General features: G+C 73.2%; 52 protein-coding genes and 1 pseudogene (1 of these 53 cut by a window edge). 28 read left to right on the forward strand and 25 right to left on the reverse strand.

Features of this window, described 5'->3' with window-relative positions:
• On the reverse strand, positions 1-221 hold a 221-nt coding region (locus ACIP37_RS28865), incomplete at its 3' end, for an acyl-CoA dehydrogenase family protein (protein ID WP_400844702.1).
• A gap of 181 nt (positions 222-402) precedes the next feature.
• On the opposite strand from ACIP37_RS28865, the gene ACIP37_RS28870 reads away from it, so the two are divergent.
• From ACIP37_RS28870 to ACIP37_RS28880, 3 genes are all read left to right on the forward strand, one after another.
• The gene (locus ACIP37_RS28870) at positions 403-1,740 is read left to right on the forward strand and encodes a UDP-glucose/GDP-mannose dehydrogenase family protein (protein ID WP_363588024.1); all 1,338 of its coding nucleotides are present in this window, start codon (positions 403-405) and stop codon (positions 1,738-1,740) included.
• Between the two features lie 113 nt (positions 1,741-1,853).
• The gene (locus ACIP37_RS28875) at positions 1,854-2,867 is read left to right on the forward strand and encodes an HNH endonuclease (protein ID WP_400811346.1); all 1,014 of its coding nucleotides are present in this window, start codon (positions 1,854-1,856) and stop codon (positions 2,865-2,867) included.
• A 56-nt stretch (positions 2,868-2,923) separates the two neighbouring features.
• Positions 2,924-3,337: a CoA-binding protein gene (locus ACIP37_RS28880; protein ID WP_363588081.1), complete on the forward strand. Its 414-nt coding sequence runs from the start codon at positions 2,924-2,926 to the stop codon at positions 3,335-3,337.
• Positions 3,338-3,339: 2 nt separating this feature from the next.
• Here the strand turns inward: ACIP37_RS28880 and ACIP37_RS28885 are convergent, their stop codons facing one another.
• From ACIP37_RS28885 to ACIP37_RS28895, 3 genes are read right to left on the reverse strand one after another with little or no spacing between them, the layout of a single operon-like run.
• The gene (locus tag ACIP37_RS28885; RefSeq protein WP_363588028.1) at positions 3,340-4,554 is read right to left on the reverse strand and encodes a dipeptidase; all 1,215 of its coding nucleotides are present in this window, start codon (positions 4,552-4,554) and stop codon (positions 3,340-3,342) included.
• A gap of 33 nt (positions 4,555-4,587) precedes the next feature.
• Positions 4,588-5,124 (reverse strand): 5-(carboxyamino)imidazole ribonucleotide mutase, encoded by a 537-nt coding sequence (purE, locus tag ACIP37_RS28890; RefSeq protein WP_063349101.1) that lies wholly within the window; start codon positions 5,122-5,124, stop codon positions 4,588-4,590.
• Positions 5,121-6,260, reverse strand: coding sequence for a 5-(carboxyamino)imidazole ribonucleotide synthase (locus tag ACIP37_RS28895; RefSeq protein ID WP_363588030.1), 1,140 nt, complete (start codon positions 6,258-6,260; stop codon positions 5,121-5,123). Before ACIP37_RS28895 ends, purE begins: the two co-directional genes overlap by 4 nt.
• 246 nt (positions 6,261-6,506) lie before the next feature.
• On the opposite strand from ACIP37_RS28895, the gene ACIP37_RS28900 reads away from it, so the two are divergent.
• On the forward strand, positions 6,507-7,082 hold the full coding sequence (locus ACIP37_RS28900) for a GtrA family protein (RefSeq protein ID WP_363588032.1): 576 nt from the start codon (positions 6,507-6,509) through the stop codon (positions 7,080-7,082).
• A 53-nt stretch (positions 7,083-7,135) separates the two neighbouring features.
• On the opposite strand, the gene ACIP37_RS28905 is transcribed toward ACIP37_RS28900, so the two are convergent.
• Positions 7,136-8,380: an ATP-binding protein gene (locus tag ACIP37_RS28905; RefSeq protein WP_363588083.1), complete on the reverse strand. Its 1,245-nt coding sequence runs from the start codon at positions 8,378-8,380 to the stop codon at positions 7,136-7,138.
• A 63-nt stretch (positions 8,381-8,443) separates the two neighbouring features.
• On the reverse strand, positions 8,444-9,118 hold the full coding sequence (locus tag ACIP37_RS28910) for a response regulator transcription factor (RefSeq protein WP_030290974.1): 675 nt from the start codon (positions 9,116-9,118) through the stop codon (positions 8,444-8,446).
• Between the two features lie 329 nt (positions 9,119-9,447).
• On the opposite strand from ACIP37_RS28910, the gene ACIP37_RS28915 reads away from it, so the two are divergent.
• The 3 genes from ACIP37_RS28915 to ACIP37_RS28925 all read left to right on the forward strand — a co-directional run bounded on the left by ACIP37_RS28915 (position 9,448) and on the right by ACIP37_RS28925 (position 14,048).
• On the forward strand, positions 9,448-10,956 hold the full coding sequence (locus tag ACIP37_RS28915) for an oligopeptide:H+ symporter (RefSeq protein ID WP_363588034.1): 1,509 nt from the start codon (positions 9,448-9,450) through the stop codon (positions 10,954-10,956).
• Between the two features lie 109 nt (positions 10,957-11,065).
• Positions 11,066-13,081, forward strand: coding sequence for a prolyl oligopeptidase family serine peptidase (locus tag ACIP37_RS28920; protein WP_400811344.1), 2,016 nt, complete (start codon positions 11,066-11,068; stop codon positions 13,079-13,081).
• A gap of 139 nt (positions 13,082-13,220) precedes the next feature.
• Positions 13,221-14,048 carry a hypothetical protein gene (locus tag ACIP37_RS28925; RefSeq protein ID WP_363588038.1) on the forward strand — a complete coding sequence of 276 codons (828 nt, stop codon included), beginning with the start codon at positions 13,221-13,223 and terminating at the stop codon, positions 14,046-14,048.
• A gap of 57 nt (positions 14,049-14,105) precedes the next feature.
• Here ACIP37_RS28925 and ACIP37_RS28930 read toward each other — a convergent pair whose 3' ends face one another.
• The 3 genes from ACIP37_RS28930 to ACIP37_RS28940 are packed head-to-tail and all read right to left on the reverse strand — an operon-like array spanning position 14,106 to position 14,844.
• Positions 14,106-14,228 carry a hypothetical protein gene (locus ACIP37_RS28930; RefSeq protein WP_363588040.1) on the reverse strand — a complete coding sequence of 41 codons (123 nt, stop codon included), beginning with the start codon at positions 14,226-14,228 and terminating at the stop codon, positions 14,106-14,108.
• Complete coding sequence (locus tag ACIP37_RS28935; protein ID WP_363588041.1) at positions 14,225-14,479, reverse strand: hypothetical protein; 255 nt, start codon at positions 14,477-14,479, stop codon at positions 14,225-14,227. The genes ACIP37_RS28930 and ACIP37_RS28935 overlap by 4 nt, the downstream gene beginning before the upstream one ends.
• Positions 14,476-14,844, reverse strand: a complete 369-nt coding sequence (locus tag ACIP37_RS28940; RefSeq protein WP_350877349.1) for an ATP-binding protein — start codon at positions 14,842-14,844, stop codon at positions 14,476-14,478. The genes ACIP37_RS28935 and ACIP37_RS28940 overlap by 4 nt, the downstream gene beginning before the upstream one ends.
• A gap of 285 nt (positions 14,845-15,129) precedes the next feature.
• Between ACIP37_RS28940 and ACIP37_RS28945 the strand changes: the two genes are divergently transcribed.
• On the forward strand, positions 15,130-15,990 hold the full coding sequence (locus tag ACIP37_RS28945) for a helix-turn-helix transcriptional regulator (RefSeq protein ID WP_363624649.1): 861 nt from the start codon (positions 15,130-15,132) through the stop codon (positions 15,988-15,990).
• Positions 15,983-16,183: a DUF397 domain-containing protein gene (locus ACIP37_RS28950; protein ID WP_363624647.1), complete on the forward strand. Its 201-nt coding sequence runs from the start codon at positions 15,983-15,985 to the stop codon at positions 16,181-16,183. Before ACIP37_RS28945 ends, ACIP37_RS28950 begins: the two co-directional genes overlap by 8 nt.
• 174 nt (positions 16,184-16,357) lie before the next feature.
• On the opposite strand, the gene ACIP37_RS28955 is transcribed toward ACIP37_RS28950, so the two are convergent.
• Positions 16,358-17,578: a helix-turn-helix domain-containing protein gene (locus tag ACIP37_RS28955; RefSeq protein ID WP_400811340.1), complete on the reverse strand. Its 1,221-nt coding sequence runs from the start codon at positions 17,576-17,578 to the stop codon at positions 16,358-16,360.
• Between the two features lie 254 nt (positions 17,579-17,832).
• Here ACIP37_RS28955 and ACIP37_RS28960 point away from each other — a divergent pair, with 254 nt between their 5' ends.
• From ACIP37_RS28960 to ACIP37_RS28970, 3 genes are all read left to right on the forward strand, one after another.
• Positions 17,833-18,021, forward strand: a complete 189-nt coding sequence (locus ACIP37_RS28960; RefSeq protein ID WP_363624643.1) for a transposase — start codon at positions 17,833-17,835, stop codon at positions 18,019-18,021.
• A gap of 49 nt (positions 18,022-18,070) precedes the next feature.
• On the forward strand, positions 18,071-18,238 hold the full coding sequence (locus tag ACIP37_RS28965; RefSeq protein ID WP_363588048.1) for a hypothetical protein: 168 nt from the start codon (positions 18,071-18,073) through the stop codon (positions 18,236-18,238).
• A 238-nt stretch (positions 18,239-18,476) separates the two neighbouring features.
• Entirely contained in the window at positions 18,477-19,199 is a 723-nt protein-coding gene (locus ACIP37_RS28970) for a class I SAM-dependent methyltransferase (RefSeq protein WP_400811336.1), read from the forward strand.
• Between the two features lie 100 nt (positions 19,200-19,299).
• On the opposite strand, the gene hutI is transcribed toward ACIP37_RS28970, so the two are convergent.
• The 6 genes from hutI to ACIP37_RS29000 all read right to left on the reverse strand — a co-directional run bounded on the left by hutI (position 19,300) and on the right by ACIP37_RS29000 (position 26,634).
• Positions 19,300-20,475: an imidazolonepropionase gene (hutI, locus tag ACIP37_RS28975; RefSeq protein ID WP_400811335.1), complete on the reverse strand. Its 1,176-nt coding sequence runs from the start codon at positions 20,473-20,475 to the stop codon at positions 19,300-19,302.
• A gap of 33 nt (positions 20,476-20,508) precedes the next feature.
• Complete coding sequence (locus tag ACIP37_RS28980; RefSeq protein ID WP_400811333.1) at positions 20,509-21,888, reverse strand: formimidoylglutamate deiminase; 1,380 nt, start codon at positions 21,886-21,888, stop codon at positions 20,509-20,511.
• Positions 21,879-23,060: an allantoate amidohydrolase gene (locus ACIP37_RS28985; RefSeq protein WP_363588085.1), complete on the reverse strand. Its 1,182-nt coding sequence runs from the start codon at positions 23,058-23,060 to the stop codon at positions 21,879-21,881. The genes ACIP37_RS28980 and ACIP37_RS28985 overlap by 10 nt, the downstream gene beginning before the upstream one ends.
• Positions 23,061-23,077: 17 nt before the next feature.
• The gene (hutU, locus tag ACIP37_RS28990; RefSeq protein WP_363588055.1) at positions 23,078-24,745 is read right to left on the reverse strand and encodes a urocanate hydratase; all 1,668 of its coding nucleotides are present in this window, start codon (positions 24,743-24,745) and stop codon (positions 23,078-23,080) included.
• A 636-nt stretch (positions 24,746-25,381) separates the two neighbouring features.
• The gene (locus ACIP37_RS28995) at positions 25,382-25,705 is read right to left on the reverse strand and encodes a hypothetical protein (protein WP_363588061.1); all 324 of its coding nucleotides are present in this window, start codon (positions 25,703-25,705) and stop codon (positions 25,382-25,384) included.
• A 59-nt stretch (positions 25,706-25,764) separates the two neighbouring features.
• A complete protein-coding gene (locus ACIP37_RS29000; protein ID WP_363588063.1) occupies positions 25,765-26,634 on the reverse strand; it encodes a MurR/RpiR family transcriptional regulator in 870 nt (289 codons plus the stop codon).
• A 205-nt stretch (positions 26,635-26,839) separates the two neighbouring features.
• On the opposite strand from ACIP37_RS29000, the gene ACIP37_RS29005 reads away from it, so the two are divergent.
• Positions 26,840-27,259 carry a hypothetical protein gene (locus ACIP37_RS29005; protein ID WP_363588065.1) on the forward strand — a complete coding sequence of 140 codons (420 nt, stop codon included), beginning with the start codon at positions 26,840-26,842 and terminating at the stop codon, positions 27,257-27,259.
• Between the two features lie 108 nt (positions 27,260-27,367).
• On the opposite strand, the gene hutH is transcribed toward ACIP37_RS29005, so the two are convergent.
• Positions 27,368-28,951: a histidine ammonia-lyase gene (gene hutH, locus ACIP37_RS29010; protein ID WP_363588067.1), complete on the reverse strand. Its 1,584-nt coding sequence runs from the start codon at positions 28,949-28,951 to the stop codon at positions 27,368-27,370.
• A gap of 157 nt (positions 28,952-29,108) precedes the next feature.
• Between hutH and fdhD the strand changes: the two genes are divergently transcribed.
• On the forward strand, positions 29,109-29,978 hold the full coding sequence (gene fdhD / locus ACIP37_RS29015) for a formate dehydrogenase accessory sulfurtransferase FdhD (RefSeq protein ID WP_400844707.1): 870 nt from the start codon (positions 29,109-29,111) through the stop codon (positions 29,976-29,978).
• Here fdhD and ACIP37_RS29020 read toward each other — a convergent pair.
• Complete coding sequence (locus tag ACIP37_RS29020; RefSeq protein ID WP_400844709.1) at positions 29,968-31,167, reverse strand: macrolide family glycosyltransferase; 1,200 nt, start codon at positions 31,165-31,167, stop codon at positions 29,968-29,970. The two genes, fdhD and ACIP37_RS29020, sit on opposite strands and share 11 nt — an antisense overlap.
• A 127-nt stretch (positions 31,168-31,294) precedes the next feature.
• Between ACIP37_RS29020 and ACIP37_RS29025 the strand changes: the two genes are divergently transcribed.
• Positions 31,295-31,891: a TetR/AcrR family transcriptional regulator gene (locus ACIP37_RS29025; protein WP_400844713.1), complete on the forward strand. Its 597-nt coding sequence runs from the start codon at positions 31,295-31,297 to the stop codon at positions 31,889-31,891.
• A 607-nt stretch (positions 31,892-32,498) separates the two neighbouring features.
• Here ACIP37_RS29025 and ACIP37_RS29030 read toward each other — a convergent pair.
• The 3 genes and pseudogenes from ACIP37_RS29030 to ACIP37_RS29040 form a co-directional block, all read right to left on the reverse strand.
• Positions 32,499-33,731 (reverse strand): annotated as a pseudogene (locus ACIP37_RS29030) (diguanylate cyclase domain-containing protein); the annotation flags it as partial.
• Between the two features lie 347 nt (positions 33,732-34,078).
• Positions 34,079-35,203 carry an adenylate/guanylate cyclase domain-containing protein gene (locus ACIP37_RS29035; protein ID WP_363588075.1) on the reverse strand — a complete coding sequence of 375 codons (1,125 nt, stop codon included), beginning with the start codon at positions 35,201-35,203 and terminating at the stop codon, positions 34,079-34,081.
• Positions 35,204-35,372: 169 nt separating this feature from the next.
• The gene (locus ACIP37_RS29040; protein ID WP_400844716.1) at positions 35,373-36,266 is read right to left on the reverse strand and encodes a biotin--[acetyl-CoA-carboxylase] ligase; all 894 of its coding nucleotides are present in this window, start codon (positions 36,264-36,266) and stop codon (positions 35,373-35,375) included.
• Positions 36,267-36,507: 241 nt separating this feature from the next.
• Between ACIP37_RS29040 and ACIP37_RS29045 the strand changes: the two genes are divergently transcribed.
• From ACIP37_RS29045 to ACIP37_RS29065, 5 genes are all read left to right on the forward strand, one after another.
• Positions 36,508-38,097: an acyl-CoA carboxylase subunit beta gene (locus ACIP37_RS29045; protein WP_350877319.1), complete on the forward strand. Its 1,590-nt coding sequence runs from the start codon at positions 36,508-36,510 to the stop codon at positions 38,095-38,097.
• A gap of 25 nt (positions 38,098-38,122) precedes the next feature.
• Positions 38,123-38,326 (forward strand): acyl-CoA carboxylase subunit epsilon, encoded by a 204-nt coding sequence (locus tag ACIP37_RS29050; RefSeq protein WP_400844719.1) that lies wholly within the window; start codon positions 38,123-38,125, stop codon positions 38,324-38,326.
• Positions 38,327-38,463: 137 nt separating this feature from the next.
• Positions 38,464-38,589, forward strand: coding sequence for a morphogenic membrane protein MmpB (gene mmpB / locus ACIP37_RS29055; protein ID WP_279634918.1), 126 nt, complete (start codon positions 38,464-38,466; stop codon positions 38,587-38,589).
• 73 nt (positions 38,590-38,662) lie between these two features.
• Positions 38,663-39,262, forward strand: a complete 600-nt coding sequence (locus ACIP37_RS29060) for a nucleoside triphosphate pyrophosphatase (protein ID WP_400330463.1) — start codon at positions 38,663-38,665, stop codon at positions 39,260-39,262.
• A 288-nt stretch (positions 39,263-39,550) separates the two neighbouring features.
• Positions 39,551-41,326 carry a biotin carboxylase N-terminal domain-containing protein gene (locus tag ACIP37_RS29065; RefSeq protein ID WP_363580282.1) on the forward strand — a complete coding sequence of 592 codons (1,776 nt, stop codon included), beginning with the start codon at positions 39,551-39,553 and terminating at the stop codon, positions 41,324-41,326.
• A 79-nt stretch (positions 41,327-41,405) separates the two neighbouring features.
• Here ACIP37_RS29065 and ACIP37_RS29070 read toward each other — a convergent pair whose 3' ends face one another.
• Together ACIP37_RS29070 and ACIP37_RS29075 are read right to left on the reverse strand one after the other, a co-directional pair.
• Positions 41,406-42,362, reverse strand: a complete 957-nt coding sequence (locus ACIP37_RS29070; RefSeq protein WP_400811353.1) for a DeoR/GlpR family DNA-binding transcription regulator — start codon at positions 42,360-42,362, stop codon at positions 41,406-41,408.
• Between the two features lie 236 nt (positions 42,363-42,598).
• Positions 42,599-44,047, reverse strand: coding sequence for an NAD(P)H-quinone dehydrogenase (locus ACIP37_RS29075; protein ID WP_350877308.1), 1,449 nt, complete (start codon positions 44,045-44,047; stop codon positions 42,599-42,601).
• A 99-nt stretch (positions 44,048-44,146) separates the two neighbouring features.
• Between ACIP37_RS29075 and ACIP37_RS29080 the strand changes: the two genes are divergently transcribed.
• A complete protein-coding gene (locus tag ACIP37_RS29080; protein ID WP_363580278.1) occupies positions 44,147-44,584 on the forward strand; it encodes a gamma-glutamylcyclotransferase in 438 nt (145 codons plus the stop codon).
• A gap of 12 nt (positions 44,585-44,596) precedes the next feature.
• Here ACIP37_RS29080 and ACIP37_RS29085 read toward each other — a convergent pair whose 3' ends face one another.
• Complete coding sequence (locus ACIP37_RS29085; protein ID WP_400844723.1) at positions 44,597-45,577, reverse strand: hypothetical protein; 981 nt, start codon at positions 45,575-45,577, stop codon at positions 44,597-44,599.
• A 246-nt stretch (positions 45,578-45,823) separates the two neighbouring features.
• Here ACIP37_RS29085 and ACIP37_RS29090 point away from each other — a divergent pair, with 246 nt between their 5' ends.
• From ACIP37_RS29090 to ACIP37_RS29115, 6 genes are all read left to right on the forward strand, one after another.
• Positions 45,824-48,064 carry a cache and HAMP domain-containing protein gene (locus ACIP37_RS29090; RefSeq protein ID WP_400844726.1) on the forward strand — a complete coding sequence of 747 codons (2,241 nt, stop codon included), beginning with the start codon at positions 45,824-45,826 and terminating at the stop codon, positions 48,062-48,064.
• Positions 48,065-48,085: 21 nt separating this feature from the next.
• Positions 48,086-49,435, forward strand: a complete 1,350-nt coding sequence (gene pgsB, locus ACIP37_RS29095) for a poly-gamma-glutamate synthase PgsB (RefSeq protein ID WP_363630738.1) — start codon at positions 48,086-48,088, stop codon at positions 49,433-49,435.
• Entirely contained in the window at positions 49,432-49,914 is a 483-nt protein-coding gene (locus ACIP37_RS29100; protein ID WP_063349074.1) for a poly-gamma-glutamate biosynthesis protein PgsC/CapC, read from the forward strand. The genes pgsB and ACIP37_RS29100 overlap by 4 nt, the downstream gene beginning before the upstream one ends.
• Before the next feature lie 57 nt (positions 49,915-49,971).
• The gene (locus tag ACIP37_RS29105) at positions 49,972-51,057 is read left to right on the forward strand and encodes an NlpC/P60 family protein (RefSeq protein ID WP_363624613.1); all 1,086 of its coding nucleotides are present in this window, start codon (positions 49,972-49,974) and stop codon (positions 51,055-51,057) included.
• 217 nt (positions 51,058-51,274) lie between these two features.
• Positions 51,275-52,096, forward strand: a complete 822-nt coding sequence (locus ACIP37_RS29110; protein ID WP_350877297.1) for a purine-nucleoside phosphorylase — start codon at positions 51,275-51,277, stop codon at positions 52,094-52,096.
• 153 nt (positions 52,097-52,249) lie between these two features.
• The gene (locus tag ACIP37_RS29115; protein ID WP_400811321.1) at positions 52,250-53,974 is read left to right on the forward strand and encodes a phospho-sugar mutase; all 1,725 of its coding nucleotides are present in this window, start codon (positions 52,250-52,252) and stop codon (positions 53,972-53,974) included.
• 63 nt (positions 53,975-54,037) lie between these two features.
• On the opposite strand, the gene ACIP37_RS29120 is transcribed toward ACIP37_RS29115, so the two are convergent.
• Positions 54,038-54,712 carry a PH domain-containing protein gene (locus tag ACIP37_RS29120; protein WP_371518518.1) on the reverse strand — a complete coding sequence of 225 codons (675 nt, stop codon included), beginning with the start codon at positions 54,710-54,712 and terminating at the stop codon, positions 54,038-54,040.
• A gap of 207 nt (positions 54,713-54,919) precedes the next feature.
• Here ACIP37_RS29120 and deoC point away from each other — a divergent pair, with 207 nt between their 5' ends.
• Positions 54,920-55,366, forward strand: partial view of a deoxyribose-phosphate aldolase gene (deoC, locus tag ACIP37_RS29125; protein ID WP_363580264.1) — the beginning only. It continues 540 nt past the right edge of the window; the window shows 447 of its 987 coding nt (coding positions 1-447); its start codon is at positions 54,920-54,922; its stop codon lies beyond the right edge, outside the window.

Here is a 55,366-nt window from a genome sequence, read left to right on the forward strand (position 1 = left end):
GCCCCCGCACCACCGAACTCCTCCGGCACGTGCACCGCATGCAGGTCACTCCCCCGCAACGCGTCCAACGCCTCCTGCGGGAACCGCCCCTGCTCATCCACCTCCGCCGCGAACGGAGCGATCTTCGCCTCGGCCAGCGAACGCACCGCCTCACGGAGCATCTCGTGCTCCTCGGAGATACAGAAGAGATCGAAGTCAGCCGCCCCTGCGCTGCCCGCCATGATGCCCGCCTCGTCCAGTGATCGAAGTCAATCCGGGGTTAACTACCGTTCAGTAGAGATCCTAGGGCTCCGACCTGCGGCTGCCTAGCGTCCCCGGCGCACAGGCGATCGAGGCCGGATCCGTCGGGGCGGATAGCATCAGAGGCACCCGTACAGGTCGAGTCCGCACAAAGGGGAACCCGTGACCCTCCGCATCTCCGTGATCGGCACCGGCTACCTCGGTGCCACGCACGCGGCCGCGATGGCCGAGTTCGGCTTCGAGGTGCTGGGCCTGGACATCGACCCCGACAAGATCGCCACGCTGACCGCCGGCCGCGTCCCGATGTACGAACCGGGGCTGTCCGAGCTGCTGCTCAAGCACGTCGCCGGGCACGAGGGTTCGACCGGCCGGCTGCGCTTCACCAGCTCCGTCCAGGAGGCCGCGGAGTTCGGCGACGTGCACTTCGTCTGCGTCAACACCCCGCAGCGCAAGGGCGAGTTCGCCGCCGACATGTCGTACGTCGACACCGCGATCGACGGCCTCGCCCCGTACCTGACCCGCCCGGTCCTGGTGGTCGGCAAGTCCACCGTGCCGGTCGGCTCGGCGAGCCGGCTCGCCGAACGGCTGGCCGCGCTGGCACCCGTCGGCGCGGGCGCCGAGCTCGCCTGGAACCCGGAGTTCCTGCGCGAGGGCTTCGCCGTCCAGGACACCCTGCGCCCGGACCGGATCGTCGTCGGCGCCCACAGCGAGCGCGCCGAGCAGCTGCTGCGCGAGGTGTACGCCGAGCCGATCGCGGCCGGGGTGCCGTTCCTGGTCACCGACTACGCGACCGCCGAGCTGGTGAAGGCCGCCGCCAACTCCTTCCTGGCCACCAAGATCTCCTTCATCAACGCGATGGCCGAGGTCTGCGAGGCGGCCGGAGCCGACGTCACGCTGCTCTCCACCGCGCTCGGGCACGACGAACGGATCGGCCGCAAGTTCCTCAACTCCGGCCTGGGCTTCGGCGGCGGCTGCCTGCCCAAGGACATCCGGGCGTTCATGGCCCGGGCCGGCGAACTCGGCGCCGACCAGGCGCTGACCTTCCTGCGCGAGGTCGACTCGATCAACATGCGCCGCCGCTCCCGGATGGTGGAGCTGGCCCGCGAGCAGTGCGGCGGCGGCTTCCTGGGCCGCCGGGTGGCCGTCCTCGGCGCCGCGTTCAAGCCCAACTCGGACGACATCCGGGACTCCCCCGCGCTCAACGTCGCCGCCCAGATCCAGCTCCAGGGCGCCCAGGTCACCGTCTACGACCCGAAGGCCGTCGACAACGCCCGCAAGATGTTCCCCTCGCTCGCCTACGCCGACTCGGCCCTGGAGGCCGCCGAGGGCGCCCACGTCGTCCTGCACCTCACCGAGTGGGCCGAGTTCCGCGAGCTGGACCCGGCCGACCTCGGCGCCGTGGTCGCCGAGCGCCGCCTCCTCGACGGCCGCAACGTCCTGGACGCCGACGCCTGGCGCGCCGCCGGCTGGACGTACCGCGCCCTCGGCCGCCCCAGCTGACGCCTGGCCGACACTTCCCGCGCCCGCCCCCAGGCCCCTGGGGGCGGGCGCGTCTGAAATTCCGCCCTTCGTTCTGAAGTTACGCCTCCCGTTCGACCGACCCGGAGCACGCGATGACGACAGAGTTCTACCGGCGAGAGCCGACGCCACGCACCGCCTGGCGACAGGCCGTCCTGATGGGCCGCAACGCCCGCACGTACAAGTTCGCGCTGGGATCCGCCCTGCTGGAGTGCGCGGCCGCCGGACACACCGAGGTGCCGCTGCAGGAGCTGGCCGAGCCGTACTCCATGGCTCTGGTCACCCGGTTGCGCGACGCCCCGCAGGCACCGGCCATGGGCGGGGACGACGACTTCCTCGCCGTCTCCGCGCAGGAGACCGACGAGTGCCTGGCCGCCGGACGCCCCACCGAGCGACTCCTCCAAGCCGCCTGCAAGTCGATGCCGGACATGGTCATGGACCGGTTCCACAACCTCGCGGGCGGCACCGAGGTCGCACACCGCTTCTACGAGTTGTCCGGGCGGGGACGGGATCGCGTCGTCCTGCTCACTCCCGCCCTCCAGCAGATCGCGACGTCGGAGCAGGCCGCCGGGCTACGGACGGAGTTGGCGGCACGCTGGAGCATCGTGGAGTCCGCCTTCGCCCTGGGCATCGGCCGAGGCCTGCTCGCCGACGAGCTCGATGTGGACGTGGAGCAGTGGCTCCTCATGGACCGACGCCGCCGCCGACCCGTCACCGGGGTCATCGACGCCCTGATCGGCTTCCAGTACGGACGTTGCCTGATCTGCGACGAGCCGATCACCGCCGAGGACAAGGCCGCCGTCGACCACGTCTTCCCGTTCTCACTCATGAGGCGATTCGACTTCGTGCCGGGCGGGTCGCAACCGGACCTGGACCGCCCGTGGAACCTCGCCCCGACCCACGGGGCGTGCAACAGCGCCAAGAGCGACCGCTGGCCGACCCCTGAGGAGCTCAACCGGCTGGCCCGTCGCAACGAGGCCGTCATGAACTCCCCGGTCCGGCTGAAGGACAACCTGCGGGCGAGCCTCAACCACGCGAAGCTCGGCTCGCGCTCGCCGGACAGCCGCTGGCCCGCCTTCATCCGCCAGGTGCAGGCGTACTTCGACTGACCTCTCCGTACGGGGCTCGCGGGAATCCGGCGCCCGTGGTCGTCGTTGGCACCGGCATGACGAGCTACGGCGACGACGCGACGGTTCGCGAGATCCTCACCGGCACCGGCGACACCTGGGCGGTGGTCGGCCTGTCCGACAACACCGCCCGGGCCGCCTACGGGGTGGCCGGGGTGCTCCAGCGGTACGGCAAGCGCGTCGTGCCGGTGCACCCGAAGGCCGAGACGGTCCTCGGCGAGCCCGGCTACGCCTCGCTCGCCGAGATCCCGTTCCCGGTCGACGTGGTGGACGTGTTCGTGAACAGCGCGCTGGCCGGGGAGGTGGCCGACCAGGCGGTGGCGGCCGGGGCGAAGGCCGTCTGGTTCCAGCTGGGTGTGGTCGACGAGGCCGCGTACGCGCGGACCAGGACGGCCGGGCTCGCCATGGTGATGGACAGGTGCCCGGCCATCGAGATCCCGCGGCTGGGCTGACCTCAGCCCTTCGCGCCGTCCAGCTGCGCGATGGTGGCGATGGACGGGCGGCGGCTGGCCCGCAGCCCGGCGGCGACGGACTCGGCGTCGCGCAGGACGCGGACGGCGTTGTGCCAGGTGAGCTTGGCGAGGTCGGCCTCGGACCAGTTCCGGCGCAGGAGTTCGGCGATCAGGTTGGGGTAGCCGGCCACCGAGTCCAGGCCGTCGGGCAGGAAGGCGGTGCCGTCGAAGTCGCCACCGATGCCGATGTGGTCGATGCCGGCGACCTCGCGCAGGTGGTCGAGGTGGTCCGCGACGGTGGCCGGGGTGGCGATCGGGCGCGGGTTGGCGGCCTCGAAGGCGCGCTGGCGCTCCATCGCGGGCGGGGTGGTGTCGAGCGGGTGGAAGCCGTGGGCGCGCATGTTCTCGTCGGCGGCGAGGGTCCACTCGATGGCGGCGGGCAGGATGAACTTGGGCACGAAGGTGGCCATCGCCACGCCGCCGTTGGCGGGCAGCTGGGCGAGCACGTCGTCCGGGATGTTGCGCGGGTGGTCGCAGACGGCGCGGGCCGAAGAGTGCGAGAAGACGACCGGCGCCTCGGTGACCCGCAGGGCGTCGCGCATGGTGTCGGCGGAGACGTGCGAGAGGTCGACGAGCATGCCGAGCCGGTTCATCTCCCGGACGACCTCCTCGCCGAACCGGGTCAGCCCGCCGGCCGCCGGCTTGTCGGTGGCGGAGTCGGCCCACGGCACGTTGTCGTTGTGGGTGAGCGTCAGGTAGCGCACGCCGAGCTCGTGGAGAGCACGCAGGGTGGCGAGCGAGCAGTCGATGGAGTGGCCGCCCTCGGCGCCCATCAGGGAGGCGATCCGGCCTTCGGCGCGGGCGGCCTCCATGTCGTCGGCGGTGCGGGCGAGCCGGAGCCGGTCGGGGTAGCGCTCGACCAGGGCGTGGACGAAGTCGATCTGTTCCAGGGTGGCGCTCACCGCGTGGTCGCCGGCCAGCCGGGTCGGCACGTAGACGGACCAGAACTGCGCGCCGACCCCGCCCTCCGCGAGGCGGGCGAGGTCGGTGTGCAGGCGGTCGCTCTGGTCGGCGGCGAGGTCGACCGCGCCGAGGTCGTACCCGGCCTGCTCGCGCATCGCCCACGGGAGGTCGTTGTGGCCGTCGACCACGGGGGCGGTGCGCAGCAGGGCCCGGGCGCGGTCCAGCGGGGTGGGGGTGTCCTGAGCGGTAGTCATACCGGCTGTTCTACCCCACCCCCACCACCGGGGTTACTTGCCGAAGCCGAAGGAGGAGGAACCGGCCACCTTGGCGCGGAGCTTCTTGCCCTTCTCGGTGGCCTGGTTGTTCAGCTCGGCCTGGAAGTCGGTCATCCGCTCGGTCAGTTCGGGGTCGAACGCGGCCAGCATCCGCACGGCGAGCAGGCCGGCGTTGCGCGCGCCGGCCACCGAGACGGTCGCGACCGGGACGCCGGCCGGCATCTGGACGATGGACAGCAGGCTGTCCATGCCGTCCAGGTAGCGCAGCGGCACCGGCACGCCGATGACGGGCAGCGGGGTGACGGAGGCGAGCATGCCCGGCAGGTGGGCGGCGCCGCCGGCGCCGGCGATGATGGCCTTGAGGCCGCGCCGGTGGGCGTTCTCGCCGTACGCGACCATCTCGCGGGGCATCCGGTGCGCCGAGACGACGTCGACCTCGTAGGGGATCTCGAACTCGTCGAGGGCCTGGGCGGCGGCCTCCATGACGGGCCAGTCGGAGTCCGAGCCCATGACGATGCCGACGAGCGGGCTCGAAGGGGAGGAGGTCATTCGGTGATCGTTCCTCGCAGGTAGGCGGCCGCGTGGCGGGCGCGCTCGCGGACGTCGTCGAGGTCGTCCCCGAAGACGTTGACGTGGCCGACCTTGCGGCCGGGCTTCACGTCCTTCCCGTACATGTGGATCCGCAGGCCGGGGTCGCGGGCCATGCAGTGCAGGAAGGCGTGGTACATGTCCGGGTAGTCGCCGCCGAGGATGTTGACCATGACGGTCCACTTGGCGCGCGGCCGGGGGTCGCCGAGCGGGAGATCGAGGACGGCCCGCAGGTGGTTCTCGAACTGCGAGGTGACGGCGCCGTCCTGGGTCCAGTGCCCGGAGTTGTGGGGGCGCATGGCGAGCTCGTTGACGAGGATCCGGCCGTCCCTGGTCTGGAACAGTTCGACGGCGAGGTGGCCGGTGATGCCGAGGTCGCCGGCGATGCGCAGCGCCAGCTGCTGGGCCTCGTCGGAGAGGGCCGGGTCGAGGTCGGGCGCGGGGGCGGTGACCTCGGCGCAGACGCCGTTCTCCTGGACGCTCTCCACCACCGGGTAGGCGACGGCCTGGCCGCTGGGCGAGCGGACGACGTTGGCGGCGAGTTCGCGGACGAAGTCGACCTTCTCCTCGGCGAGCACCGGGACGCCGGCCAGGAACGGCGCCTGCGCGTCCTCCTCGCCGGCGACGACCCAGACGCCCTTGCCGTCGTAGCCGCCGCGGACGGTCTTCAGCACGACCGGGTAGCCGGAGCCCTCGGCGGCGAAGGCGGTGACGTCGGCCGGGTCGGCGACGATCCGGTGCCGGGGGCAGGGCACGCCGATGGCGTCGAGCTTGGCCCGCATGACGCCCTTGTCCTGGGCGTTGACCAGCGCGTCCGGGCCGGGCCGGACGGCGATGCCGTCGGCTTCCAGGGCCCGCAGGTGCTCGGTGGGGACGTGCTCGTGGTCGAAGGTGATCACGTCGCAGCCGGCCGCGAAGCGGCGCAGCGTGTCGAGGTCGCGGTAGTCGCCGAGGACGACGTCGGAGACCACCTGTGCGGCGGAGTCCTGGGGCGTGTCGGCGAGGAGTTTGAACCTGACCCCGAGCGGGATGCCCGCCTGGTGTGCCATGCGGGCCAACTGCCCGCCGCCGATCATGCCCACCACTGGAAAATTCACATTGCCCGGGGAAGTCACCCCGCCAGGATATCCGGGCCGGTCGGGGGCGGTGGAACCGCTGGGGTGGGCTGGACGTCCCAGTCAACCCGGAGCCCTGGGGGCTGAGCCGTTCGGTGGAAGCGGGTAGCCTGGACGGCTAGGTCCTGGTCTGCGCAGTCCGATCATGTGCGTGCACGCAGGGCTCAAGGGGTGGACGCGTCCACGCGATCCGCTCTTCGACCCGCAGGCACATGGAGGCAGCCCGGTATGGCGACGACCGCAGCTTCGAGCCCTTCGCTCTCGCAGAAACTGCGGGGGCTGTCAGGCGAAGTGGTGAAGTTCGGCCTGGTCGGCCTGAGCGGCGTGGTGGTCAACTTCGCCGTGTTCTGGGTGTGCCTCAACGGGCTGGGCCTGGCCTCGCTGCGGTCCAACATCGCGGCGACGCTGATCGCCATCGCCACCAACTACCTGGGCTACCGCTACTGGCTGTACCGGGACCGCGACGCCGCCTCGCGCAAGCGGGAGATCACGCTGTTCCTGGTGTACAGCGGCATCGGCATGCTGATCGAGACCGGGGTGCTCGGCTTCTCGGTGTACGTGCTCGGCCTCGACTCGCACTACGAGCAGCTGGGCGCCAAGGTGGCCGGCCTCGCGGTGGCCACCGTGTTCCGCTTCTTCTCGTACCGGACCTGGGTGTTCAAGGCGCTGCCCGAGCCGGTCGCGCAGGAAGCGAGCGGCACCGGCGACACCAGCGGCACCAACGACACCAGCGGCCAGGAGCTGGCCGCCCAGGCCGAACTGATGCTGGCCGCCGAGCAGATCCGCTACGCCAAGGCCGAGTAGCCGGCCGGCCGTCCGCTCTGGACGGCCGCACTCCCGACCGTGCCCGCCCCGGCTCAGTCCGCGTGGCTGCGGCCGAGGAAGAGCGCGAACACCGCGGGCTTCAGCGAGAGCAGTTCGAGCCGCCCGCCGTCCGCCTCCGCGAGGTCGCGGGCGACGGCCAGGCCGATGCCGGTGGAGTTGCGGCCGCTGACGGCGCGCTCGAACACCCGGTTCCCGAGGTCCGGCGGCACGCCGGCGCCCTGGTCCTGCACCTCGACCACCACCGAGGTGCCGGAGGGCCGGACCCGCAGGGTGATCGTCCCGGCGCCGTGCATCAGCGAGTTCTCGATCAGGGTGGCCAGCACCTGGGCGACGGTGCCCGGGGTGCCGACGGCGGTGACCCCGTGCAGGCCCTCCAGGGACAGCACCCGGCCGGTCTCGCGCAGCGACGGGCCCCACTCCTCGACCTGCTGCTTGATCACCTCGTCCAGGTCGAAGGCCACCGCGGTGGGGCTGCGCGGGTCGCGCTGGGTGGTGAGCAGCCGCTGGACGACGTCGGTGAGCCGTTCGACCTGCTGGAGGGCGATGGTCGCCTCCTCCTTGACGGTCTCCGGCTCCTCGGCGAGGGCGGTGATCTCCTCCAGCCGCATGGAGAGCGCGGTGAGCGGGGTGCGCAGCTGGTGCGAGGCGTCGGCGGCGAGCCGGCGTTCGGCGGTGAGCATCCGGGCGATCCGCTCGGCGCTGGTGTCCAGCACCTCGGCGACCCGGTCGAGTTCGGGCACCCCGTAGCGGCGGTCGCGGGGGCGCGGGTCGCCGGAGCCGAGCCGTTCGGCGGTCTCGGCCAGGTCGGTGAGCGGCCGGGCGAGCCGTTTGGCCTGCCAGACGGCGAGCGCCACGGCGGCCTGGACGGCCAGCAGGGCGACCACGCCGAGCAGCAGCAGCATGTTGGCGATCTCGTGGTCGACGTCCGCGCGGGACTGCTCGACGGTGACGACCTCGCCGCTGTTGCCGCGTTCGACGGCCTTCAGCAGGTGGCCGCCGGCCAGGCGTTCGCCGCTGGAGACGACGTCCTGGCCGGGGATCTGCACCTCGACGTAGCTGCCCTCGGTGACCTGGTTGTCGAAGGCCCGGCCGGTGACCGGCTCGCCCGCGGAGAGCCGGTTCTCGACCAGGGCGAGCACCCGGACGGCGGACGCGTCCACCCGGTCCTGGGCCGAGTTGACGATGGTGCGCTTCTCGACCAGGGCGAGCGGCACGCAGAACACCACGACCACCACCAGGACGACGCCCAGCAGCGAGTTGATCATCCGGCGTTTCACGCTGCCGCTCCCCGAGGTGCTCCGCTTCATCGGCCGACTCCCGGCCGCGTTCTCCGTACGGGGCTAATTCTTCTCGAACCGGAACCCCACTCCGCGCACGGTGGCGATGTAGCGCGGGTTCGCCGCGTCGTCACCGAGCTTCTTGCGGAGCCAGGAGATGTGCATGTCCAGGGTCTTGGTGGAGGTCCACCAGGTGGTGTCCCAGACCTGCCGCATGATCTCCTCGCGGGTGACCACCCGGCCGGCGTCCCGGACGAGGACGCGCAGCAGCTCGAACTCCTTGGCGGAGAGGGTGAGCTCCTCCTCGCCGAGCCAGGCGCGGTGGGACTCGATGTCGATCTTCACCCCGTGCGCGCCGGTGGTGAGCTGGTCGACGTTGCCGCGCCGGAGCAGGGCGCGGACGCGGGCGAGCAGTTCGGCCAGGCGGAAGGGCTTGGTCACGTAGTCGTCGGCACCGGCGTCGAGGCCGACCACGGTGTCCACCTCGTCCGCGCGGGCGGTGAGCACCAGGACGGGGCAGCTCTTGCCGTCGGCGCGCAGGCGACGGCAGACCTCCAGGCCGTCCATCTCGGGCAGGCCGAGGTCGAGGACGACGAGGTCGACCTCCTCGGTCAGGCCCGCGGCCAGTGCGGTCGGACCGTCCTCGCGGACGAGCACCTCATAGCCCTCACGTCGCAGGGCTCGGGCGAGCGGTTCGGAGATCGCCGGATCGTCCTCGGCGAGCAGCACACAGGTCATGTGGTGATGGTAGTCCGCCCGGGTATGGCGGACTGCCTTGTGAGGTAGTTCACAGAGCGTGATCGTTACACAAGAGCCCCTCCAGGCTCAACACGCCGTCGCAGACCGCCCGTTCGGCGAAGAATCCGGCCTCCAATCTTGAAATTGAAGGGAAATTTGCCCGTCTACCATGGATAGATCGGGCAGATCTGTCACGGACTTTGCCATTCCCATACCTGATTCGTGGCTTTTGTCATCTGATAACGCTAAATATCGCCACGTAGAGTGGTTCCGTCCACGTCCGCCGCCACCCCCCTTGGCGGACGCTGTCAGGCAAGGAACCCCTACTCATGGCGTCTACCACCCTGGAAGCCGGCCTCACCCCGGCCTCGCCCAGCGGCAAGACCTTCCTCGGTCACCCCCGAGGGCTCGCCACGCTCTTCCTGAGCGAGATGTGGGAGCGCTTCAGCTACTACGGCATGCGCGCCCTGCTGGTGCTCTACATGACCGCCTCCGTCACGGACGGCGGCCTCGGCATGAAGCTGGCGACCGCCGGCGCCGTGTACAGCGTCTACACGGCCATGGTCTACCTGCTGGCCCTCCCGGGCGGCTGGATCGCCGACCGCTTCCTCGGCGCCCGCAAGACGGTCGCCATCGGCGGCACGATCATCATGCTCGGCCACTTCCTGCTGGCCGTGCCGTTCACCGGCGCGTTCTTCGCCGGTCTGGTCTGCATCGCGGTGGGCTCCGGCCTGCTCAAGGCCAACATCTCCACGATGGTCGGCCACCTCTACGACGGCCCGAACGACCCGCGCCGCGACGGCGGCTTCACGATCTTCTACATGGGCGTCAACCTCGGCGCGTTCTTCGCCCCGCTGGTGGTCGGCACCGTCGGCCAGAAGGTCGACTGGCACCTGGGCTTCGCCCTGGCCGGCATCGGCATGGCGCTCGGCCTGCTCCAGTTCCTGCTGGGCACCCGCCACCTGAGCCCCACCAGCGACATCGTGACCTCGCCCATCGGCGCGGACGAGAAGCGCAAGATCTTCCGCAAGGCCGGCATCTGGCTGGCCGCGGCGGTCGTCTTCTACGGCATCGTCGTCTCCACCGGCCACTTCACCATCGACTGGGCCGTCTGGCCGCTGTCCATCGCCGGCCTGGCGATCCCCTTCTTCGTGTTCGCCAAGGTGAAGCGCGACAAGGACCTCAGCGCCGACGAGCAGTCCAAGATGAGCGGCTACATCTGGTTCTTCGTCGCCGCCGCCGTGTTCTGGATGATCTACGACCAGTCCGGCTCGACGCTGAACGTCTTCGCCAAGGACCACACCGCCTCGACGCTGTTCGGGATCAACTTCCCGTCCAGCTGGTTCCAGTCGCTCAACCCGCTGTACATCATGGCGCTGGCCCCGGTCTTCGCCTGGCTCTGGGTCGCCCTGGCCCGCCGGTCGAAGAACCCCAGCACCACCATGAAGTTCGCCTTCGGTCTGCTGATGATCGGCGCCTCCTTCATGGTCATGATGCTGGCGATGGCCGCCGCCACCGGCGACACCAAGGTCACCCCGCTGTGGCTGGCCATGGTCTACCTGGTCCAGACCGTCGGCGAGCTCGCCCTCTCCCCCGTCGGCCTGTCCGTGACCACCAAGCTGGCGCCCGCCAAGTACGCCAGCCAGATGGTCGGCGTCTGGTTCCTCGCAGTCACCGCCGGTGACTGCGTGGCCGCCATCTTCCAGCTGGTGCTGGGCGACAAGGTGGTCGGCAGCAGCTGGTACTTCGCGGTCCAGGGCGGCATGGCGATCGTCGCCGGCCTCGCGCTGGCGATGTACCGCAAGCGGGTCGTCACGCTCATGGGCGACGTCCACTGACGCTCACGCCCGCCCGCTCCGGGGCCGCCGCGGATTCCTGAGATCCGCGGCGGCCCCGGCCGTTTTTCCCCTCGACAGCGCCGCGCCGGCCGTGCCTATGGTGCCCGGCATGACGACCGACCCGTTACCGCGCCAGCTCGCCCGCACCCGGTGCTTCACCCTGGGCGCCCCCGCCCACCCGGGCATCACCGCCGACGGCGCCGCCGTCCTGTTCCTGCGCAGCCGCGGCGGCACCGACCCGCTCGCCTGCCTCTGGGCGCTCGACACCGCCACCGGCCGGGAACGGCTGGTCGCCGACCCGGCCGCGCTGGGCGCCTCCGGCGGCATCGCCGCGTACAGCACCGACGCCACCGGTCGGCTCGCCGCCTTCGCGCTGGACGGCACGCTGTGGCTGGCCGACACCGCCTCGGGTTCGCTCCGCCCGCTCGCCTCCGCCGAGCAGCCGGTGGATCCCCGCCTCGACCCGACCGGCCGCCGGATCGCCTACGTCAGCGGCGGCGTCCTGCGGGTGGCCGGTGCGGACGGTACGGGCGACCGGGCGCTGGCCGAGCCGGAGTCCGAGGACGTCGGCTACGGCCTCGCCGAGCACGTCGCCTCCGAGGAGATGCACCGCACCCGCGGCCACTGGTGGTCCCCCGACGGCACCGCCCTGCTGGTCGCCCGGGTCGATGCCGGTGCGCTTACCCGGCTCTTCCTGGCCGACCCCACCGACCCGCAGCACCCCCCGCGCGCCATCCGCTACCCGCTGGCCGGCACCGCCAACGCCGACGTCACGCTCTGGCTGCTCGGGCTGGACGGCCGCCGCACCCGCACGGAGGTCCGCTGGGACCGCGCCGCCTTCGAGTACCTCACCGCCGCCGGCTGGGACGACCACGGCCCGTACGCCGCCGTGCAGAGCCGCGACCAGCGCACCGTCCGTACGTTGGCGATCGGGGCGGACGGGGACACCCGGGTGCTCGCCGAGCGGACCGACCCGCGGTGGGTCGAACTGCTCCCGGGACTGCCGGTGCGGACGGCGGGCGGGGCGCTGGTCGACACCGCCGACCTCGGCGACACCCGGCACCTGACCGTGAACGGCGAACCGGTCACCCCGGAGGCGATGCAGTTGCGGGCCGTCGTCGGGGTGGAGGGCGAGCGGGTGCTGTTCACCGCCTCCGACGAACCCACCGAGACCCACCTGTGGACGTACGAACCGGGCTCCGGCGTACAAAGGCTGAGCAGCGGGCCCGGCGTACACGGCGGCGTCGAGCGCGGCGGCACGCTGGTCCTCACCACCGACGGCCGCGCCACCGTTCTGCGGGAGGGCCGCCCGCCGCTGCCGCTCACCTCGTACACCGAAGCGCCCGTCGTCACCGCCCGCCCCGAGCTGCTCCGCCTCGGCCCGCGCGAACTGCGCGCCAACCTCTTCCTGCCCACCGGCCACCATCCCGGCGGCACCCCGCTGCCCGTCCTGCTCGACCCGTACGGCGGGCCCGCGATGCAGAAGGCCACCACCGGCGGCGCCTGGCACGAGCAGGTGTCCCAGTGGTTCGCCGACCAAGGCTTCGCGGTGCTGGTGGTGGACGGCCGCGGCACTCCGGGGCGCGGGCCGCACTGGGAGAAGACGGTCTACGGCGACAAGGCCGGGCCCGCCCTCGAGGACCAGATCGAGGGCCTGTGGGAGACGGCCCGGCTGCGGCCGGGAGTGCTCGACCTCGACCGGGTCGGCATCCGCGGCTGGTCCTACGGCGGCTACCTCGCCGCGCTCGCCGTGTTGCGGCGCCCGGACGTCTTCCACGCCGCGTCGGCCGGAGCTGCCCCCACCGACTGGCGGCTCTACGACACCCACTGGCAGGAGCGCTTCCTCGGCCACCCCGACGAGCACCCCGAGCACTACGACAGCGGCTCACTGATCGCCGAGGCGCCGAAGCTGAGCCGCCCGCTGCTTCTGATCCAGGGCCTCGTGGACGACAACGTGCACCCCGCCCACGCCCTGCGGCTGTCCAGTGCCCTGCTCGCCGCCGGCCGCCCGCACGAGGTCCTGCCGCTGCGCGCCACCGGCCACCGGCCGACCGACGAGGCCGTGGTGGAGCACCTGCTCCGGCACGAACTGGAGTTCTTGCGGCGGTCGTTGGGCGTGGGCTGAGCGGCGCCCGTACGACCCGACGCCGCAGCCTGGTCCCCGCCGCATAGAGACCACCTGACCGCGCAGGAAAGCCGATCTGCCTGTGGACCAGGCCTTGGGGAGCGGCTCCGACCCCGCCGGGCATCGCTACCGTTGCCCGATGACGGATCTGCGCCGGGTACCGGTGGACGAGGTGCTGGGACGTGTCGAGACGGCCTTGGGGACGCGACTCGACAGGGCAGCGGTGGTCCGCAAACGCCGATCCGTGGGAGCAGGCACGGCGCGTGGCACGTGGGTACGCATCGAGCGGCGGGGGCTCGACCGGATCGGCGCCCAGGGCGGGGACGGCACCCCCTCCGCCGAGGCCCTGCACGGTATCGCGAAGCCCGCGTGGCTGGCCGGCCTCGCCTGGCGGGACGAGGCCGAGCCGGTGATGTGGCGGGCCGACGAGACCGAACTGCTGCCATCCACCCCAGCGGGGTCCGCAGTCGTGGCCGAGGAGCCCCGGCTGCCGCCCGGATGGTGGTCGGAGCTGAACGCCTCTCTCGATGCGCTCGCCGGCCAGCGGACGAATCGGATCGCCACGCCGGACACGGAGACCATCACCCAGGAGCTGGTGGCTCAGACGATCCGTCAGGTGTTCCCGGACGTCGATGCCACGGTGAGCGGGTGGTGTCCGGCGCACGCGGACCTGAACTGGGCGAACGTGACAGCGCCCGAGTTCTGCCTCTTCGACTGGGAGGACTGGGGCATGGCCCCACGTGGCCTGGACGCTGCCACCCTGTGGGCGGCGTCGCTTGCCGTACCGGCGCTGGCCGATCGCGTTCGCGTCGAGCGGAGCGGCGACTTCGCGAGCCGGGACGGCAAGCTGATGACCTTGTTCGTCGCGGCGAAGATCCTCGGGCCGTACGCGCATCCCGAGGACCCGCGCCTTGAGGGCGCCCGCGTGTTGGCGGAGCAGGTGGCGAAGGAGCTTCAGGCGGACTGACGCAGAGCGGGCAACCGCGCGACCCTCGCCCTGGGTGGGCGAGGGCCTTCGCGTGTTTCAGCGCTGCTCGTCGCGCTCCTCGGGGCGGGGCATCTTGAGGGTCGCGAGGACGCCGAGGGCTACGGTGGCGATCGCGAGGGCGAGGAGGGCGAGGAGGATCGCGCCGATGAAGAGCTTCACTGGCGCCACCCCTCGTCGTCATCGTCCAGGTCGCGGAGCAGGTGGAGGAGGTTGAGCAGAGTGCTGACCGGCGCATTCCCGAAGTCGATCAGGATGCGGCCGTCGAGGGTCGTTTCGCCGGGCGAGGCGGATCCCCAGAGGAGCCCGTGCGGCAGGCCGCGCCTGTGCAACTCGCCCAGGAGGTCCATGATGTGGGGCTTGGTGTAGTCGCGCATCCGGGAGTCCTCCGGAACGACGGGGTCGCGGGTCACGCGAGGGAGTCCAGCTCCAGCTCGTACCAGATGGTTTTGCCACGCTTCTGCGGGTCGACGCCCCAGCGGCGGGTGAGCCCGGCGACGAGCTGGAGGCCCCGGCCGGACTCGGCGAAATCGGCGGGGGTTCGCTGCCGGGGGAGGGCGTCGCTCTCGTCGGAGACGGTGACCCGGAGGGTGCGGCCGAGGACGGAGAACCAGACGACGGGCGCGGGGGTGTCGCCGTGCCGCCAGGCGTTGACGATGAGCTCGCAGAGGGCGAGTTCGGCGTTGAAGATGGCGTCGGCGTCCCAGCCGCTGCGGGTCATGGCGTCCCGCAGGGCCTGCCGGGAGAGGGTGAGCGAGGGGGTGTTACGGGTGCACACGGGAACCTCCGTGAGGCTGTGGCGTGGGGAGAGGTGGTGACGGTCGTCGCCGTGAGCCAGGCCGAGGCGGCGTCTGCTCTTCGGCGTGCGGGCAGCAGGCGCCTACTGCCGTGCATGCAGGCATTACTGACGATCCGTCGGATCAAGCCAGAAACGACAGTAGCGCATCCGCTCTTTAATTAAAGCCAAACGGGAGAAGGTTCCTCCTCACGAGGGAAGAAGTCCGGATGGATCCACAGGCGCCCGGCGCGGCACACTGGCCTCTGCACCGGCAGAGAGGACGCCATGCCCCTTCGAGTCCCCACCCTCCGTCAGCGACGACTCGGCGCCGAACTGCGAAGGATGAGAGAGCAAGTCGGCTTCGGCGGCAGCCACCTCGCCCGTCTACTCGGCGTGACTCCCGCCCTGGTGAGTCAGATGGAGATCGGGAAATCAGCCGTCACCGTGGCGCGTCTGCACGAGATCGCAGAGGCCTGCATGTGCGCCAATGCGCCCTTGGTCGAAGCGCTTGCCGACATGGCCAGGGAGCGAGACTCGGCCTGGTGGGACGAGTATCGAGCGGCACTCGCGGCCGCCCCGATCGATGTGGCAGAAATCGAAGGTCACGCGAAGAGACTCAAGAGCTTCACCATTGGCATCATCCCGGGACTACTTCAGACGAACTCGTATGCGACTGCGGTGTTCGCGAGCGGTTTCACCCCTCTCCCGGATCGCGAGATCGGCCGCCGAGTGAACTTCCGCCTACGGAGACAACAGATCATCCGGTCCGGCGAAACGCCTTACATGGCGCTCATCCACGAGGCGGCGTTGCGCATCCAGTACGGCGGGCCTGTGGTGCTCAGAGACCAGCTCGATGCACTCGTCAGCGACTCCCATCTTCCCGGCGTCTCACTGCGAGTCGTGCCCTTTGCTACGGCCGACTTCCCTGGCCCCAGTGAGAATCTGATCTATGCGGAGGGACCAGTGCCCGAGCTGGACACGGTCCAGGCTGACTCGTCGCACGGGTCCCACATCTTCGACTCGCCCGCCCAACTGGCGGGCTACCGCGCAATCTTTGAGCGCATCGAAGCTGTCGCGCTCCCGGAACGCGAGTCGCGAGATCTTATTCGCTCGATCACGAAGGAAATGAACGGCAAGTATGAATAGCACCGAGTGGCAGAAGTCCAGCTTCAGTGAAGCGGCCAACAACTGCGTCGAGATACGTGCGCTTGACGGGCTGGTCGAACTCCGGGAGTCCGATGAGGGCGACGTCATCGTCCGCACCACCCGCCTCAAGCTCGCCGACTTCCTCCGGGGCGCCAAGGCCGGCGAGTTCGACCACCTCACCACCGCCCCCTGAACGAATCGTTCCGGCGGCCTCTTGCTCCCCGCAAGAGGCCGCCGGTAGAGAGGATGCGGCCAAGCTGGCAGAGCCGGGTTCCACCTGCGGCCAGAGGATGCACTCTTGACCGTTGCCGCCGGACGCCGCTGATCGATTTCGCCACCAGCGTCCACCCCGCAGGGGCCGTCATCCCTATGCGACGCCTGTGCGCGCCGCAAGCTCCCGCACGCCGGGCACCGTGACCGGCGCGTACAGCAGGTCCGCTGTGAGCGCCCGCAGAGCAGGCCGGCGCACCTCCTCCGGGGCGACCTGCTCGGTGAACCGCAGCAACGTGAACGTCTTGCGGTGGGCGCCGAGGCGGTGCCACATGCGCGCACAGTCCGTGCCGTACCGAGCCCGGCGCTCAGCGGTCGGCAGCTGGCCTGGCGCGATCCGCGCCGCATACGGCACGCCCTCGTCGGGGGTGCCCAGCGCCGTGTGTACACCGATCCAGTACAGGTCCACCTGGGCGCTGGTGGCGTCGACCGTGAACAGCGGGGAGCCAGGCAGGAACCTGGCGCTGGTCAAACGGTCGACGGCGTCCTCGGCACCCGCCATGAGGTCGAGGGCCGCACCTCGGCGCTGTCCGCATGCAGCCGTGTAGGCGGCCGTCATCAGCAGGGTCGCCGCCACAGCCCCGGACACGTCGCCTTGGCCCTGCGAGAGCGAGTGTGCGGTGCGACGCAGGAGATCGACGGCGGCGGCCGGGCGTCCGGAACGCCGCATCGTGATCGCCAGAACCCGAGCCGCCTCTCCGTGCACCACCGGGTCTCCGCTGGCCTGGGCCGCCGCCAAAGCCCGGTCCGCTGCCGGCCACGCGACATCGGAGTGAGCTTTCAGCGCGAGCTCCGTCGCCAGCACCCAGGCGCGGGCTACACAGGCATGGGCCTCCTCACGGGACCGGCCGGACAAGGCCTCACGGGTCGCGTGCGCCGAGCCCAACAAACCGGGCAGGAAGTCGCTGAGGTTCTGGTAGCGCGCCGCCGTGAAATGTGCGCGCGCCGAGGTCAGCGACGCCTTGATCTGCTGCAACGACATGGGTGCGGACGGTTCGGGTTCGTACAGGGCCCCAACGATCCGGGCCGACGCGTCCGGACGCGCGGCAGCAACCGAGGCGGAGGGAAGCGCGGACACCCCAGCTGCCGCCATGCCGGCCACGAGCAGCTGCCTGCGGAGCATGGCGTCCTCCTGATCCAGGGTCACATCCCGTGCCAGCGTAGCCGGTCGGCCCAGCCCAATGGCGTCAAGAGGCAGGTCCAACGTCTGGGCGATCCGCAGAAGCGCCTGCTCGGCCGGCCGGAGCGCGCCCGCCTCAACCCGGCTGATCGCGGACGCGGAGTAGCCACACGCCCGGCCCAGCTGGGTCTGAGTCATACGCCGCGCACACCGAGCGGCCCTGATGACCGCCCCGAGCTGACGTTGCCGTGACATGGCGTTGCCTTTCGACTGCGCGGAGTGTCCACCGTATCGACAGGACAGCGCCCCCAGGCAGGGCGTGCACGAGGTGTGCGGGGCACGCACACGGCATGCGGGAGCCCCCGGCGGCATCCGTGTCTGGACCCGCAGCCGGGTTTCCTGGGTGACGCCCGGCCGGCGCACTTCTGCCACTCCATCCTGAGGGAGACGTCATGAGCAGCGTCCTGCTCGACAAGCCCGTCACCGAGACTGAACCCGCCACCGCCCCGACGCCCAGTACCCTGCTGGAGCGGGCCGACGAGCCGAGTGCCCGCGCCTGCCCGGTCTGCGGATCGAGCGCCACCTACCAGACCATGGACGGCCGATGGGGCTGCACCGCGTGCGGCTCCACCTGGGCCTGACCCCGGGGAGGATCCGATGGCGGACTGCACGCAGTGCTCTGCTCCCGCAGTGATCGAGGATCTCGACGTACACCCGCCACAGCCCTGGTGCCTCGGATGCGCGACCACCCTCGTACGAGCCGGCGATCCGGTCATCAACTACCGCTCGCTCAACGGTGAGTGCGACTACGAGCGTGTCTTGGCCGGTGGCAGCACCCAGGTCCTGCGCTTCGGCTGACAGGTCGAGTACAAGGACGACGGCACCGTGCTGCGCACCGCCCAGCTCATCGCAGCGGACGGTTGGGACGTGGACCTGCCGCTGTGGGCGGATGCCGCCAAGTGCAGCCCCTGCCACCCCGGCAACGACTCGCACTGACGGGATAGTTGCGGTGGCCCCAGGCTCAGTCCGGGGCCACCGCGACCCGGAAGGGTGGAGTTCACCCGAACCCCTGCGCCGGCGCACACCGGGCGCGAGGATGACCCGGGTGACGACCACCCCCTCTCGTACCCAAGCTGTCGCGCCGGACCTCTGGCACCACTACGGCCGCGCCCGCGCCGACACGGAGCGGACCGTCCCCGGCGCCTTCCACTGGGTCTGGGCCCAGGACGGCGGGCCAGGAGTCGAGGTGCTGGGGGACTTCACCGGCCTCGTCGTGGCCGACCTCGGCGCGGGCGCCGCCCGTCATGCCGCCCACCTCGTCACCCACTACGCTCCGGCTCGGGTCGATGCCGTCGATGCCTCCCCCGCGCAGCACGCGATGGCCTGCGACCTCTACGGCCACCTCGCACCGCACCTGCGCACGGTACGCGCCGACGCGACCGCGCACCTGGAGGAGCATCCAGACGAGTACGACGTGCTCTACTCCGTGTTCGGCAGCCTCGACTTCGCCGACCCCCGCCGACTGCTTCCGGCCGCTGCCCGCGCCCTTCGACCCGGCGGACTGCTGGCCGCCTCCACTCTGGGCCACTACCTCGGTGGTGCCCCCGCTGAACCGGACGTCCAGCACGCCGACGTTCCGGCCCGCACCACGGACGGCGCCCCGGCAACCATGCGCCGCTGGGTTCTCCAGGAGACCGTCTGGACGAAGCTGTTGGACGAGTCGGGGTTCACGAAGATCAGTGTCGACCGGCTCCCTCCTGCCGTACCGGGTGCACGCGCTGCCGACACCCTGCTTGTCTGCGCCTACCGTCAGCCCTGATGACCCCGGGAGAAGTTGGCATCGGGGCCTGCTGGCCCTTCCGCCGCCACCTGAGCAGGACGGCCCCCGGGGGCACGGGGGCCGTCTACGGTCCCCGGGCTCAGACCTCCCGGACGCCCGCGCGCCAGACCGCCGCCGTCAGTGGCACGCCCGGGCGGTAGGCCAGGTGGACGTGCGAGGGCGCGTCCAGCAGCAGCAGGTCCGCCCGGGAGCCGACCGCGACCGTCCCGACGTCGCCGCGACGCAGCGCGTGCGCACCGCCCGCTGTCGCCGCCCAGACCGCCTCGTCCGGGGTCATGCCCATCTCCCGGACCGCGACCGCGATGCAGAACGCCATCGAACTGGTGAAGCTGGAGCCCGGGTTGCAGTCGGTGGAGAGTGCCACCACGGCCCCCGCGTCGAGCAGCCGCCGCCCGCTCGGGTACTCGGCGCGGGTGGAGAACTCCGCACCCGGCAGCAGCGTCGCGACCGTCGCCGACCCCGCCAGCGCCGCCACGTCCTCGTCCGTCAGGTGGGTGCAGTGGTCCGCCGAAGCGGCCCCCAGCTCCACCGCGAGCTGCACGCCGGGCCCGTACGTGAGCTGGTTGGCGTGCACTCGCGGCGTGAGGCCCTTCTCGATCCCCGCCGTCAGAACAGCCCGCGCCTGGTCGCCGTCGAAGGCGCCCTGCTCGCAGAACACGTCCACCCAGCGGGCGTGCGGGGCGCAGGCGTCCAGCATCTCGCCGGTGACCAGGTCGACGTACCCGGCCGGGTCCTCGGCGTACTCGGGCGCGACCACGTGCGCGCCCAGGTACGTCGTCTCCGGCGTGTGCTGGGCCGCGATCCGCAGCGCCCGCGCCTCGTCGGCGACGGTCAGCCCGTAGCCGGACTTGCACTCGATCGTGGTGGTGCCCTGCCGCAGCGCCTCCCGGACGAACCGGGCCAGGTTGGCGTCGAGTTCGGCGTCGCTCGCGGCCCGGGTGGCCGCCACCGTGGTGCGGATGCCGCCCGCCGAGTAGGACTGCCCGGACATCCGGGCGTTGAACTCGGCGGTCCGGTCGCCCGCGAACACCAGGTGGGCGTGCGAGTCGACGAAGCCGGGCAGCAGCGCCCGCCCCTCGGCGTCGAAGCGCTCGTCCGCGGCCGGGGCCTGCGCCGCCGGGCCGACCCAGGCGACGGTGCCGCCGTCCAGCACCACGGCCGCGTCGGTGAGCAGGCCGAGCGGCCCGGTGCCGTGCCCGGGGTCGTTGGTGACCAGGCTGCCGATGCCCGTGATCAAGGTGGTCCTGCTGCTCAAGACGAAGCCTTCCGGGGGAAGTTGGAGAACGACTCAGTGGTCCAGGGCGCCGATCGCGTCCCGCAGCGCGCCCGGCACGTCCGCGACGAGCTGGTGCACGCCGTCCCGGACGATCTGCCGGCCGCCGACCACGACGTGCCGCACGTCGGCCGCCGAGGCCGCGAAGACGGCGGTCTCGGCGCCGAGGCGGGGCGGCGGGCCCGCGGTGCGCACCGAGTCCAGGGCGATCACCGTGAAGTCGGCGAGCGCGCCGGCCTCGACCCGCCCGGCCTCCGGCCAGCCGAGCGAGGCGTGCCCGTCCTCGGTGCCGGCCCGCAGCAGGAGGTTGGCCGTCCAGTGCCCGCGGGTGCGGGTGCGCAGCCGCTCGTTCAGCTCCAGGGCGCGGGCCTCCTCGAACGGGTCGATGACGGCGTGGCTGTCGCTGCCCAGGGTGACCGGGCAGCCCGCCGAGGCGAGCCGGCGGGCCGGGCCGATGCCGTCCGCGAGGTCCCGCTCGGTGGTGGGGCACATGCAGATGGTGGTGGAGGTGTCGGTGAGGAGCCGAACGTCCTCGTCGGTGAGGTGGGTGGCGTGCACGGCCGAGGTGCGCGGGCCGAGCACGCCGTGGTCGGCGAGCAGCCGGGTCGGGGTGACGCCGTGCGCGGCGAGGCAGGCGTCGTTCTCGGCGGTCTGTTCGGACAGGTGGACGTGCAGCGGCGCCTCGCGCACCGCCGCCCACTGCGCGACGGTGCCCAGTTGCTCGGCCGGGACGGCCCGCACCGAGTGGACGGCGGCGCCGATCCGGGCGTGCTCGCGGGGCTTGAGCGCGTCCGCCCTCACCGCCCAGGCCTCGGCGTCGCCGTCGCTGAACCGCTGCTGCGGCCTGGTCGGCTCGGCGCCGAAGCCGGCGGACAGGTAGCAGGTGTCGAGCAGGGTGATCCGGATGCCGGCCCGGGCGGCGGCCTCGATCAGCGCCTCGCCCATCGCGTTGGGATCGTCGTAGCGGGCGCCGCCGGGGGCGTGGTGCAGGTAGTGGAACTCGCCGACGGCGGTGACCCCGGCCAGCGCCATCTCGGCGTAGACGGCGGTGGCGAGCGCCAGGTAGCGGTCCGGGTCGAGCGCCCCGGCGAACCGGTACATGGTGTCGCGCCAGGTCCAGAAGGTGCCGGAGCCGACCTGGACGTGGCCGCGCAGCGCCCGGTGGAAGGCGTGCGAGTGGGCGTTGGCCTGGCCGGGCAGCAGCAGCCCGTCGAGGCGGACGGCCCCGGGCGGGCAGGGCCCGCTGTCCGGGGTCACCGCGGTGATCCGGCCGCCGGGGCCGACGGTGATCAGCACGTCCGGCTCGACCACCGGCCCGTTGTCGTACGGCAGCCAGGCGTGCTGCGCCCAGTACGCCACCGGCTCGGTCCCCGAGGTCAACGGGCTCAGCGACACGCCAGGTCCTCCAGTACGTCGGCGAGGGCGGCGACCCCGGCCAGGCAGTCGGCCTCCTCGGCGTGCTCGGCCGGGGAGTGCGACACCCCGCTGGGGTTGCGCACGAACAGCATGGCGGTCGGGACGGCCGACGCCAGGATCCCGGCGTCGTGTCCGGCGCCGGTGGGCAGCACCGGGGCGTCCAGCAGCTTGGCGAGCCGGTCGCGCAGCGGGCCGTCGAAGTCCACCACCGGGGTGTAGGACTCGCGGGTCAGCTCGACCCGGACGCCGTCGCGCCCGCCGCGCTCGGCGGCGGCCTGCTCGATCTCCTCGACCAGCGCGGTGAGCGTCGCCTCGTCGGCGGCCCGGGAGTCCAGCCAGCCGCGTACCAGCGAGGCGATCGCGTTGGTGCCGTTGGGTTCGACCGCGACCTTGCCGAAGGTGGCCAGCGCGCCCGCCTGCCGGGCCTTCTTGCGGGCCGCGAGCACGGTGTTGGCGTACGTCAGCATCGGGTCGCGGCGGTCCTCGATCCGGGTGGTGCCGGCGTGGTTGGCCTCGCCGTGGAAGTCGAACCGCCAGCGGCCGTGCGGCCAGATCGCGCTGGCCACGCCGACCGGCCGGTCCTCGGCGAGGAGGCGGCCCTGCTCGACGTGGAGTTCGACGAAGGCGCCGATCCGGGCCAGCCGGTCGTCGTCCGCGCCGATCGCGCCCGGGTCGTAGCCGGCCCGCTCCATCGCGTCGGGCAGCCGGACGCCGTCGGCGTCGCGCAGCTCGTACGCGGCCTCGCGGGACAGCACGCCGGCGGACAGGCGGGAGCCGATGCAGGCCACGCCGAACCGGGCACCCTCCTCGTCGCCGAAGTTGGTGATCGCCAACGGACGGGTGAACTCGGCCCCGCGTGCGCGGAGTTCGTCCAGGGCCGCGAAGGAGGAGACCACGCCGAGCGGGCCGTCGAAGGCGCCGCCGTCCGGGACGGAGTCCAGGTGCGAGCCGGTGACGACCGCCCCGCCCGCGTTCGGATCGCCCAGCCAGGCCCACTGGTTGCCGTTGCGGTCCAGCTCGTAGGCGAGGCCGCGGTCACGGGCCTGCTGCTCGAACCAGGCCCGGCACTCGGCGTCGGCGGAGTTCCAGGCGAAGCGGCGGTAGCCGCCGGAGGCGGCGGAGCGGCCCACGGGGAGCAGCTCCGCCCACATCTCTTCGAACGAGGACGTCACAGCTCACCCATCGGGACGCGGACCCCGCGCTCGGCGGCGACCTCGGTGGCCCGGTCGTAGCCGGCGTCCACGTGCCGGATCACGCCCATGCCCGGGTCGTTGGTGAGCACCCGGCGGATCTTCTCGCCGGCCAGCGCGGTGCCGTCGGCGACGGTGACCTGGCCGGCGTGGATCGAGCGGCCGATGCCGACGCCGCCGCCGTGGTGGATGGAGACCCAGGACGCGCCGGAGGCCACGTTGACCATGGCGTTGAGCAGCGGCCAGTCGGCGATCGCGTCCGAGCCGTCCAGCATCGCCTCGGTCTCCCGGTACGGGGAGGCGACCGAGCCGCAGTCGAGGTGGTCGCGGCCGATCACGATCGGCGCGGACAGCTCGCCGGAGGCGACCATGTCGTTGAAGCGCTCGCCGGCCTTGTCGCGCTCGCCGTAGCCGAGCCAGCAGATCCGCGCGGGCAGGCCCTGGAAGTGCACCTTCTCCTGGGCCATCTTGATCCAGCGGTGCAGCGACTCGTTCTCCGGGAAGAGGTCGAGGACGGCCTTGTCGGTCTTGTGGATGTCCTGCGGGTCGCCGGACAGCGCCGCCCAGCGGAACGGGCCCTTGCCCTCGCAGAACAGCGGCCGGATGTACGCGGGGACGAATCCGGGGAAGGCGAACGCACGGTCGTAACCGGCCAGTTGGGCCTCGCCGCGGATCGAGTTGCCGTAGTCGAAGACCTCGGCGCCCGCGTCCTGGAAGCCGACCATCGCCTCGACGTGCCGGGCCATCGACTCGCGGGCCCGCTGGGTGAACTCGGCGGGCTTGGCCGCCGCGTAGTCCGCCATGTCGTCGAAGGCGACGCCCACCGGCAGGTAGGCGAGCGGGTCGTGGGCGCTGGTCTGGTCGGTGACGATGTCGATGGGCGCGTCCATCGCGAGCAGCTGCGGGACCAGCTCGGCGGCGTTGCCCAGCACGCCGATGGACAGCGGCTGCCGCTTGTCGCGGGCGGCGGTGGCCAGCTCCAGCGCGTGCCCGAGGTCCTTGGCCTCGACGTCCAGGTAGCGGTGCTCGATCCGGCGGGCGATCCGGGACGGGTCGCAGTCGATGCAGATCGCCACGCCGCCGTTCATGGTGACGGCCAGCGGCTGGGCGCCGCCCATCCCGCCGAGGCCGGCGGTGAGGGTGATGGTGCCTTCCAGCGTCCCGTTGAACCGCTTGTTGGCGACGGCCGAGAAGGTCTCGTAGGTGCCTTGCAGGATGCCCTGGGTGCCGATGTAGATCCACGAGCCGGCGGTCATCTGCCCGTACATGGTGAGCCCGAGGCTCTCCAGCCGGCGGAACTCCTCCCAGTTGGCCCAGTCGCCGACCAGGTTGGAGTTGGCGATCAGCACCCGCGGCGCCCACTCGTGGGTCTGCATGACGCCGACCGGCCGCCCGGACTGGACCAGCATGGTCTCGTCCTGCTTCAGCCCCTCCAGCGTCCTCACCATGGCGTCGAACGAACGCCAGTCCCGCGCCGCCTTGCCCGTCCCGCCGTACACGACCAGCTTCGACGGGTGCTCGGCGACCTCCGGGTCGAGGTTGTTCATCAGCATCCGCAGGGCCGCCTCCTGCTGCCACCCCTGCGCCGTCAGCCCCGTCCCCCGCGCCGCCCTGACCTCACGCGGCCCGCTCGCCTGCTGCACCATGTCCTGGCCTCCCTGCGGATGGATTCATTCAGATTCAGCTCGACTGAATATATCCAAACAATCACCTCCCGACCAGACCCCGAACCCATCCGATCAGCGCCCGCGCCGGTACGCCCGCCAGCCGTACCCTGAGGCCGGAAACACCAGCCACTCGGGTCAGCAGAGGACACCATGGCGACCATCCCCCTACTCCCCGGCAAGCTCCGCCACGCAGCAGAAGCGATCGAGCAGAGCACCGGACTGCGGGTCGAGATCATCGGAGGCGCCCTGCTGCTGTCTCCGCCCCGCCGGGGCAAGCACGCCGGCACCGTGCGGCAGCTGCGCGAACGGATCGGATCACGACTGCCCGGCCTCGGGGCCTACGAGGCGGCATCCATCGCCTTTCCAGGCGACGAGGACGACTACGCGACGCCCGACCTGGTCGTCCTACCCGCGCGGGGGGAGAACCAGCATTCCTCGCGGTCGACCCCCGCAAGGGTGTCTGGACGCTTCGCACCCACCCCCACGACGGCGAGTACCAGGGCGTGCTGCACGGCAAGTACGGCGAGCCCGTCCCGCTGCCCGTCCCGCTGCCCGCGCCGCTGCCCGCCGAACTGGACACCTCCGCACTGCCGCCGTACGCACCCCGCGCCTGAGTCAGGCCGCGGCGTCACCATCCCAGTCGATGCCGATCTCGGCGAGCCAGCGGCGGTCGGCGGCGTCGGGGGCGGGCGGGGTCGGCGGGCGGGGGATGTTCTGGACCGGGCCGAGGCCGTACTTCTCGGCGGCCGCGGCGGCGGTGCGGGCGTCGGGTTCGATGACGCCGACGTGCACGGCGGACTCGTCTCCCGGGTCGAGGACGGTCAGTTCGGGATCGGGCAGGCGCCGCAGGGTGACACGGCGTCCGCAGGTGGGGCAGGACCATTCGTCGACACCCGAGGCCAGGCGGGCGACGAACTTCATCTCGTGGATCACGCGCATGGGCGGCACCCCCTGCTGTAGGGGATGCCCGGGTTCGTGACGGCTACTCCCCGCCGTGTCTACTCCAAAAACAGGCCACGTGCCGCGGCGGACTGCTCGATGGCCTCCAACCTGGCCTCCGCGCCCGGGAGTTCGTCACACATGCGCTGCAACAGCACCCGGCCGAGCATCATCGGCGCGCACGCGGTGTCGAAGACCAGCCCGGTGCCGACGGCGGCCGGCAGCATCAGGTCGGAGAGCTTGGCGACCGGCGCGAAGGCGCTGTCGGCGACGGTCAGCACCGTCAGCCCGCACTCGCGGGCCACCACCAGTGCGTCCATCAGCTCCCGCGGGTAGCGCGGCAGCGCGAAGCAGAGCAGCGCGGTGGCCCCGGCCGCGGCGGCCTGTTCCAGCCGGTCGGCGAGCATGCTGCCGCCCTCGTCGAGGAGGCGGATGTCCGGGTGCACCTTGGCGGCGAAGTAGGCGAAGCCGCGCGCCTGCGCGGAGGCGGCCCGCAGGCCGAGCACCGGCAGCGGGCGGGAGGCGGCGAGCAGCCGGGCGGCGCGGGTGATCGGCTCGGGGTCGGCGAGGAGTTCGGCGAGGTGGCGCAGGTGGGCGATCTCGGCGAGCACGGCCTGCTGGTGCTCGTTGCGCACCGCGTCGTCGGGGGTCTCCGGCGCGGCGGTCTCGCCCGCGCCGAGTTCGCGCAGCTGCTTGCGCAGCGCCGGGTAGCCGTCGTAGCCGAGGGCGACCGCGAAGCGGGTGACGGACGGTTGGCTGACGCCGGCGAGTTCGGCGACCTCGACGCTGGAGAGGAACGGCGCCTCGGTGGCGTGCCGGACCAGCGAGTGCGCGATCCGCCGCTGGGTCGGGGTCAGTCGGTGGCCTTCGAACAGCTGGAGCAGCCGGGCGGAGGGGCCGACCGTGCCGGCCTCGTCGGTGGCGGTCATCAGCGGTACCTCCGGATGCGAGCGATTCGGACGACGACTGTGCAGCAGTGCGTCGCGCCTGGCAAAGACGTCTCGTACGGCGGGACGCCGGGTGAGACGGCCCGAGCGGGTGGGAGCTCGGGGTAACCCTGAATTCTCCCTGAACCCGCCCGGATTCCCCCACCGACGGATGGACCGCGCCCCGGCGCGGGCCCAGGCTGGTCCCATGGACACTCGCCAGGACGACCTGCGGCGCGACCTCGACGCCGCCCTGCACGCTCGCAAGGAACTCGGCAAGGAGTACGAGCCGGAGCTGGTCGACTCGTTCCTGAGCCGCCTGGACGCCCGGTTGGACGCCCGGGTCGAGCGCCGGGTGGCCGAGCGGATGGACGACTACGAGCCCGCGCACCGGCGCCGACCGCACCGCCCGGGGCCGGGGCTCGGCCTCCCCGGCAACCGGCTTGCGGTGATCTCGCTGGTCCTCGGCATCCCGCTGACCGCGATCGCGGCCAGCCCGCAGAGCGGCGGCTTCATCGGCCTGATCGTCAGTTGGGCGGGCATCGTCGGGGTCAACTTCGCCGCCGCGTTCGGCAACCGCCGGGACCGGGACGAGCCGCGGTCCCGGTCCCGGGACGACTGGGACTGAGCCCCGCCGCCCGCACCGGACCCGACGGCCCGTCACGCCGAACGCACCGAACGCACCGAACGCACCGATCTCACCAGGTCACACCAGGTCACACCAGGTCACACCGGCTCAGGCCAGCGGCCCGGTGACCCGCTCCACCGCCCGCACCAGCTCCCCGGAGGCGACCAGCGCGGCCGCCGCCTCCAGGTCCGGCGAGAGGAAGCGGTCGCGGCCCGCGCCGCCGACCCCCGCCTCCCGGGCGGCGGCCATGGCGGCCGCGGTGGCCGGGGCCGTCCGGCCCGCGCCGTCGGCCTGCTGGCGGATCTCCAGGGCGCGGGCGGCGGCGGTGAGTTCGACGGCGAGGATCCGGCCGAGGTTGTCGACGGCCTGGCGCAGCTTGCGGGCGGCGGACCAGCCCATCGACACGTGGTCCTCCTGCATCGCGGAGGACGGGATCGAGTCGACCGAGGCCGGGACGGCGAGCCGCTTGTTCTCGCTGACCAGCGCCGCCTGGGTGTACTGGGCGATCATCAGGCCGGAGTCCACGCCGGGGTCGTCGGCCAGGAAGGCCGGCAGGCCGTGCGAGCGGGCCTTGTCGAGCAGTCGGTCGGTGCGGCGCTCGGAGATCGAGCCCAGGTCGGCGGCGGCGATGGCGAGGAAGTCCAGCACGTACGCGACCGGGGCGCCGTGGAAGTTGCCGTTGGACTCCACCCGGCCGTCCGGCAGCACCACCGGGTTGTCGACCGAGGCGGCCAGCTCGCGGGAGGCGACCAGCTGGGCGTGGGCGAGGGTGTCCCGGCCGGCGCCGGCCACCTGCGGGGCGCAGCGGATCGAGTAGGCGTCCTGGACCCGCGGCGCGTCGTCCTGGTGGTGGCCGGTGAGGCCGGAGTCCTTGAGGACGGCCAGCATGTTGGCGGCGCTCAGCGCCTGGCCCGGGTGGGGGCGGATCGGGGCGTGCAGTTCGGGGGCGAGCACCTTGTCGGTGCCGAGCAGCGCCTCCAGGGTCATCGCGGCGGTGATGTCGGCGGTGGTGTACAGCCGTTGCAGGTCGGCGATGGCCATCACCAGCATGCCGAGCATGCCGTCGGTGCCGTTGATGAGGGCCAGGCCCTCCTTCTCCAGCAGTTCGACGGGCTCGATGCCGGCGGCGGCGAGCAGTTCGGCGGCGGGCTTCTCCACGCCGTCCGGGCCGGTGGCCACGCCCTCGCCCATCAGGACCAGCGCGCAGTGCGACAGCGGCGCGAGGTCGCCGGAGCAGCCGAGCGAGCCGAACTCCCGGACCACCGGGGTGATGCCCGCGTTGAGCAGGGCGGCCATGGTCTGCGCGACCAGCGGGCGCACCCCGGTCCGGCCGGAGGCCAGCGTCTTCATCCGCAGGAAGACGAGTGCCCGGACGACCTCGCGCTCGACGGCCGGTCCCATCCCGGCCGCGTGCGAGCGCACCAGCGACCGCTGGAGCTGCGCCCGCAGTTCGGGGCTGATGTGCCGGACGGCGAGCGCGCCGAATCCGGTCGACACGCCGTAGACGGGGCGCGGTTCGGCCGCGAGGGCGTCGATCCGTGCCCGCGCCGTCGCCATCTCGGCGAGCGCGTCGGGGCCTATCTCGACCCGGGCGTTCCCCCGGGCGACGGCCAGCACGTCCTCGGCGCTGACGTCGGCCTTGCCAACCTGGACCAGCGGAGCGTCGGGGGCCACAGCACTGTGCATATCCATATACACCATCACATCAGGTGAATGAAGATATGACAACAGGTGGTCGCCATCCGGAACGGCCACGATCGCACGCCCCGTACCGGCCGGCAGGACTTTCCCCCGGCCCGCCCCGTGCCGCACGCTGGTGCCCACGGACACGCACGGAGGTGGCAGGGCGATGACGCGGGCGACAGCACGGCGCCGGGTGGTGCGGCTGCGGGGGGACGAGCGCGGGGTGCGGCCGGACTCGCTGGCGGCGGAGGAGCCGCTGGAGATCCGGCTCGGCGGCGAGCCGCTGACCGTCACCATGCGCACCCCCGGGCAGGACTTCGACCTGGTAGCCGGGTTCCTGGTCGGCGAGGGGCTGGTGCACACCTCCGAGGAACTCGCCGCCCTGCGGTACTGCGCCGGGACGGACGAAGCCGGCGCCAACACCTACAACGTCGTCGACGCCACCCTGCGCGGCGCCGCCCGCGCGCTGCCGCTGTCCGCGCACCGCAACCTGCTCACCACCAGCGCCTGCGGCCTGTGCGGCCGGGACACCGTGGACGCCGTCCGCACTCACGTCCGCCACCCGGTGGGCGAGGACCCGCTCACCGTCCCGCCGTCCCTGCTGTACGGCCTGCCGGACCGGCTGCGGGCCGCCCAGCGCACCTTCGAGTCCACCGGCGGCCTGCACGCGGCCGGCCTGTTCGACGCCGCCACCGGCGAACTGCTCTGCGCCCGCGAGGACGTCGGGCGGCACAACGCGGTGGACAAGGTGGTCGGCTGGGCGCTGCGCGAGGGCAGGCTGCCGCTGACCGGGCACGTCCTGCTGGTGAGCGGCCGGGCCTCGTTCGAGCTGACCCAGAAGGCCGCGCTGGCGGGCGTCCCGCTGCTGGCGGCCGTCTCGGCGCCGTCCTCGCTCGCGGTGGACCTCGCGGAGGAGCTGGGCCTGACCCTGGTCGGCTTCCTGCGCGGGGAGGGCGCGAACGTCTACACCCGGCCGGACCGGATCACCGCGCCCTCCCCCGCCACGTCCTCCCCCGCCGTGCCGGTCACCCCCTGAGCTCGGCCTCGATCAGGTCCGCCGCGCGGGCGGTGCCGCCCTCGGCCCGGCCGGCGGCGGCCAGCGCCTTCAACCGCTCGGCCACCGCCGGGTCGCCGACCAGCTCCAGCAGCGCGCCGCGCAGCGCCTCCGGGGTGGCCTCCCCGGTGTCCAGGCGGCGGGCGACGCCGAGCCCCACCAGCGCGTCCGCGTTGGCGTACTGGTCTGCGGCCTGCGGCACGGCGATCATCGGCACGCCGTGGTACAGCCCCTCGCTGGAGCCGCCCATGCCCGCGTGGGTGACGAAGGCGTCCGCCTGCGCGAGCACCGACAGTTGCGGCACCCACCGGTGCACCTCGACGGTGTCCGGCACCTCGCCCAGGTCGGCCAGGTCGGTGTGCGCGCCGACCTGGAGCACCGTGTGCCAGCCGGGCAGGTCGCCGAAGGCCTGGACGCAGGCCCGGTAGAACGCGGGCTGGTGGGTGAAGGCCGAGCCGAGCGAGACCAGCAGCACCTTCTCGGCGGCAGCCGGCCGCCACCACTCCCCCTGATGGGCGCGGTCGCCGAAGCACGGCCCGACGAAGCTGACGCGCCGCTCGTCGACCCGGTCCGCGTTGGGCTGCAGGGCGCGCGGGATCAGGGCGACGGCCCGCACCGGGCGGCCCTTGAAGGCGTCCACGTCGCGTTCCACCGCCCCGGCCTCGGCCAGCCAGTCGGCGAACCGCCGGTGGTGCTCGGCGCCGCCGGGCCCGTTGCGGATCGCCTCGTACACCTCCGCCATGTCCTGCTCGAAGCCCTCCCAGCCGACGTAGGTGGGCGACAGCTGCACCACCGGCACGCCCAGCCGCTCGCCGAGCGCCCGCCCGGCGAAGCCCGCGATGTCGTGGAGCACCAGGTCGGGGCGGTCGTCCGCGAAGGCCTCCAGCAGGACGGGGTGCATCGCGAGGGCGTCGTCCAGGAACACCTCCTGGATCGCCACCGGGTCCTCCGGCCACCCGCTCGGGTCGTCGGCGAGCGGCAGCCGCGTCGGGTACGGGACGAGGCGGGCACCGGTGGACTCGACGGCCTCGGCGAAGGAGGCGTCGTTGACGTAGCTGACCCGGTGGCCCCGGGCGACCAGTTCGGCGATCACGGCGAGGCTGGGGTTGACGTGCCCGTGGGCCGGGACCGAGACCATCAGGATGTGGGCGGGGTGGGCGGAGCGGGTCATGGGGCCTCCAGGGTTCAGAACAAGACGAGACGGTCCGTCTCGCTGGCGCCCCTCCAGCATGATCCCGGATCCGACGCCGCGTCAAGACGATACGTACCGTCTCGCCACTTCGCTTAGAATTTCCGCCATGGCCCACAGAACCGCCCCCGATCCCGCCCGCCGCAGCGAACGCTCCCGCGCCGCCGTCCTCGCCGCCGCCTCCGAACTCGTCGCCGAGGTCGGCTTCGGCAAGCTCACCATCGAGGCGATCGCCGCCCGGGCCGGCGTCGGCAAGCAGACCATCTACCGCTGGTGGCCGTCCAAGGGCGCCGTCGTCTTCGACGCCTTCCTCGCCACCAACGAGCACGAGGGCGGCCTCGACCTCCCCGACACCGGCGACCTCGCCGCCGACCTGCGAACCGTCCTGCGCCCCACCACCGCCGAGCTCACCGACCCCGCCCTCGACCGCAGCTACCGCGCCATCACCGCCGAGATGCTCAACGACCCGGCCCTGTACGCCGAGTACCGCACCCGCCTGCTGAACCCACTCCTCGACGTCACCCGCGCCCGCCTGCACAGCGCCCGCGAGGCCGGCCAGCTCGCCCCCGCCGCGGACCTCGACCTCGCCCTCGAACTCCTCTACGGCCCGCTCCACTACCGCTGGCTCTACCGGCTCGGCCCGCTCGACCCCGCCTACGCCGACCGCCTGGTCGAGGCGGTCCTGCGCGCCCTCGGGCCGGCCTGACCGCGCCGACCAGCCTCCCCCGGCCTCACACCACCGGGGGCGAGGCCGCGCCCGCCAGGGCGACGGCCACCAGGGCGCGCATGGCGAAGGCGGCCTGGCCCAGCGGCAGGGTGGCGTCGTCGGCGAAGAGTTCGACGAGCCAGCCGCCGGCCGGGTTCTGGCCGCCGGCGGCGACCATGCCGCGGTAGCCGGAGACGACCAGCATGGCCTCCTCGGCCGGGTCGTTGCCGGCCGCGCCGGCGCGCAGGGCGAAGGCGCCGCCGCGGACGGCGCGGCGGGTCATCGGGTAGTGGCGCAGGTCGAAGACGGCGTCCGGGGCCTCGATCTGGGCCCGCTGGGTCTCGGCGCGGGTGCTGCTGGGGCCGCTGGTCATCCGGTAGACGGCGTGCTGGGCGGTGCGCATGAGGTGGGAGCCGGGCGGGACGTAGGAGACCCACCAGCCGACGGCGTCGAGCAGCCGGGCGGAGGCCTCGGCGACGACGACGAGCTTGCCGAGGGTGTCGGCGGGGTGGACGGCCCGGGCGGCGGCGGCCTGGTCGAGGGCCGCGAGGACGGCGGTGAGCAGCTGGCCCGGGTCGGCGCTGTGCGCGGCGCCCCGGAAGCGCCGCCGGTCGCCCGCCCCGGCCCGGCCCGGGCGGGCGCGTCCGTCGGCCCGGTGGTGCGGGTCGGCGGCGTCGGCGAGCAGCACGGTGGGGTCGGGCGAGAAGCCGGGGCCGTGGCTGCGCCCGGCGACGACGGGGTGGGCGGCCCGGGCGGCCTTGGCCCGGTACTGGGCGGCGTCGGCGAGCCGGAAGAGCCGGTCTGGGGTGGTGACCGGGCCGATGGAGTCGCCGGTGGAGGCGACGCCGCAGGCGACGCCCTCGCCTTCGGACAGGGCCAGGGCCCGGGCGCAGAGCTCCTCGGCGACGGCGACGACCTCGTCGGCCTTCTGCCCCTCGGCGAGCAGGCAGAACTCGTCGCCGCCGAGGCGGGCGGCGAGGCTGCCGGGGAGTTTGGCCGCGGCGACCGAGAGCTGGTGGGCGAACCGTTCGAGCAGCCGGTCGCCCATTTCGTGGCCGAGCTGGTCGTTGACCCGCTTGAGGCCGTTGACGTCGCAGACGACGAGCGAGACCACGGTGTTGTCCCGGTTGTGCGCCGTGAGGGCGCTCTCCAGCCGGGCGTCGACGGCGCGCCGGTTGGCGAGGCCGGTGAGCGGGTCGGAGAAGGCGAGTTTGCGCAGGTCGGCGAGGCGTTCGGTCTGGGCGAGGCCGGCCGAGATCTGGGCCGCGAGCAGGGTCGCGTAGTCGGTGTCGGCGGCGACGAACCCGGGCTTCCCGACGCTGCGGGCCAGGTACAGCTCGCCCCAGGCCTGCCCGTGCAGGACGATCGGGGCGACCACGCAGCAGGCGCGGCCTCGCCGGCGCAGCGCCGCGGCGCGTTCCTGGCAGTACGCGCCGGCGGTGGGGTGGGCGTGCCCGGCGTGCGGTTCGGCGTTCTCGGCGGTCTGCAGCCAGGCCCGAGGGAGGCGCCCGGTGGTCCAGCGCTCCTCCAGATAGGTGACGATCTCGGGGAAGTCGGCGACGGGGTAGGACTCGTCCTCGGGCAGTTCCTCCTCGCCGGGCGCGAGCTCCCCGTGGTTGACCAGGACCCGGAGCCGGCCGGATTCGCGGTCCCAGACGGAGACGGCCGCCATGGTCGCCCCGAGTGCCTCGGTGGCGCGGGCGGCGGCGGCCCGGACGGCCTCCAGCGGGGTGAGCGCGCGGGCCATGTCCTGGGCCAGCTCGACCACGGACTGCAGCCGCAGGTCGGGCAGTTGGCCGGACAGCCGCGGGCCGCCGCAGTCGCAGCCGCGGTCCGTCATGATCGCCTCGCTGCTCACCGGCTCGCCTCGCTCCCTGTGCCCGGTCCTGCCGGACCCCCGACGGCGGCCGCACCCACCCGGCCGCTTTCACCAAGACTATGGCGGTTTCGTTCGGTTATGCCCCGTTTGCCGGGGCGGACCCGCAACCGACCGTACGGGTTTCAACCGTTCGGCACCCCAAGCATCGGGACCGGCCCGGGGCCACGTCCTGGAAAGGGCCGGGGAAGGCTGGAAAGGCCCGGGAAAAGCCGGGAAGGGCACAGGAGAAGACCGGAAGGGGCCCGGAAGGGAGCGGAAAGGCTCCAGGAGAGGCGCGAGAAGGGCCCGGGAGGGGCAGCGGCGGAGGCCTACTCCGGCTTCAGCCGCCGCGACAGCAGCCACGGCTCGACCAGCCCGAGCCCGCGCACCGGCCGGCGCCACATCGGCTGCAGGTGGAACCGGTGCCCGGCGTCCAGGCCCGGCACCGGCAGGCCCGAGGCGGGCATCCCGGCGGCGGCCGACAGCGCCTCGGCGAGGCCGGGGCCGTCCGCGTCCGGCGGGGCCACGCTGCCGTACTGCTCCAGCGCGGCGGCGAACTCGCCGTCGATCAGCACCGCGTCCTTGGGCGCGATCGAGGTGAGCCGGCTGGCCAGGTTCACGGTGGTGCCGAAGACGTCGCCCATCCGCGAGGTGACCGTGCCGAAGGCCATGCCGACCCGCAGCGCGGGGATGGTCTCGTCCTCGGCGAGGGCCTCGATCAGGCTGAGCGCGATCTCGGCGGCGGTGACCGGGTCCTCGGAGACGTAGAGGATCTCGTCGCCGAGGGTCTTGATGACCCGGCCGCCCTGCCCGGCGATCAGGTCCGAACAGGTGTTCTCGAAGGTCTCGACGAGTTCGCCGAGCTCCTCCTCCTCCAGCCGCCGCGACAGCCGGGTGAAGCCGACCAGGTCGGCGAAGCCCACCGCGAGGCGGCCGCTGGTGATCTCGTTGTCCTCGGCGGCCTGGACCACCCGGCCGGTGACGGCGGCGAGCTGGCGGCGCCAGACGTACACCAGGAACTGCTCCAGCTCCGGCAGCAGCAGCTCGACCAGCGGGTAGGCGACGTCGGCGCGGGTCAGGCCGGGCTCGACGGCCTGGGTGAGGTTCTCCAGGAAGGTGTCCATCTGCCAGCCGGCCAGCCGGGCGGTGGTCTGGCCGGTGGAGCGGGCCACCTGGATCGCCATCGACTCGCTGAGCAGGCCGGACTCGACCAGGCCGGCGAGCCGGCGCAGGGCGATCACGTCGCCGTCGGTGAGGGCCCGGGACTGGCCGATGTCGGGGAAGCCCATGGCCCGCCAGAAGCGGGTCGCCAGCTCCATCGGGACGTCGGCGGCCCGCGCGGCCTGGTACGGGGTGTAGCGGCGTGGCGCGTCCAGGATCAGGCGTTCCAGTTCGAGCGCGACCGTGGGGTCGTGGGTCCCCGATGTCGCGCCGCTGCTGCCGTCCTCTGCCACCGGTCCGTCCCCGTGCGGTCGCCGCACTCGCCTCGTGTCCTGCCTGTCCGGGCGCGCCCGCCACCCGGCGGGCAGTGGCGCGCCTCACACCGCTGCCAGGTGGAATGTTCGCACGGAATCGCGCGATCCGGGGCATCAGCCCGGGTCAAGGAGAGGTGAAGAGTGCCGTTCAGCGGGGCTCGGGGCGCACGTGGACGACGTCCCCCGCGCCGACCGCCCGGCGTGCGCCGTCGGGGGTGCGGACCACCAGGCGGCCGTCGCCGTCGATCGCCACCGCCTCGCCGACCAGCTCCCGGTCGCCCGGCAGGTGCACCTTCACCTGGCGGCCGAGCGTGGTGCAGCGGTCCGCGTAGGCGCGGAGCAGCTCGCTGGTGTGCGGGTCGCCGGCGGCGGCCGTCCAGGTGCGGTACAACCCGGCGAACTCGCGCAGCAGGGCGCGCAGCAGGGTGGACCGGTCGGTGACCTCGGCGCTGGCCAGCGCGAGCGAGGCGGCGGTGGGGACGGGCAGTTCGGGCTCGCGCAGCGAGACGTTGATGCCGAGGCCCGCGACCACGGCGCCACCGCTCAGCTCGGTGAGGATGCCGCCGAGCTTGCGCTCGGCGCCGTCGATCTCCACCTGGAGGTCGTTGGGCCACTTCAGCCCGACCTCGACCCCGGCGACCCGGCTCAGCGTGCTGGCGGTGGCCACCCCGACCAGGATCGGCAGCCAGCCGTAGCGTTCGACCGGCACCTCCTCGGGGCGCAGCAGGACGGACAGGAACAGCCCGGAGCGGGCCGGGGCGCTCCACTGGCGCTCCAGCCGGCCGCGCCCGGCGTTCTGCACCTCGGCGACCAGCACCGCGCCCTGCGGGGCGCCGGCCCGGGCGCGGGCGGCGAGGTCGTTGTTGGTGGAGCCGGTCTCGGCGACGACGTCCACCGAGGTCCAGAGCCCGTCCGGGACCAGCAGGTCGCGGCGCAGCGCCGCCTCGTCCAGCGGCGGGCGGTCCAGGTCGGTCCACGGCGACGGTCCGGCGTGGCCGAAACCGCGCAGTCCACTGCGGCGGGGGGAGTCGGGTGCGGTCATGGTCCAGAACACTAGGGGGTGTGCGGACGCCGGGGGCGTAGGCCGCCCCATCGTCCCGCAGAACGCGCGTTGACACACTGTGTCAATGGCCATAACGCCAGGACGTGACGTCCGGGCCCGCGCGCTGGCTACGCTACCCAACGGTAGTTCGCAGCGCCGCCCTGCCCTCATGCGCGGGCCCCCACTCCGGCCCGCGCGCACTCGAACAGGTCGCGGCCCATGGATCAGGGAGAGCCACCGGATGACCGAGGCGCCGTACGACCCCCACACCACCGCCGGCAAGCTCGCCGACCTGCGGCGCAGGCTCGACGAGGCGGTGCACTCCGGCTCCGCCGCGGCCGTGGAGAAGCAGCACGCCAAGGGCAAGCTGACGGCCCGCGAGCGGGTCGCGGAGCTGCTGGACGAGGACTCCTTCGTCGAGTTCGACGAGTTCGCCCGGCACCGCTCGACGAACTTCGGGCAGGAGCGGAACCGCCCGTACGGCGACGGCGTGGTGACCGGCTACGGCACCGTGGACGGCCGCCAGGTCGCCGTCTTCGCCCAGGACTTCACCGTGTTCGGCGGCTCCCTGGGCGAGGTGTTCGGCGAGAAGATCGTCAAGGTGATGGACTTCGCGCTGAAGACCGGCTGCCCGGTCATCGGCATCAACGACTCCGGCGGCGCCCGGATCCAGGAGGGCGTGGTCTCGCTCGGCCTGTACGGCGAGATCTTCCGCCGCAACGTGCACGCCTCGGGCGTGATCCCGCAGATCTCGCTGATCATGGGCCCCTGCGCGGGCGGCGCGGTGTACTCCCCCGCGATCACCGACTTCGTGGTGATGGCCGACCGGACCTCGCACATGTTCATCACCGGCCCGGACGTGATCAAGACCGTGACCGGCGAGGACGTCGGCATGGAGGAGCTGGGCGGCGCCCGCACCCACAACAGCAAGTCCGGCAACGCGCACTACCTGGCCACCGACGAGAAGGAGGCCGTCGAGTACGTCAAGAGCCTGCTCTCGTACCTGCCCTCCAACAACCTGTCGGACCCGCCGTCCTACCCCGAGCAGGCGGACCTCACCGTCACCGACGAGGACCTCGAACTCGACGCCATCGTGCCGGACTCGGCGAACCAGCCGTACGACATGCGCAAGGTGATCGAGCACATCGTCGACGACGGCGAGTTCCTGGAGACCCAGCCGCTGTACGCGGGCAACATCATCACCGGCTTCGGCCGGGTCGAGGGCCAGTCCGTCGGCATCGTCGGCAACCAGCCGATGGACCTGGCCGGCTGCCTGGACATCAACGCCAGCGAGAAGGCCGCCCGTTTCATCCGGACCTGCGACTCCTTCAACATCCCGGTGCTGACCTTCGTCGACGTGCCCGGCTTCCTGCCCGGCACCGAGCAGGAGTGGGACGGCATCATCCGCCGCGGCGCCAAGCTGATCTACGCCTACGCCGAGGCGACCGTCCCGCTGATCACCGTGATCACCCGCAAGGCCTTCGGCGGCGCGTACGACGTCATGGGCTCCAAGCACCTGGGCGCCGACCTCAACCTGGCCTGGCCGACCGCGCAGATCGCGGTGATGGGCGCGCAGGGCGCGGTCAACATCCTGCACCGGCGGGAGATCGCCGAGGCCGGGGCGGCGGGCGGCGCCGAGCAGAAGCGGGCCGAGCTGATCGCCTCGTACGAGGACACCCTGCTGAACCCGTACCTGGCGGCCGAGCGCGGCTACGTGGACGCGGTGATCCCGCCGAGCGAGACCCGCCGGCACATCGTCCGGGGTCTGCGGGCGCTGCGCGGCAAGCGCGAGGTGCTGCCGCCGAAGAAGCACGGCAACATCCCCCTGTAGGCCCCCGTCGGGAGAGAATTGAGCCATGGCCCCGATCCACGTGCTGCACGGGCAGCCGACCCCCGAGGAGCTCGCCGCCGTCCTGGCGGTGGTCCAGGCCCGGGCCGCCGAGGCGGCACGCCTGGCCGGTGCCGGCCCGGCCGCCCCCTGGAACGACCGCTCCCGCCTGTTCCGCCCGGCCGTCCACCCGGGCGTCAACGCCTGGCGGACGTCCGGCTGGGCGAGCTGATCCGCCGGGTGCGGAGTGGGAAGTCGGCCCGTCCGACTTCCCACTCCGCACCCGTTCGGGCCCGTCCGCCCGGATTGCCCGAAAGCTGAGTACGGATACTCAGGCGCCCGGGGCCGGGCGCGGCGCACCCTGGACGTGTGCTCTGGTCAGACCCCCGCGACGAGCCCTCCCCGGAGGCCCGCCGGATGATGGAGCGGCTGCACCGGGCCGGCCGGGTGCTCGCCGCCCTCGCGATGGTGGCCGCCGTCCTCCTCCTGCTGTGACCGCCGCTGATCCGACTGCGGTGGCCGTCGTTCACCCGAACGGCGGACACCGGCACCCCCTACCCTGAGGGGCATGACCGACCAGCGCATCCTCGTCCTCGCCTCCGCCTCCCCCGCCCGCCTCGGACTGCTGCGCCAAGCGGGCCTCGACCCGCGCGTGGTGGTCAGCGGCGTCGACGAGGACGCGATCAGCGCCGCCACCCCGGCCGAACTCGCCCTGGTGCTGGCCGAGGCGAAGGCGAAGGCGGTCGCCGCCGAACTGACCGGCGGCGAGCTGGTGATCGGCTGCGACTCCGTCCTGGAGCTGGACGGCCAGGCCCTCGGCAAGCCCGCCGACGCCACCGAGGCGCTCGCCCGCTGGCAGTCGATGCGCGGTCGTGCCGGGGTGCTGCGCACCGGCCACTGCGTGATCGACACCGCGACCGGCCGGCAGTCCTCGGCGACCGCGTCCACCACCGTCCGCTTCGGCACCCCGGACGACGCCGAGATCGCCGCCTACGTGGCCTCCGGCGAGCCCCTGCACGTCGCCGGGGCGTTCACCCTGGACGGGCGCTCGGCGCCGTTCATCGAGGGCATCGACGGTGACCCGGGCAACGTCATCGGCCTCTCGCTGCCGCTGCTGCGCGCCCTGCTCGCCGACCTGGACGTCCGGCTGGTCGACCTCTGGGCCTGACGGCCGGGCCCGCGGGACCGCGGCGCCCCGCCGCCCGTTCCACCGTCCTTTGAGCCGCCCGCGCGAGAGTGTGTCCGATGCCACCGGGGCACCGGACAACGCCCGGTCACCCGCTGTGGATCCGGCCGGTTCGACCGCACCGGCCGCGACCTGCGGCGTCACCGGACGGGCGGCCGACGGGCCCCGGAAATTCATCACCGTCCGTGTGGGATAGTTCACAACCTGGGGCTACTCGCCGGTACCGCCCAGGAATCCATAAACTCGACCAGGTTCAAGAAGGGAGCCACAGTGCGCAAGGTGCTCATCGCCAACCGCGGGGAAATCGCCGTCCGCGTCGCCCGGGCCTGCTCGGACGCCGGTATCGCCAGCGTCGCCGTCTACGCCGAGCCGGACCGGGATGCGCTGCACGTCCGCGCGGCCGACGAGGCTTACGCGCTGGGTGGAGACACCCCCGGCACCAGTTACCTGGACATCGCCAAGGTCCTGAAGGCCGCGGCGGACTCCGGGGCCGACGCCATCCACCCCGGCTACGGGTTCCTGTCGGAGAACGCCGACTTCGCCCAGGCCGTCCTCGACGCGGGCCTGACCTGGATCGGCCCGCCCCCGCAGGCCATCCGCGACCTCGGTGACAAGGTCACGGCCCGGCACGTGGCGCAGCGCGCCGGCGCGCCGCTGGTCGCCGGCACCCCGGACCCGGTCTCGGGTGCCGACGAGGTGGTCGTGTTCGCCCGGGAGCACGGCCTTCCGGTCGCCATCAAGGCGGCCTTCGGCGGCGGCGGCCGCGGCCTCAAGGTCGCCCGCACGCTGGAGGAGATCCCGGAGCTGTACGAGTCCGCGGTGCGCGAGGCCGTCGCCGCCTTCGGCCGCGGCGAGTGCTTCGTCGAGCGCTACCTGGACAACCCGCGGCACGTGGAGACCCAGTGCCTCGCGGACAAGCACGGCAACGTGGTGGTCGTCTCCACCCGTGACTGCTCGCTCCAGCGCCGGCACCAGAAGCTGGTCGAGGAGGCGCCCGCGCCGTTCCTGACCGCCGAGCAGAACGCCGAGCTGTACCGGGCGTCCAAGGCCATCCTGAAGGAGGCCGGCTACGAGGGCGCCGGGACCTGCGAGTTCCTGGTGGCGCTGGACGGCACGATCTCCTTCCTGGAGGTCAACACCCGGCTGCAGGTCGAGCACCCGGTCACCGAGGAGGTCACCGGACTCGACCTGGTCCGCGAGATGTTCCGGATCGCCGACGGCGAGGAACTGGGCTACGGCGACCCCGAGGTGCGCGGCCACTCGTTCGAGTTCCGCATCAACGGCGAGGACCCGGGCCGGGGCTTCCTGCCCGCGCCCGGCACCGTGACGCTGTTCGCGCCGCCGTCCGGCCCGGGTGTCCGGCTGGACTCCGGCGTGGAGACCGGCTCGGTCATCGGCCCGGCCTGGGACTCCCTGCTGGCCAAGCTGATCGTCTCCGGCCGGGACCGCAAGCAGGCCCTGGAGCGGGCCCGCCGCGCGCTGAACGAGTTCAAGGTGGAGGGCATGGCCACCGCCATCCCGTTCCACCAGGCGGTCGTCACCGACCCGGCGTTCGCGCCCGAGGTGCACGGCGGCGAGGGCCCGTTCACGATCTACACCCGCTGGATCGAGACCGAGTTCGACAACACCATCCCGCCGTTCGCGGGCGCGGCCGGCGACGGCGAGGAGGCCGAGGGCCGCGAGACCGTCGTGGTCGAGGTCGGCGGCAAGCGGATCGAGGTCTCGCTGCCGTCCTCGCTGGGCGTCTCGGCGGCCCCGGCGGCCGGTGCCGCGGGTGCCGCGAAGGCCAAGCGCCGGGTGGGCGCCAAGAAGGCCGGTTCGGCCGTCAGCGGTGACACCCTGGCCTCGCCGATGCAGGGCACCATCGTCAAGGTCGCCGTCGAGGAGGGCCAGGTCGTCGCCGAGGGCGAGCTGATCGTGGTCCTGGAGGCGATGAAGATGGAGCAGCCGCTGAACGCGCACAAGGCGGGCACCGTCGTCGGCCTCAAGGCCGAGGTGGGCGCGAGCGTCAGCAGCGGCGCCGCGCTGTGCGAGATCAAGGACTGACACGCTCCCTGGAGCACCGGCCGGCCCGTACCCCCTCGGGGGGTGCGGGCCGGCCGCGTTCGCGCGGCTGTACGGGCCCTCAGCGCCCGCGCGGGAGGCCCAGCTCGGCCAGCCGGGTCGGCATGCCGCCCGGCCCGGCCGGACCGCCGTGCGCGCCCGGCCGGCGCTGGCCGGGCAGCGGGGCGCCGCCGGGGGGCGGGGCGGGCCGGCGCGCCAGCGGGCCGGGCTGGGTCTGGTGGACGGGCCCGCTGCCGGTGCCGTGCACCGGGGCGTCCCCGGTGGGGGCGGCGCCGAGCGGCGCCAGGTCGATCTGCACCCCGCAGTCGGCGATCGCGTCGAGTTCCCGGGCGGTGCCGTCGTCGGCGGTCGCCTGCTCGTCCGTGACCAGCCGGGTGATGTTCTCGGTGGGCACGGTCTGGAACATGGAGTCCGCGCCGAGCTTGGTGTGGTCGGCGAGGACGATGACCTCGTTGGCCGACTGCACCAGCGCCCGGTCCACGCTCGCGGACAGCATGTTGGCGGTGGACAGGCCCCGCTCCGCGGTCAGCCCGCTGCCGGAGATGAAGGCCTTGGAGACCCTCAGCCCGTGCAGGGACTGCTCGGCACCGCTGCCGACCAGCGCGTAGTTGGAACCCCGCAGGGTGCCGCCGGTCATCACCACCTCCACCCGGTTGGCGTGCGCCAGCGCCTGGGCGACCAGCAGCGAGTTGGTGACCACGGTGAGGCCGGGCACCCTGGCCAGCCTGCGGGCCAGCTCCTGGGTGGTGGTGCCGGCGCCGACCACCACCGCGTCCCCCTCCTCCACCAGGCCGGCGGCGAGGTCCGCGATGGCGCTCTTCTCCGCCGCGGAGAGGTGGGTCTTCTGCGGGTAGCCGGGTTCGCGGCTGAAGCCGCCGGGGAGCACCGCGCCGCCGTGCCGGCGGTCGAGGAGCCCTTCTGCCTCCAGGGCCCGTACGTCGCGGCGCACGGTCACTTCGGAGGTCTGGACGACGCGGGCCAACTCCCGGAGCGAGACCGCTCCGTTGGCGCGCACCATTTCGAGGATCAACTGGCGACGTTCTGCTGCAAACACAGAACCGACGGTAACGTGCGTGACCGTCTGCTTTCAGGCGTTTGCAGCTAGTAGCTGGAATTGCTCACGCAAGAGCGGCGCGTGACCGTACAATACGCGCCGTCAGCAGCCCGGGACCGCGCCCGCCGTCCGGGTGACGATCACTCCTGCGCGAAGGGCGGCCGCCGATCGGCAGCCGCCCTCAACTGTGCGCCGGAGGTTCAGGATTCGCCCTCGACCCGCTTGCGGATGTGCAGCTGCCGGGCTGCCTCGGCGGTCGAGCCGGAGACCGACGGGTAGACGGTGAAGGCGCTGGCCACCTGTTCGACGGTCAGATTGGCGTCCACCGCGAGCGCGATCGGGTGGATGAGCTCGCTGGCCCGCGGGGCGACGACCACGCCGCCCACCACGATGCCGGTGCCCGGGCGGCAGAACAGCTTCACGAAGCCGTCCCGGATGCCCTGCATCTTCGCCCGCGGGTTGCCGCGCAGCGGCAGCTTGACCACGACCGCGTCCATCTTGCCGCACTCCACATCGGCCGCGGTGTAGCCGACGGTGGCGATCTCCGGGTCGGTGAAGACGTTGGAGGCGACGGTCTTCAGGTTCAGCGGCTGCACCGCGTCGCCGAGCGCGTGGTACATCGCGATCCGGCCCTGCATGGCCGCCACCGAGGCGAGCATGAAGACGCCGGTGCAGTCGCCGGCCGCGTAGACGCCCGGGGCGCTGGTGCGGGAGACCCGGTCGACCTGGATCTGGCCCCAGTCGTTGAGCTTGACCCCGGCCTCCTCCAGGCCCATCTCCGCGGTGTTGGGGATCGAGCCGACCGCCATCAGGCAGTGCGTGCCCTCGATCACCTTGCCGTCGGCGAGGGCCACCTCGACCCGGTCGCCGATCCGCTTGACGCTCTCGGCGCGCGAGCGGCCCATCACGTTCATGCCGCGGCGGCGGAAGACGTCCTCCAGCACCTCGGCGGCGTCCGGGTCCTCGCCCGGCAGCACCCGGTCACGGCTGGAGACCAGGGTGACCTTGGAGCCGAGCGCCTGGTAGGCACCCGCGAACTCCGCGCCGGTCACACCGGAGCCGACCACGATCAGCTCGCGGGGCAGCTCCTCCAGGTCGTACACCTGGGTCCAGGTGAGGATCCGCTCGCCGTCCGGCTGGGCGTCCGGCAGCTCGCGGGGGTGGGCGCCGGTGGCGATCAGCACCGCGTCGGCGCGCAGCGACTGGACGGTGCCGTCCGGCGCGTCCACCAGCACCTCGCGGGAGCCGTCCACCGCCTGCCCGCCGCCGCCGAGCCGGCCGCGGCCGCGCAGCACGGTGACCCCGGCCCGGGTGACCGACTGGGTGATGTCGTGGGACTGCGCGATCGCCAGTCGCTTCACACGGCGGTTGACCTTGCCCAGGTCCACGCCGATGACCTTGGCCGCGTCCGCGGCCTCGTCCTGCGCGACGGTGATGCCCAGCTCCTCGTACGAGCTGTCGAAGGTGGTCATCACCTCCGCGGTCGCGATCAGGGTCTTCGACGGCACGCAGTCGGTGAGCACCGCCGATCCGCCCAGACCGTCGCGGTCGACGACGGTCACCTCCGCGCCGAGCTGCGCGGCCACCAGCGCAGCCTCGTAGCCGCCGGGTCCGCCACCGATGATCACGATCCGAGTCACGTGCACCATTGTCCCGCACGCCGGGAGCGCCGCCACGCCGGGGTCCGGGCTTCTGTGCGATCGCCCAGTCGCCACGGACCGTCCACCGGCCGGGCTAGTCTTCCCCTCATGCCCCTTTACGCCGCGTATGCCACCAACCTCGATGCACGGCAGATGACCCGCCGCGCCCCGCACTCACCACTGCGCGGCACCGGGTGGCTGGACGGCTGGCGGCTCACCTTCGGCGGTGAACAGCTCGGCTGGGAGGGCTCGTTGGCCACCGTCGTCGAGGACGGCAAGGACCGGGTCTTCGTCTCGTTGTACGACGTCGCGCCGATGGACGAGGAGGGCCTGGACCGCTGGGAGGGCGTCCAGCTCGGCATCTACCGCAAGATCAAACTGCGCGCGCAGACCCTGGACGGCGACACCCCGGTCTGGACGTACGTGCTCAACGACTACGAGGGCGGCCTGCCCGCGGCCCGCTACCTCGGCCTGGTCGCCGACGCCGCGGAGAGCGCCGGCGCCCCGCACGACTACGTGATGGACCTGCGCCGCCGCCCCTGCTAGCCCCTGGCCCCACTAGCTCCGGCCCGCAGCCCAGCCGCGGACCGTCTGCGCCAGCACCCCGGCCACCTCCGCACGGCGGGCCGGCTCGGTGCGCAGCCCGTTGCCCAGCTCGACGTGCAGCCACGGCACGCCGAGCCCGGCCGCGAACCGGCCCTCGACGTTGGTGGTGCCCCCGAGCTGCCCGCACTTCTCCCGCCAGGCCCGACAGGCCGCGTACCCGGCCCTGCCCAGCCCGGTGGCGGTCAGCTCGGCGGCCGGGCCCGGCTGGCCGGCGCCGCTGGAGACCACCGCGTCCTGCCCGGGCAGGCTGCCCTCGTCGAAGCCGTGCACCTGGATGCCGGGCAGGCCGCGCCCGGTGAGCGCCTCGACCACCGCCGCGAAGACCGTGTCGGCGCGGTGCGCGACGTCCGAGGCGCCGTCCGCCCCGGCCCGGCGGTGCGCCCCGGCGAGCACCAGCACCCCGCCCGGCTCGGCCCGGAAGAGGTCCACCCCGAGCGCCTCGGTACGGGCGTCCGAGACCGGGTGGGGCACCTGCACGGACCAGCCCGCCCGGGCCGAGAGGTCCAGGTAGACCCGGCCCCAGCCGCGGCTCCCGGCGTCCGCGCCGTCGGCGATCTCCGCCACCCGGCGGCCGGTCGCCGCCTCGGTGAACTCGGTGAGCCGGTAGCCGACCCGCGCCAGTGAGCGCCCGGCCTGCTCGGCCTGCCCGTCCAGCGCGCCGAGCACACCGTCGGCGATCGCCCGGCGCTGCCCGGCGTCCGGCGCGGTGTACGGGCCGCCCGGGGTGAACCCGGCGGTGTACCCGTCGACCAGGGCCGCCAGGTCCACCGGGGCGGGCCCGGTCGGTCCGCTCCGGCCCGCCGGGGCGCCCGCCGCCGACGGCCGCCCGTCGGAGCCGCGCACGGCCAGCGTCAGCACCGCCGCGAGCGCCGCCAGCACCAGCAGCACCGCCGCCGACAGCAGCAACGGGCGTCGCGAACCCCGAGTCTCCATGGCCGTCGAACCTACCGTGCCGCCCGCCGAGGACCGCCGGGGGCCACCTGGGGCCGCGCACCACGCCCGGTTCGCGGAAAGAGATCCCGAAGCGGCATCCGATCGACACCGGAACGTGACAACTTTTCGAAATCTCCTTCGTACGCTGTTCCGGCTTGACCGACTCTTGATCAGCGCTTGACCGACGAGAAGGCCGGCGGACCTCCCGGGGACAGGTGCGCCGAGCCCCGAGAAGAACGAGGCCCCGTGAGCACGGCACCCAACCCGCCGCGACAGCACCGCTATCGCCGCCGGGCCGACATGCCGCTGCTGGGAGGCATCCGCCCGCCCATCGCGCTGCTGCTGGTGCTGCTGCTCGCCGTCGCCGCCATCACCGCGCTCGCCGTCGGCGGGCTGCGCGTCGACGACACCCCGCAGGCCGTCCGGGAGTCCCACCAGTACGCCGCCGAGGACACCGCGGCCTCGCTGCGCGCCGGGCTGCACGAGAGCGCCACCGACCTGCGCCGGGCCGCCGCCCGCTACGACGCCGCGCCCGCCGAGCCGACCGCGGTGCTGTCCGCACTCGGCCAGGCGTACCACAAGTGGCGCGGCACGGTGGTGGTCCGCCCCGACACCGGCCGGCTGCTCGCCGCCCGCGGCGAGACCGTGCCGCTGGCCGGCCTCGACCTCAGCCGGGTCACCGACACCGCGCCCGCGCCCGTCCTGGTGCCCTCCGCCGCCGGCACCCGGCTGCTCACCTTCGCCCTGGTCGCCACCAAGGCCGACGGCCGCGCCCTGCTGGTCGCCTCCGACAACCTGCGGCTGCCCGGCATCGCGACCCGCAAGGAACAGACCATCCAGGTCCTCGACGCCGCCGGCGCCGTCCTGGACAGCACCGGCGCCGAACTCGGCGCCGAGGCCGACCGCGCCGTGGTCACCGGTGCCCGGGAGCGCGCCGCCCGCGAACGCCCGGCGCCCGGCGGGACGGCCGCCGGCAGCCTGTCCGGCAGCCCGGACGCCAAGGGCGTGCGCCGGGTCGCCGGCTACGCCGCCGTCGGCACCGCGGGCGGGCACGACCCGGCCGCCCCGCTCGGCCTGACCGTGGTCTCCACCAGCACCGTCGACGGCAAGCCCGGCAGCCTGCGCCACCCCGCGCTCGGCCTGGCCGCCGCCGGCGCGCTGCTCGCCCTGGCCCTGCTGCTCGCGTGGTACCTCAGCCGCAGCCTCCAGCGGCCGCTGCTGCGGCTGTTCCTGGAGTCCCGCCGGCTCACCCGCGGCGAACGGCTCGACCTGCCGGTCCGCGGCCCGAAACGGGGGGAGGCCGGCCGGATCGCCCGCGCCCTGGAGGAGCTGCGGCTGCAACTCCTCGACCCGGCCCGCCCGCCGGCCCCCGCCGCGCCGAAGCGCCGCCCCGGCACCGCGCTGCCGCTGGCGCTGTGCGCCGTCCTGGTGCTCGGCTGGTCCGGCCCGCTGCTGTTCCTGGGCGGCAACGACCCGACCGTACGGGTCCCCACCCAGGTGGTGGCGGGCCAGCGCGACCGCACCGACACCGCCGCCGACCGGATCCGCCAAGCGCTCAACGAGGGTTACGCGGACCTGCGTTCGCTCGCCCCCGAACTCGCCGGCGCCTCCGTCGGCAAGGCCGACGCCCTGCTGCGCGCCACCCTCGCCGAGCACGACCGCTACCGCGCGCTGTACGTCCTCGGCGCGAACGGCGAGGTCCTCGCGCGCGCCGGCGACACCCCGCACCGCACCGGCCCGCAGGCCCTCGGCGCGAGCGGCGTGCTGCTGCTCAACAGTTCCGGCCGGGAGCCCAGGATCGCCGCCCGCGCGGCCCTCACCGCCGCCCCCGCCGACGCGGAGGCGGAGGGCGCCGCCGAGCCGCCGGGGCCCGTGCTGATCGGCGAGTTCAAGACGGACTTCCTCAGCGGGCTGCTGGTCCGCCCCGGTCTCGGCCGGGTCTGGCTGGTCGACGACCGGCAGCGGGTGCTCGCCGCCAACGAGGGCTACAGCTCCTTCGGCGAGCTGCCCGAGGGCCGCGCCAGAGCCCTGCTGGCCCAGGCGAAGAAGTCGGCCGCCGCCGAGGTGCTGCGCGGCGGCGGCGACCCGGCGCTGTTCGCCGCCGCCCCGCTCGGCGGCAACGGCAGCGTGGCCAAGCTGGGCTGGTCGGTGGTCACCGCCCACCCGGTGGCGTGGCTGCACCTGGACGAGAACCGGGCCGACCGGCGGACCGTACTGGCCGGCATGCTCGGCCTGGCCGCGGCCGCGCTCTGCCTCGGCTGGCTGTTCATCGCGGTCGGCCTGCCGCTGCGCCGGCTCGCGGTGAGCGCCGAGGCGCTGGCCGCCGGGGACCGCCGGACGGTCCTCTACCCCGTCCACCACGACGAGGTCGGCGCCGTCGCCCGGAGCCTGGAGCTGATCCGCCAGGAACTCGTCCGTCAGGAGCCGGCCCGCCCCCGCCGCACCGCCGCCCCCGAGTCCGTCCCCGTGCCCGCGCACGCCCGCTGAGCCCCGCCCGAAGGACCTCCCGTGCTCTTCCTCTACGTCGTGCTGCTGGTGTGCTGCGCCGTGCTGCTGGTGGCCGGCATCGTCGAGCAGCGCCGGCACTTCGCCGCGCTGGAACAGATCCCGACCCGGGTGCTGGTCAACGGCATCCGCGGCAAGAGCTCGATCACCCGGCTCTGCGCGGGCGCGCTGCGCGGCGGCGGGCTGGTGACGGTCGCCAAGACCACCGGCACGGCGGCCCGGTTCATCCACCCGGACGCCACCGAGGAGCCGGTCTACCGCAAGTTCGGCATCGCCAACGTGGTCGAGCAGATCGGCATCGTCCGCCGCGCCGCCACCTACCGGCCGGACGCCCTGGTGATCGAGTGCATGGCCGTCATGCCGGCGCTCCAGGAGGTCAACCAGACCAAGCTGATCCGCTCCACCATCGGCGTGCTGTGCAACGTCCGCGAGGACCACCTCGCCGAGATGGGCCCGACCCTGGACGACGTCGCCCGCTCGCTGTCCCGCTCGATGCCGGTCGGTGGGGTGTGCGTCACCGCCGAGCGGGAGCGCGCGCACATCCTGCGCGCGGAGGCGGCCCGGCGCGACTGCGAGCTGATCGTGGTGGACCCGGAGTCGGTCACCGACGAGGAGCTGCGCGGGTTCAGCTGGTTCACCTTCAAGGAGAACGTGGCGATCGCCCTGGCCGTCGCCGAACTCCTCGGCGTGGAGCGGCGGACCGCGCTACGGGGCATGTGGGCGGCCCCGCCGGACCCGGGCGTGCTGTCGGTCGAGCGCTACCGCACCGAGGACGGCAAGCGGCTGCGCTTCGCCAACGTCTTCGCCGCCAACGACCCCGAGTCCACGCTGATGAACGTCCGCCAGCTGGAGGGCCTGGGCGCGATCCACCGCCCGCTCAACGTGGTGATCAACTGCCGCCCGGACCGGGTGGAGCGCAACGGCCAGATGGGCCAGATCGTGCCCGACCTCGACCCGGACGCCGTGTTCCTGATCGGCCACCCCACCAGGAGCGCCCGGGACGGCATCCCGGCCGGGTGGTCCGGCCGGGTGGTCGACCTCGGCGGCGACAAGCGCGACCCGGCCCGGCTCACCGCCGAACTGCTGGCCGAACTCGGGCCGGACTCCTCGCTGGTGGCCGTCGGCAACATCCACGGCCAGGGCGAACTGTTCCTGGAGGAGCTGGCCCGGCTCGCCCCCGACGAGGCCCCGGACGCGCCCGACGCCCCCGAACTCCCGTACCACGAGCCCGAACCGCTCTACCCCGAGCCGGTGTACGACTCCGCGTACCGGCCCGTCCACCGCCCCGAACCGCTCCCCGACTCCTGGTTCGAGCCCCACCACCACACCCCCCACCACGGAGACCAGCAGTGATCCCCACCGAGCTCACCCCCGAGATCGCCGCCATCGGCATCGCGCTCGGCCTGGTCTTCTCGCTCGTCTGCTACCTGACCACCAACCTCTCCCCCGGCGGCATGATCACCCCCGGCTGGCTGGCCCTCACCCTGGTCGAGGACCTCCAGCGGGTGGCCATCGTGATCGGCGTGACGGTGCTGACCTACCTCGCCACCCGGGTGGTCCAGAAGCTGGTGATCCTGTACGGCAAGCGGCTGTTCGCCGCCGTGGTGCTGATCGGCGTGCTGCTGCAGGCCACCGTGATGCTGGTCCTCCAGCGCGAACTGCCCACCCTGTACGCCAACCAGACGCTCGGGTTCATCGTCCCCGGCCTGATCGCCTACCAGCTGGTCCGCCAGCCCCGGGCGGCCACCCTGATGGCCACCAGCACGGTGACGCTCGCCAACTACGTGGTGCTCACCGCCGGCGTCCTGCTCGGCGCCCTGCCCGGCACCTGATCCCCCCGTTCAGGAACCCTCGCCCGGAATCCCGCAGGAACCCCCAGGAAGACCCCGATGCCCGTCACCCGCAAGTCCCTGCTCAGCGGCGGCCTCGCCGTGGCCCTGCTGGCCGCCAGCGGCTACCTCACCGTCCAGCTGCGCGACCGCGACCACGACCGGCCGTCGGACCCGGGCGGCGGCGCACCCCTGATCACCACCACCGCCGTGCCCGGCCCCGCCCGGGGCACCGCCGCCGAGTACCGCTACGAGCGGCTGGGCGGACCCGACCGAACGGTGGTCCGGGACGCCCGCGGCGGCGTGGTCGCCACCCTGACCGACAGCGCCCGCACCGCCGTCCTGGCCGGCCCGAGCCGCACCTTCGCCGAGCCGGGCACCACCACGGCCACCGTGGTGACCGACACCTGGGTCCGGCTGATGCCGCAGCCGTGGCGACCGGGCGCCGAGCAGGAGGGCTGGTTCCGCGCCTGGTTCCAGCAGTCGCTCGGCTCCACCGCGGACGACGTGCTGGCGGTGGCCACCCAGTACCTGGCCGGCGCGGCGCCGGAGAAGGACGCCAAGGGCGTGCGGTTCAAGGGCGACGCCTCCTTCGGCCCGCTCAACCCGAACGGTTCGGTGGGCAACGACCTGCGGCTGGAGCAGACCGACTTCCTCGACTACCTCGGCGTTCCGTACACGTTCGCCGACAAGGTGGCCAAGCAGCCGGACAGGACGCGGTACGGCGCCTTCGACTGCTCCGGGTACGTCCGGATGGTCTACGGCTACCGCTCCGGTTACCCGCTGCTCTCCAAGGACGTGGCCGGCCCCGGCCTGCCGCGCAGCGCCAACGGCCTGGCCAGGGTCGGCCCGGGCGTCCCGGTGCTGCCGCTGACCACCGCGCCGGGCTCCGACACCACCCTGCGACCGGCCTCGATCGACCCGCTCCAGCCCGGCGACCTGGTGTTCTTCGAGATCGACGCCCGCACCGGCGCCCGGCTCGACCACACCGGCATCTACCTGGGCCTGGACACCGACGGCCACCCCCGGTACATCTCCAGCCGGGAGGAGGCGGACGGCCCGACCTTCGGCGACAAGGGCGGCACCGCGCGACTGGACGACAACGGCCTGTACGCGAAGGGGCTGCGCAGCGCGAAGCGGCTCTGAACCCGGGCCCGGCTCCCGGCCCGCACCGCCCGCGGGCCGACTGCGGTTCGACCTCGCACCGGCCTCGCACCGGCCTCGCACCGATTTGTACGTACCGACGAGCGGCGTCACCCGAAAGACGCCACCGAGCTGTGCTTTCGGGTCAACCGGGTAACGATCCGGCATGCCGCGCCGGATTTTCTACGCGCGTAGTCGAAACCCGTCTATCCTCGGAGCCGTGAACGCATCTCCTCAGTCGGTCGTCTCCGCCGACCCCTACGCCGCCGCCCAGGCCGCCGCCGAGCGCCTGCGCGAGCTGACCGGTGCCGAGCGGCACGACGTCGCCCTGGTGATGGGCTCCGGCTGGGTGCCGGCCGCCGACGCCCTGGGCGAGACCGTGGCCGAGTTCCCGGTCACCGAGCTCCCGGGCTTCCCCGCCCCCGCCGTCGCCGGCCACGCCGGCACGATCCGCTCGGTGAAGATCGGCGACAAGCGCGCCCTGATCTTCCTCGGCCGCAACCACTACTACGAGGGCCACGGCGTGGCCACCGTCGTCCACGGCGTGCGCACCGCCGCCGCGGCCGGCTGCGGCATCATCGTGCTGACCAACGGCTGCGGCGGTCTGCGCGAGGGCTGGGTCCCCGGCCAGCCGGTCCTGATCAGCGACCACATCAACCTGACCGCGGACTCCCCGATCGTCGGCGCCAACTTCGTCGACCTCACCGACCTGTACTCCAAGCGCCTGCGCGCGCTCTGCCGCGAGGTGGACCCGAGCCTGGACGAGGCCGTCTACGTCCAGTTCCGCGGCCCGCACTACGAGACCCCGGCCGAGGTCAACATGGCCCGGGTGATCGGCGGCGAGCTGGTCGGCATGTCCACCACCCTGGAGGCCATCGCCGCCCGCGAGGCCGGCTCCGAGGTGCTCGGCATCTCGCTGGTCACCAACCTGGCCGCCGGCATCACCGGCGAGCCGCTCAACCACGCCGAGGTGCTGGAGGCCGGCAAGGCCTCCGCCGAGCGCATGGGCGAGCTGCTCGCGAAGGTCCTTGAGCGGATCTGACGCCCGGCTGGCGCACAATCATGAGCGACGGGGCCCTCGGGCGGCCGTGATCCGTTGATCACGCCCCGCGGGCCCCGTCCGCATGTGCACCCCCCTTCTTTGCGGAACCCTCCGGCCGACCAACCGACGCACTTCCCGATGGAGCAGGCAGCCATGACGCAGGCAACCACCACCGACCTCCTCGCCCGGGCCCGAACCTGGCTGGCCGAGGACCCCGACCCGCAGACCCGCGAGGAGCTGACGGCCCTGCTCGCCCGGGCCGAGGACCCGGCGGCCGAGACGGACGGCAAGCTCGCCTGGTCGGACCTCGCCGAGCGCTTCGCCGACCGGCTCCAGTTCGGCACCGCCGGCCTGCGCGGCGAACTGGGCGCGGGCCCGATGCGGATGAACCGCGCCGTGGTGATCCGGGCCGCCGCCGGCCTGGTCGCCTACGTCAAGCAGCAGAACCTGGGCGACCTGGTCGTGATCGGCTACGACGCCCGCCACAAGTCCTACGACTTCGCCCGGGACACCGCCGCCGTGGTGGTCGGCGCCGGCCTGCGCGCCGCGCTGCTGCCGCGCCCGCTGCCGACCCCGGTGCTCGCCTTCGCCGTCCGCCACCTGGGCGCGGCCGCCGGCGTCACCGTGACCGCCAGCCACAACCCGCCGCAGGACAACGGCTACAAGGTCTACCTGGGCGACGGCTCGCAGATCGTCCCGCCGGCCGACGCCGGGATCGCCGCCGAGATCGACGCCATCGGCTCGCTCCACGACGTCCCGCGCGCCGAGGACGGCTGGGAGGTGCTCGGCGAGGACGTCATCGAGGCCTACCTGGCCCGGGCCGTCTCGATCGTCGACGAGCACAGCCCGCGCAACCTCGACGTCGTCTACACCCCGATGCACGGCGTCGGCCGCGACACCCTGGTCGCCGCCTTCCGCCGGGCCGGCTTCCCGGCGCCCACCGTCGTCGCCGAGCAGGCCGAGCCCGACCCGGACTTCCCGACCGTGGCCTTCCCCAATCCGGAGGAGCCGGGGGCGATGGACCTCGCCTTCCGCACCGCCGCCTCGGTCGGCCCCGACATCGTGATCGCCAACGACCCGGACGCCGACCGCTGCGCGGTGGCCGTCCCGGCCCTCGCCAACGCGGCCGGCAGCGGCAACGGCACCTCCGGCTGGCGGATGCTGCGCGGCGACGAGGTCGGCGCGCTGCTCGGCGCGGCCCTGGTCGCCAAGAAGGCCGAGGGCGTCTTCGCCACCACCATCGTCTCCGCCACCCTGCTGGGCCGGATCGCCGAGGCCGCCGGCCTGGGCTACGCCGAGACGCTGACCGGCTTCAAGTGGCTCTCCCGCGCCGAGGGCCTGCGCTACGGCTACGAGGAGGCGCTCGGCTACTGCGTCGACCCGCAGGGCGTCCGGGACAAGGACGGCATCACCGCCGCCCTGCTGGTCGCCGAACTGGCCGCCACCCTCAAGACCTCCGGCCGCACCCTGACCGACCTGCTGGACGACCTGGCGCTGGAGCACGGCCTGCACGCCACCGACCAGCTGTCCGTCCGCGTGCAGGACCTCTCGCTGATCGCCGACGCCATGCGCCGGCTGCGCGAGCAGCCGCCGACCGTCCTGGCCGGCCTCCGGGTCACCCGCGCGGACGACCTGTCGGCCGGCTCCGCCGAGCTGCCGCCCACCGACGGCCTGCGCTACTACCTGGCCGGCGAGGCCGTCCGCTCGGCCCGCATCGTGGTCCGCCCGTCCGGCACCGAGCCCAAGCTCAAGTGCTACCTGGAGGTCGTCCTCCCGGTCGCCACCGCCGCCGACCTCACCGCCACCCGCGAGCGGGCCGCCGAGCTGCTCGAAGCCGTCAAGCGCGACCTGGCCGAGGCCGCGGGCATCGCCGTCTGACGCCCGCCCGTACGAGAAGGGGCCCGCCGGTCGCGTACCGGCGGGCCCCTCGCGTGCTTCGGCTCAGACCGCGATCACCGTGATCAGCGCGGCCAGGCCGGCCAGCGTCGGCGCGATCACCCACCAGCACCACGCCACCTCGACCGGGCCGGCCGCGTCGGGGCGGCGGGCGTTGCGCTCGGCCATCTCCTGGAGCACGTTGGTCACCTGGTCGGACCAGGCGCGGGTCGGGTCAGGCGAGCCCTGCACCACCGGGTTGGTCTGGCGGCCGAACACCATCCCCATCCGGGAGGCGTGCTCGGCGCCGCCGCGCTGCTGGGCCCGGGTCGCCCGCTTGCGCTGCCGCAGTGACACCGGCACCGCCCACACCTGGTACTTCTTGCCCCCGGCCAGCAGCTCGACCGAGTACCCCGCGCGCAGCGCGTCCACCGAGGCCCACGGCGCGGTGATGGTCCGCCACGGGTTGCGCACCAGCAGCCGGCTGCGGTCCGCCAGCACCGCCGGGCGCAGCGTGTAGGCGATCACCGGGAAGGCGAACACCGGTACCGCCGCGAGCGAGACGTACGGCGTCTTCCCCGTCCCGTTCAGCACCGCGTCGCCGATCAACCAGCCGGCGACGGCCAGCAGCAGCACTCCGGAGATCACACCGGGGACAGAGCGGTACACGCGGTCCGCGTACGCGGGATCCCCGTCGGGGGCGGCGGAACCCTGTCGGGGCTTGCCGTCGGAATCGGTCATGCCGTCGATTCTGCCCCATGCCCCCCACCGAGAGGTCTCGGTCCGGCATCGAATGCCGCCCCCGGACCACCCGGTCGCCGGTCGCCGCGCGGCCCGGCCGTACACGCTCCCTGCCACCCCTCCGCCTTCTCCGAGGTCTCGGTCCGGCCACGAAAGGCAGGCCCCCTAGCGGTCGACTACGCGCGTAGATATGCTGCTCTGGTGACTATGTCCACTGTTGCAGCCAATGCCCTCGGCGTTGCGGGCAGCGGCCTTCAGGACGTTGCGGCGTCCGAGGCCTCGCTCCGCCGCTTCCTGCACGGCCTGCCCGGCGTCGACCAGGTCGGCCTCGAGGCGCGTGCCGCCGCCCTCGGTACCCGCTCGATCAAGACCACGGCGAAGGCCTACGCCATCGACCTGGCGATCTCGATGATCGACCTGACCACGCTGGAAGGCGCGGACACGGTCGGCAAGGTGCGCGCCCTGTGCGCCAAGGGCAGGACCCCCGACCCGACCGACCCGACCACCCCCCGCGTCGCCGCCATCTGCGTCTACCCGGACATGGTCGCCACCGCGAAGGACGCCCTGCGGGGCACCGACATCCAGGTCGCCTCGGTGGCCACCGCCTTCCCGGCCGGCCGCGCCGCCCTCCCGGTGAAGCTCGCCGACACCGCC

The sequence above is a fragment of the Kitasatospora sp. NPDC088861 genome, assembly GCF_044750105.1.
Classification (GTDB): Bacteria; Actinomycetota; Actinomycetes; order Streptomycetales; family Streptomycetaceae; genus Kitasatospora.

What these genes read in the sequence shown, in the direction of transcription:
- ACIP37_RS28875 (WP_400811346.1), top strand. Translation starts at nt 1,854, where the DNA reads ATGACGACAGAGTTCTACCGGCGAGAGCCGACGCCACGCACCGCCTGG.
- ACIP37_RS28880 (WP_363588081.1), top strand. Translation starts at nt 2,924, where the DNA reads ATGACGAGCTACGGCGACGACGCGACGGTTCGCGAGATCCTCACCGGC.
- ACIP37_RS28885 (WP_363588028.1), bottom strand. Translation starts at nt 4,554, where the DNA reads ATGACTACCGCTCAGGACACCCCCACCCCGCTGGACCGCGCCCGGGCC.
- purE (WP_063349101.1), bottom strand. Translation starts at nt 5,124, where the DNA reads ATGACCTCCTCCCCTTCGAGCCCGCTCGTCGGCATCGTCATGGGCTCG.
- ACIP37_RS28900 (WP_363588032.1), top strand. Translation starts at nt 6,507, where the DNA reads ATGGCGACGACCGCAGCTTCGAGCCCTTCGCTCTCGCAGAAACTGCGG.
- ACIP37_RS28910 (WP_030290974.1), bottom strand. Translation starts at nt 9,118, where the DNA reads ATGACCTGTGTGCTGCTCGCCGAGGACGATCCGGCGATCTCCGAACCG.
- ACIP37_RS28915 (WP_363588034.1), top strand. Translation starts at nt 9,448, where the DNA reads ATGGCGTCTACCACCCTGGAAGCCGGCCTCACCCCGGCCTCGCCCAGC.
- ACIP37_RS28920 (WP_400811344.1), top strand. Translation starts at nt 11,066, where the DNA reads ATGACGACCGACCCGTTACCGCGCCAGCTCGCCCGCACCCGGTGCTTC.
- ACIP37_RS28925 (WP_363588038.1), top strand. Translation starts at nt 13,221, where the DNA reads ATGACGGATCTGCGCCGGGTACCGGTGGACGAGGTGCTGGGACGTGTC.
- ACIP37_RS28945 (WP_363624649.1), top strand. Translation starts at nt 15,130, where the DNA reads ATGCCCCTTCGAGTCCCCACCCTCCGTCAGCGACGACTCGGCGCCGAA.
- ACIP37_RS28950 (WP_363624647.1), top strand. Translation starts at nt 15,983, where the DNA reads ATGAATAGCACCGAGTGGCAGAAGTCCAGCTTCAGTGAAGCGGCCAAC.
- ACIP37_RS28955 (WP_400811340.1), bottom strand. Translation starts at nt 17,578, where the DNA reads ATGACTCAGACCCAGCTGGGCCGGGCGTGTGGCTACTCCGCGTCCGCG.
- ACIP37_RS28960 (WP_363624643.1), top strand. Translation starts at nt 17,833, where the DNA reads ATGAGCAGCGTCCTGCTCGACAAGCCCGTCACCGAGACTGAACCCGCC.
- ACIP37_RS28970 (WP_400811336.1), top strand. Translation starts at nt 18,477, where the DNA reads ATGACCCGGGTGACGACCACCCCCTCTCGTACCCAAGCTGTCGCGCCG.
- ACIP37_RS28985 (WP_363588085.1), bottom strand. Translation starts at nt 23,060, where the DNA reads ATGTGGGCGGAGCTGCTCCCCGTGGGCCGCTCCGCCGCCTCCGGCGGC.
- hutU (WP_363588055.1), bottom strand. Translation starts at nt 24,745, where the DNA reads ATGGTGCAGCAGGCGAGCGGGCCGCGTGAGGTCAGGGCGGCGCGGGGG.
- ACIP37_RS28995 (WP_363588061.1), bottom strand. Translation starts at nt 25,705, where the DNA reads ATGCGCGTGATCCACGAGATGAAGTTCGTCGCCCGCCTGGCCTCGGGT.
- ACIP37_RS29000 (WP_363588063.1), bottom strand. Translation starts at nt 26,634, where the DNA reads ATGACCGCCACCGACGAGGCCGGCACGGTCGGCCCCTCCGCCCGGCTG.
- ACIP37_RS29005 (WP_363588065.1), top strand. Translation starts at nt 26,840, where the DNA reads ATGGACACTCGCCAGGACGACCTGCGGCGCGACCTCGACGCCGCCCTG.
- hutH (WP_363588067.1), bottom strand. Translation starts at nt 28,951, where the DNA reads ATGGATATGCACAGTGCTGTGGCCCCCGACGCTCCGCTGGTCCAGGTT.
- fdhD (WP_400844707.1), top strand. Translation starts at nt 29,109, where the DNA reads ATGACGCGGGCGACAGCACGGCGCCGGGTGGTGCGGCTGCGGGGGGAC.
- ACIP37_RS29020 (WP_400844709.1), bottom strand. Translation starts at nt 31,167, where the DNA reads ATGACCCGCTCCGCCCACCCCGCCCACATCCTGATGGTCTCGGTCCCG.
- ACIP37_RS29025 (WP_400844713.1), top strand. Translation starts at nt 31,295, where the DNA reads ATGGCCCACAGAACCGCCCCCGATCCCGCCCGCCGCAGCGAACGCTCC.
- ACIP37_RS29040 (WP_400844716.1), bottom strand. Translation starts at nt 36,266, where the DNA reads ATGACCGCACCCGACTCCCCCCGCCGCAGTGGACTGCGCGGTTTCGGC.
- ACIP37_RS29045 (WP_350877319.1), top strand. Translation starts at nt 36,508, where the DNA reads ATGACCGAGGCGCCGTACGACCCCCACACCACCGCCGGCAAGCTCGCC.
- ACIP37_RS29050 (WP_400844719.1), top strand. Translation starts at nt 38,123, where the DNA reads ATGGCCCCGATCCACGTGCTGCACGGGCAGCCGACCCCCGAGGAGCTC.
- ACIP37_RS29060 (WP_400330463.1), top strand. Translation starts at nt 38,663, where the DNA reads ATGACCGACCAGCGCATCCTCGTCCTCGCCTCCGCCTCCCCCGCCCGC.
- ACIP37_RS29070 (WP_400811353.1), bottom strand. Translation starts at nt 42,362, where the DNA reads ATGGTGCGCGCCAACGGAGCGGTCTCGCTCCGGGAGTTGGCCCGCGTC.
- ACIP37_RS29075 (WP_350877308.1), bottom strand. Translation starts at nt 44,047, where the DNA reads ATGGTGCACGTGACTCGGATCGTGATCATCGGTGGCGGACCCGGCGGC.
- ACIP37_RS29080 (WP_363580278.1), top strand. Translation starts at nt 44,147, where the DNA reads ATGCCCCTTTACGCCGCGTATGCCACCAACCTCGATGCACGGCAGATG.
- ACIP37_RS29085 (WP_400844723.1), bottom strand. Translation starts at nt 45,577, where the DNA reads ATGGAGACTCGGGGTTCGCGACGCCCGTTGCTGCTGTCGGCGGCGGTG.
- ACIP37_RS29105 (WP_363624613.1), top strand. Translation starts at nt 49,972, where the DNA reads ATGCCCGTCACCCGCAAGTCCCTGCTCAGCGGCGGCCTCGCCGTGGCC.
- ACIP37_RS29115 (WP_400811321.1), top strand. Translation starts at nt 52,250, where the DNA reads ATGACGCAGGCAACCACCACCGACCTCCTCGCCCGGGCCCGAACCTGG.
- ACIP37_RS29120 (WP_371518518.1), bottom strand. Translation starts at nt 54,712, where the DNA reads ATGACCGATTCCGACGGCAAGCCCCGACAGGGTTCCGCCGCCCCCGAC.